Genomic DNA, 57,671 nt, shown 5'->3' with positions numbered 1-57,671 from the left:
GGAGCAGGTCCCAAGGGTATGGCTGTTCGCCATTTAAAGCGGTACGCGAGCTGGGTTCAGAACGTCGTGAGACAGTTCGGTCCCTATCTGCCGTGGGCGTAAGAAGATTGAAGAGATTTGACCCTAGTACGAGAGGACCGGGTTGAACAAACCACTGGTGTAGCTGTTGTTCTGCCAAGAGCATCGCAGCGTAGCTAAGTTTGGAAAGGATAAACGCTGAAAGCATCTAAGCGTGAAGCCAACTCTAAGATGAATCTTCTCTAAGCTCTCTAGAAGACTACTAGTTTGATAGGCTGGGTGTGTAATGGATGAAAGTCCTTTAGCTGACCAGTACTAATAGAGCGTTTGGCTTATCTTTAATAAAGCATCACTTCCTTGTTAAGGTTTTTAAGAAGACTTTGAATATAGATAATATTTAGAGTTTAATAGAAATCTTTCAAGTAAAGTTTGTATTAGAACTTGCTCTTAACATTGTTTTTTAAGTATTCTATATAAAAACTTATCAAAGATAAAAGATAAGAAAAGAAGAAAGAGAATAAAAGATTAAGTTTTATTCTTAAATTCAATTTTTCAAAGAATATTTAAATAACAATGTCCGTGATTATACAGATGTGGAAACGCCTTGCTCCATCCCGAACCAAGAAGCTAAGCACATCGTGGGTGATGATACTACGCCTTACTGGCAGGGGGAAAGTAGCTCATTGCGGACTTGTTAAATGTCTTCATTACTTACTTTATATATAAATCCTATGTTTATTTTTATTGTTGTTTTAGATGATACTTAGAATCGTGTTTAAAAAAGAGTTTGCTGCTGGTTAGGGTTTTTAGAGAGAATAGGGTGTTTTTAGGGGTTTGAAAATACTAGAAGGATAAAATTTAAAATTTTCTATGAAAAGTAAAATAAATTAAATTTTATTCACACATTCTTTAAAGACTTTTCCACGCTCTGCGTAAGAGTTGAACTGATCTAAACTTGCACAAGCGGGACTTAAAAGAGCTACTTCATTGACTCTTAAGTGATTTGAAATTTCATTTACAGCTTTAGATAAAACTTCACATTTATAGGCTTTCAAATTCGCTTTTTTTGCATAATCAAGCATTTTTTCGGTACTAATACCTATAGCATAGAGTTCTATATCAAATCCTTTCATAAAATCAAATAAATTGCTAAGATCTACACCCTTATCATCTCCCCCTATGATAAGATGGATTTTTTTATCTTTATAGCGACTAAGCGCAGCCATTACTGCACTTTCATTTGTGGCTTTAGTGTCATTTACCCAAAGTCTATTTTGACTGTCTTTAATCTCTTCGAGTTTATTTTTTTCCATTACAAAGCTATTTAAAAGCTCATAGCTTAAAGTATCAAGTAGAATTTTTTCTATAGTTAAAGCCATGATAGCATCGAGTAAAAAAGGACTTTTAAAGGAAATTTTTTCCGTATCAATGCCAAATTTAACAGCTAGATCTTTTTCATCTTCATAGCTTATTTTATGAGCTTTTGTTGGAGTATTTGCATAAATTTTAGGCAGTATTACTACATCACATTCATTCATTCTTTTTAAAACGCTTAGCTTATCTTGAACATAATTATCAAAACTTCCATGCCAAGAAAGATGATCAGGACTTATAGGTAAAAGTGCATAAATTTCAGGTTTAGCTTTATGAGTGTAGTGTAGGGTAAAAGATGAAGTTTCAAGTATCCAAAGTTTTGCATAAGGATTAAGCTCTGCTAAAGGAGTTCCAACATTTCCACCCATAACAGCACCAATGTGTGATAATAAATGTGTAGCCATTTGTGTGGTGGTGGTTTTGCCATTGGTTCCGCTTATCCAAACGGATTTTGGCATGATATCATAAAAAAAGTCATATTCGCTTTGTAAATTTTTTGCTTTTTGAATGAGTTTGTGCTTTGGTGGAAAACCTGGACTAGGAATTTCAATATCGCTTAAATTATCATCAAAATCATTAGGATTTAAAAGTAAATTTCCTAGTGTATCTTTTTTTGTTTCTGTAAAATGATCATCATAGATATCAAAAGGCCCAAACTTATCTACTAAATTTTCAGCAATAGAACATGTGGTTTTTCCGTATCCAAAAAGTGAAATTTTCATTATCTTAGCTTTATTGATGCAAGTGCAAGTAAATTTGAAAGTAAGGCTATCATCCAAAAACGCACTATAATTTTATTTTCTACCCAGCCAACTTTTTCAAAATGATGATGAATAGGTGCCATTTTAAATACTCTTTTATTAAAAATTTTAAAACTTCCAACTTGTAAAATTACAGAAACAGTTTCAAGAACAAAAACAAAACCTATGAGTAAAAGTAAAATTTCATTTTTGCTAATGATAGCTAAAAATCCTATGAATCCACCTAAAGCTAAACTCCCGCTATCCCCCATAAAAACCTGCGCAGGATAACAGTTGTACCATAAAAATCCCATTAAAGCACCGATTAATGCAGCACAAATAATCACTACTTCACCAAGTCCTTGAATTTTTGGCAAAAGTAAATATTCACTATAATTTAAATTTCCGCTCAAATATAAGAATATCCCTAAAGTAGATAAAGAAAAAATACTTGGAACTGTAGCTAAGCCATCAAGTCCATCGGTTAAATTTACAGCATTAGAGCTAGAAATTAAAACCAAAATCCAAAAAGCAATGGCAAAAATTTCCATATCAAAAAGAGGGTGTTTGTAAAAAGGTATAAAAAGTTCCGTGCTAAGCTCTGAACTAAAATATAAAGGTAAGATGCAAATAAGTCCAGCGATGATTTGTGCTAAAAGCTTCATTCTTGGACTAAGTCCTGAATGATTATCTTTTTTTAGAACTTTGCCTAAATCATCTATGAGACCTATCAAACAAAAAAGTATCAAACAAAGTAAAGCACTTATAGCAAAAATATTATCAAATTTGATACAAAATAAACTTGCGATTACTGCAGAACTAATGAAAATAAGCCCACCCATGGTTGGAGTATGGCATTTGGTTTTATGAGTTTCTGGGGCGTATTCGTAAATAGGTTGACTAGCATTTTTAGCTTTTGCCCAAGTAATAAATTTAGGCATTAAAAATAAAGACAAACATAAAGCGATAAAAAATGCAAATCCTGCACGCACACTAATATAAGTAAAAAAAGCATAATGACTTAAATCTGAAAGATAATACAAAACCTAGCCTTCTTTTTGGTTTTTAAAAGTTTAATTTTAGTAAAATCTAACCAAAAAAATTCTTATAAAAGAGAGAAAAATGAAGCAAAAATGCGTTTTAATTATTACAGATGGAATAGGGTATAATAAGAATAGTAAGTTTAATGCTTTTGAAGCAGCTAAAAAACCAAGTTATGAAAAGCTTTTTAAGGAAGTCCCAAATTCTTTACTAAAAACGAGTGGTTTAGCTGTAGGTTTGCCAGAAGGGCAGATGGGAAATAGTGAAGTAGGGCATATGTGTATAGGAAGTGGGCGTATTATTTATCAAAATTTAGTGCGTATTAATAAAGCCATTGAAAACAAAGAACTTGAAAAAAATGAGAATTTACAAAAACTTTTAGCAAAATGTAAAAGAGTGCATATTATAGGGCTTTATAGTGATGGCGGGGTGCATTCTATGGATACGCATTTTAAAGCCATGCTTGAAATTTGTGCGAAAAATGGCAATGAAGTTTTTGCTCACGCAATCACTGATGGGCGTGATGTAAGTCCAAAAAGTGGCTTAAATTTCATAAAAGATTTAAAAGAATTTTGTGAAAACTTAGGCGTGCATTTTGCTACGCTTTGTGGGCGTTTTTATGCTATGGATAGAGATAAGCGTTGGGATAGGGTAAAAGAGTATTATGAGTGCTTGTTAGGTAAGGCTTATAAAGTGCCAAATTTATTAGAATACCTACAAAAATCTTACGATGAAAATGTTACTGATGAGTTTATCAAAGCAGCTCAAAATGAGAATTACAAGGGCATGAGAGAAGAAGATGGCATTATCTTTATCAACTTTAGAAATGATAGAATGAAACAACTTGTTGAAGTGTTAAATTCTAAGGATTTTAAAGAGTTTGAACGCGAAAAAATCTTTGAAAATTTACTTGCTATGAGTGTTTATGATGATAAATTTAAACTCCCTGTGCTTTTTGAAAAAGAAAAAATTGAAAATACTTTAGCGCAAGTGATTTCTAAAGCAGGGCTTAGTCAGCTTCATACCGCAGAAACCGAAAAATACGCCCATGTAACTTTCTTTTTTAATGGCGGAAAAGAAGAGCTTTTAGAAAATGAAACAAGGGTTTTAATCCCAAGCCCCAAGGTAAAAACTTATGATGAAAAACCCCAAATGAGTGCTTTTGAAGTGTGTGATGCAGTGAAAAAAGGCATAGAAAAGGGTGAGGATTTTATAGTGGTAAATTTTGCAAATGGAGATATGGTTGGACATACAGGTGATTTTAATGCTGCTATAAAGGCTGTCGAAGCGGTGGATACTTGTTTGGGCGAGATTATAGAATGTGCAAAAAAGCATGATTATGCTTTTATCATTACAAGTGATCATGGAAATTGCGAGGCTATGCAAGATGAAAAAGGAAATTTGCTTACCAATCACACCACTTTTGATGTTTTTGTTTTTGTGCAAGCAAAGGGAGTTTCAAAGATTAAAGATAATATGGGGCTTAGCAATATCGCTGCAAGCGTGCTTAAAATTTTAGACTTAGAAATTCCAAAAGAAATGAATGAGGCTTTATTTTAGTTTGTTTGCCTTTTTTATAAGAAATTTGTTAAGATTGCAATTTTTAAAATTAAACTTATTAAGGATAGATAATGAAATTTAGTGGAAAAAATGTTTTAATTACTGGAGCAAGCAAGGGAATAGGTGCTTCTATCGCAAAAACTTTGGCGGGTTTTGGACTTAAAGTTTGGATCAATTATCGTTCAAAACCTGAACTTGCAGATGCTTTAAAAGATGAAATTATTGCAAGTGGTGGCGTTGCTGCTGTGATTAAATTTGATGCAAGCAAAGAAGATGAGTTTGAAAACGGTGTAAAAACTATAGTTGAGAGTGATGGAGAATTAAGTTATCTTGTAAATAATGCAGGCGTTACAAATGATAAACTTGCTTTAAGAATGAAATTAGAGGACTTTAGTAGCGTTGTAGATACAAATTTAAGCTCAGCTTTTTTAGGTTGTAGAGAAGCTTTAAAAACCATGAGTAAAAAACGTTTTGGTGCTGTTGTAAATATCGCTTCTATTGTCGGAGAAATGGGCAATGCTGGACAAGTAAATTATTCTGCTAGTAAAGGTGGAATGATAGCTATGACTAAATCTTTTGCTAAAGAAGGAGCAAGTAGAAATTTACGCTTTAACTGTGTGACTCCAGGTTTCATAAAAAGCGATATGACTGAAGTTTTAAGTGATGAAATCAAACAAACCTATCAAGACAATATCCCTTTAAAACGCTTTGCAGAACCTGAAGAAGTGGCTAATTGTGTAGCGTTTTTACTTAGTGATTATGCCTCTTATGTGACAGGCGATGTGCTTAAGATCAATGGTGGTTTATATATGTAAGGAAAAATGATGGATTTAAAAGAAATAGCGCAATTTTTAGATGATAATGCACCGGCATTTTTAGCCACTTTAGGAACTTGTGGAAATCCTAGAGTGCGTCCTATGCAAAGTCCATTGCTTGTGGGGGATAAAATTTATTTTTGCACAGCAAATACAAAAGGACTTTTTAAGCATATAAAGAATTATAATGGTATTGAATTTTGCTCTTGTGCAAAAGATGGGACTTTTTTAAGACTTAGAGCTAATGCGGTTTTTGAACCAAATTTAGAAGTTAAAAAAATGATGTTTGAAAAATATCCTTATCTTGTAAATCTTTATGAAACTCCGCAAAATCCAAAATTTGAAGTTTTTTATCTTGATCATTTAAGCGCTAGAATGCAATTTATGAATGGAGAATTTAAGCTTTTTAAGGCTTAATGATTTGATAATTTTATTAACTATATATTAATTAAGATAAATATTATCTTAATTAATATTAACTTTTTGTTATTTTTTTAAGGTATAATCATTCCGTTTAATTTGCAAGGAATAGATTATGATATATTGCAAAAATTTTTTAATATTTATTTTATTATATTCATTTATCTTCTTTGATTACTTATCTTATGCTTTTTTATATTTACTAAATTATAAATTTGTTTTTAATCCATTTTATATTGAAAGGAGAGTTTGTTTTTGGATTTTTGGCATGCGGTTATGTAAGATTGACTTACATTAAAAAATTATTATTAATTTTTTTTAAATAAGGAGAATGATATGAGTGAATTTTCTAGAAGAGATTTTATAAAAACAGCCTGTATTAGTGTAGGAGCTTTAGCTGCAAGTTCAAGTGGGGTTTATGCCTTAGATGATTCATCTAAGATGGATAAAGATACAAATTTACCTTCTTGCGATGTTTTGGTAATTGGATCAGGTGGAGCAGGTTTGCGTGCTGCAGCCGCAGTGAGAAAAGAAAATCCAAAATTAAGCGTTGTAGTAGCTACAAAGATGATGCCATCTCGTAACGCAACTTGTATGGCAGAGGGTGGAATTAACGGAGTTACTGATTTTTCTAATGGAGATTCCTATAAATTACATGCTTATGATACTATTAAAGGCGGAGCTTATTTGGTAGATCAAGACGCGGCTTTAAAATTTTGCGAATTAGCTGGAAAGGCTATTTTTAATATGGATTTTATAGGAACCTTGTTTTCAAGAAATGAGCAAGGTGGAGTAGCTCAGCGTTTAATGGGAGGAGCTTCTAAGAAACGCTGTAACTATTCTGCAGATAAAACAGGTCATATTTTAATGCATTCTTGTTTAGATGATGCTATTAGCAGTGGTGTGAAATTTTTAATGGATCATGAACTTTTGGATATAGGTGTTGTGGATGGAAAATGCGAGGGTGTCGTTTTAAGAGATATACAAAGCGGTGGAATTTATCCTGTGTTATGCAAAGCTTTGGTGATTGCTACAGGGGGATACACAAGGATATTTTATAATAGAACTTCAACTCCTTTTATTGCCACAGGAGATGGTGTGGCAGCTGCTCTTAGAGCAGGACTTGGTTTTGAAGATCCTGAGATGATACAATTTCACCCAACAGGAGTTGCAAATGGTGGAACTCTTATTACAGAAGCGGCGCGCGGTGAAGGGGGATATCTTTTAAATAATCGTGGTGAGCGTTTTATGAAAAATTACCATGAAAAAATGGAGCTTGCACCGCGAGATGTGGTTGCGCGTGCTATAGAAACAGAAATTCGTGAAGGTAGAGGTTATGGCGAGGGACTTGGAGCTTATGTTTTGTGCGATGTACGCCACTTAGGAAAAGAAAAAATTTTAAAAGATTTACCAAAAATTCGTCACACTGCAATGCTTTTTGAAAATATTGATTTAGTAGATACTCCTGTACCTATTCGTCCAACGGCGCATTATTCTATGGGTGGAATTGAAGTGGCTAAATTTGAAGATATGAGTACTAAAATTGCTGGAATTTATGTAGGTGGAGAAGCTTCTTGCATTTCTATACATGGAGCTAATAGACTAGGGGGAAATTCTTTAGCCGATGCAGTTGTAACAGGGCATTTAGCAGGTATTGGTGCGACAAATTATGCTAAAGATGCAAGTTTTGGAAAAGGGGCAAAAACTCATGAACTTGCTCAAAAATGGCAGGTTAGATTTAAAGAAATTACAAATAATGGCGGAAATGGTCAAGAAATGTATGAATTGCGAGAAGAGCTAGGAAGTCAAAATTGGGATAATATGGGGATTTTTAGAACTCAAGAAAAACTCGATCTTCTAGCAAAAAATTTAGAAGATATACAAGCAAGATATGAAAAAATTCGTATTCCAAATCCTAATGAAGTGATGAATACTGCTTTTACAGATTATGTAGAGCTTGGCAATTTGATTTTACTTTCTCGCTGTGCTTGTTTAGCAGCTAGAAATAGACTTGAAAGTCGTGGGGCTCATACTAGAGAAGATTATCCAAAGCGAGATGATAAAAATTTCTTAAAACATAGCATTGTAAATTTAGAAAATGATGAATTAAAACTTAGTTATAAAGATGTCGTGGTAACTGAGTTTTCACTTGATGGAAGGAGAGTACAATGAAAATCATCATAGATCGTTTTAATGGCAAGGAAAAATATGAACAAAGTTATGATATTGATGATAAGGATATACAAGGAAAAACTCTGCTCTCTCTTTTGCTTTTTATTAAAAAAACAAAAGATATTACTTTAAATTTTACCGCCTCTTGTCAATCTGCGATTTGTGGGGCTTGTGCAGTTCGTGTGAATGGGCATTCTTATCTTGCTTGTGATACTAAAATGCAAGATTTGTTAAAAGAATATGATAATCCTTTAAGTATACGCATTTCTCCGCTTGGAAATTTTAGAGTAATTTCTGATTTAATTGTGGATTGGGAGCCTTCTATAGAAAATTTAAGAAAAATTCGTCCTGCCATGGTAGCAAAAAATGAATTTTCAGCGGAAAAGGGCTGTAAACAAAGTCAAGAAGAATTTGATCGTATTAGCAAGCAATGGGATTGTATTTTATGTGGTAGCTGTGCTTCAGAGTGTAATAAATTAGAAGCAGATAGTAGCGATTATATGCAACCTTTTGTTTTTACTCATGCTTGGCGTGCAGCGGCAGACTCTCGAGGTAAGGATCCTATGTTGCATGTAAAACCCAGCGTAATGAATGGACTTTGGCTTTGTGTTCATTGTCAAGAGTGTGCTGATCGTTGTCCAAAGGGTATAAGTTCAGTAAGCGATATAGCAAATTTAAGAGTGATGGCGATTAAAAAAGGTTTAAATGAAGGCTTAGGGCCTGATCATGCTGAAGCTTTTTATAAAGATTTAGTTGAAGGTTCAGGACGCTTGAATGAAATTTATCTTGCTTTGCGTTCTGAGGGTGTTATAGGTTCTATGGGTAAAACAGATATAGCTTTTAAACTTATGCGCGCAGGAAAAATGAATCCTATGCATGTTTTTGGCGAGAATGAAATAGAAGGGCATAAAGATTTGGTTAAAATGATAAAGGCAGCACAAGAAGCTGCTGTTAAGGAGTAAAATATGCAAAAAGAATACGCTTTTTTTCCAGGTTGTGTTTTATCTCAAGCTGCAAAAGAATCTAAAATTTCACTTGAAGCTATTGCACCTATTTTGGGTTGGAAGTTGAATGAAATTAAGGGATGGAGTTGTTGTGGGGCTTCTCAAGCGCAGTGTGTTGATCCTATTGCGACTTTGGTAGCTAATGCAAGAAATATTGCTTTAGCGGAAGAGATGAAAATGCCAATACTTACAACTTGTAGTACTTGTATGCTAACTTTAACTAAAGCAAAAAATACTCTTGATAAGGGTGCAAAAGAACGCATCAATACTTTTTTAGCACAAGGTAGAATGAAATATCAAGGTTCAACGCCTATTACAAGTCTTTTGTGGGAGCTTTATGAGGATTTGGATAATTTAAAAAGTAAGGTGAAAAAGCCGCTTTCAAATTTAAAAGTAGCTTTATTTTATGGTTGCCATAGTTTAAGACCTGAAGATGCTTTCGGTAAAAAAGAAAGTTCAACCAATCCAAAAAGTTTTGAAAGTGTAGTAGAAGTTTTAGGGGCTAAAATAGTTCCTTTTGAAAAACGCCTTGATTGTTGTGGTTTTCATGCTTCTTATCCTGCAGAAAAATCTGTGAAAAAAATGTCTAGTCAAATTGTCAATAATGCAAGTGAAAATCAAGCTGATTGTGTTGTAACACCTTGTCCACTTTGTCAAATGCAGCTTGATATCTATCAAGAAAGATTTCAAGATTATACTAATTCTAAAGCAAGATTGCCTATTATTCATTTATCACAATTAGTAGGACTTGCATTAGGACTTTCTAAAGAAACGGTTGGTTTAGATTATAATATTATTGATGCAAGTAAAATTGCATAAAAACATGGGCAAAAAGCCCATGTTTAAAGATTTAATTCCATTCTTAAAGAATGCTCCCAAAAAGCCACTTCCAAGCGTGTTGCAGTATGAAAAATTTCGCTGAGTTTTTGGAATTTTTGTGCACTAACACTTGAAGTATAAGAATTAACAAAATCTTCAAATTCTTTAGCTTCATTTTGAAAATTTTCACTTCCATAGGTCAAAATCCATTCCTTGTAAGGATGATCTTTTAAATTTTCATTTTTTAAACGATTTATAATTTCAGCACCTATTTTTGCATAGCCTATAGCGCAAGCACTAAGAGCAACTAACATATCTAAAAAATCTCCATTTTCACCTACGCTTAACATATAACGCGAATAGGCTATATTGACTAAACTTTCATCTTTTATATCGAGTTCATCTGCATTAATGCCAAGAGATAAAATTGCACGATGAAGCTCCATTTCTCCTTCAACTATATAATTTTGAAATTTCATAGCAAAACGAAGTTCTTTTGCGGTATTTGAGTTAAGTGCTAACCTTGCGTAGCATTTTGCGTAATTAAGCAAATAAATATAATCTTGCTTGAGATAAAAAAGAAAATTTTCTTGCTTTAGGCTTTTATCTTCTAATTTTTTAACAAAATCATGATGTAGATAAGCATCCCAAATTTTTTGATTTTCTTTGATTAAATTAGAGAAAAGCATCATTTTTCCTTTATGTTTTAATATTTTATTTTCAAGTATAATGAAAAACTATAAATATTTTAAGCTTTTTATAGTAAAATACGCTTTATTTTAATTTTTTGAAGGAGAACAAATGGCAACATTTGATGATGTAAAAGCAGTAGTAGTAGAGCAATTAAGTATTGATGCAGATGCAGTTAAAATGGAATCAAAAATTATTGAAGATTTAGGTGCTGATTCTTTAGATGTTGTAGAGCTTATTATGGCTTTAGAAGAAAAATTTGAAGTAGAAATTCCAGATAGTGATGCTGAAAAATTAATTAAAATTGAAGATGTTGTAAATTATATTGACAATTTAAAAAAATAATTTTTTTTCTTGCAAGGAGCTTATTCTTGAAAAGAGTTGTAGTTACAGGTATTGGTATGATCAATGCCCTTGGTTTAGATAAAGAAAGTTCATTTAAAGCAATTTGCAATGGAGAAAGCGGAGTAAATAAAATTACTCTTTTTGATGCTACGGACTTTCCTGTTCAAATTGCAGCTGAAGTTAAAAATTTTGATCCATTAGAGGTTGTTGATGGCAAAGAAGTAAAAAAAATTGACCGTTTCATACAACTTGGAATTAAAGCAGCAAGAGAAGCAATGCAGGATGCTGGATTTAGTGAAGAATTAGACAAAGAAGAATTTGGCATTGTTTCGGCTTCTGGTATTGGAGGTTTGCCTAACATAGAAAAAAATTCCATTATTTGTTCCGAGCGAGGTCCGCGTAAAATTTCCCCTTTTTTCATACCTTCGGCACTTGTAAATATGTTAGGAGGTTTGATTTCTATAGAGCATGGACTTAAAGGGCCAAATATTTCTTGTGTTACAGCTTGTGCAGCAGGAACTCATGCTATAGGAGAAGCTTATAAAAGTATAGCTTTGGGAAATGCTAAAAAGATGTTAGTCGTAGGTGCAGAAGCTGCGATTTGTCCTGTGGGTATAGGTGGTTTTGCTTCAATGAAAGCTTTATCAACTAGAAATGAAGATCCACAGCATGCTTCAAGACCATTTGACAAAGAAAGAGATGGTTTTGTCATGGGAGAAGGTGCTGGAGCTTTAGTTTTTGAGGAATATGAAGAGGCTAAAAAACGCGGTGCTACGATTTATGCTGAATTAATTGGATTTGGAGAAAGTGCAGATGCGCATCATATTACTTCACCAACTTTAGATGGGCCTTTAAGAGCTATGAAAAAAGCTTTAAATATGGCAGGGAATCCAAAGGTAGATTATATCAATGCACATGGAACTTCAACCCCTGTAAATGACAAAAATGAAACAGCAGCAATTAAAGAGCTTTTTGGCAATAATATCCCGCTTATAAGTTCCACCAAAGGACAAACAGGTCATTGCTTGGGTGCTGCAGGTGCAATTGAAGCAGTTGTTAGTGTTATGGCTTTAAGAGATGGGGTAGTTCCACCTACAATCAATCAGCTTGTAAAAGATGATGAATGTGATCTTGATTATATTCCAAATATATCAAGAAAAGTAGATTTAAAAGTGGTGATGAGTAATTCTTTTGGTTTTGGTGGCACAAATGGCTGTGTTGTATTTAAAAAAGTAGATTAATATGGCTTCTTATTTAGATTTTGAAAAAAATATTCAGCAAATTGACGAGGACATTATCAATGCTCAGATTAAAGGAGATACTGAAGCTGTATCAATTTTAAAGAAAAATCTTGAAAAAGAAATTTCTAAAACTTATAAGAATTTAAGTGATTTTCAGCGTTTGCAATTAGCGCGTCATCCAGATCGCCCTTATGCTCTTGACTATATTGAACTTATTTTAAATGACGCTCACGAAATACATGGTGATCGTGCCTTTAGAGATGATCCTGCTATTGTTTGTTTTATGGGTTATTTAGGAGAGAAAAAAATAATTGTAATTGGTGAGCAAAAAGGACGTGGAACAAAAGATAAAATCGCTAGAAATTTTGGGATGCCACATCCTGAAGGATATCGCAAAGCCTTAAGAGTAGCAAGACTTGCAGAGAAATTTCAAATTCCTATTTTATTTTTGATAGATACTCCAGGTGCTTATCCTGGAATAGGTGCTGAAGAAAGAGGACAAAGTGAAGCTATCGCTAGAAATTTATATGAATTAAGTGATTTGAAAATACCGACCATTGCTATAGTTATCGGAGAAGGCGGTAGTGGCGGGGCGTTAGCTATAGGGGTTGCAGATAAACTTGCAATGATGAAAAATTCTGTTTTTTCAGTAATTTCTCCTGAAGGTTGTGCTGCAATACTTTGGAATGATCCTGCAAAAAGTGAAGCTGCAACCAAGGCTATGAAGGTAACGGCTGATGATTTAAAATCTCAAGGTTTAATTGATGATGTTATAGATGAGCCTACAAATGGTGCACATCGCAATAAAGAGGCTACAGCAGTAGCTATTGCTGATTATGTAAAAAAATCTCTAAATGAACTTGAAAATATTGATGTACGAGAACTTTCTGCAAATCGTATGCAGAAAATTTTAAAGCTTGGAGCCTATCAAGAGGCTTAGGCTTTTACTTCGCTTTTTTAAATAATTTTATTATTTATAATTGTTATCAAAATTAAGTTAATTAAAAGTATTCTTTTTTTATACTTCAAAAATGATTTTAAATATCAAAATAATTATTTTTAAAGGAATTAATTTGACTCAAATCAAAAATATAAAATTTAAAAAAAGTTTACTGTGTTTTTTAATTTTATCTGGAGCTTTGTTAAAAGCAGAAGAAAAATATCAACTTAATGATGTTGTGGTTAGTGCTAGTGGTTTTGAACAAGATTTGGTTGATGCGCCTGCTAGTATTTCTATCATTACAAAAGAAGAGCTTGAAAAAAAGCCAATTAAGGATATAGGAGAGGCTATAGGAGATATTCCAGGTGTAGATGTGACTATGAATAAAACAGGCACTTATGATTTTAGCATACGAGGTTTTGGTAGTTCTTATACTCTAGTTTTAATTGATGGAAAACGTCAAAGTGTTACAAATGGGTTTTATGATAATGGTTTTAGCGGCAGTGAGTCAGGATATCTGCCACCTTTGTCTATGATAGAGCGTATTGAGGTTATACGTGGTCCAGCTTCTACACTTTATGGCAGTGATGCTGTAGGCGGTGTGGATAAATATTATCACTAAGAAAAATCCTGATAAAATCGAAGCAAATATAGAATTTAATACTCTTTTACAACAGCACTCTAATCACTATGGTAATGCTGAGGGATTTAATGCTTATGTAGCAACTCCTTTGATTGAAGATATATTATCAATTTTGCAAGGTTGAAGTATTATGATAAGGCAGCTTCTGATTTAAAATGGCCTACACCGGTTTGGAATAATAACAATCAAAGACCTGATAATTACCAAATTGCTAGTCATAGTCCAGGTGCTTTTACTAGTTTAGGTTTTGGTTCTAGGCTTAATTGGACAGTAGATGATAAAAATAATATATATTTTGATATAGAGCGATATATTAATGAAATTTCAGTGAATTCTACAAGTAGTAGGGCTATTAAAAGTGAAAGACAACTTTTTAAGGATAATATTGTTTTAAATCATGATGGTAACTATGATTTTGGTTCAACTAACTCATATTTACAATATGGTAGCACTAAGGATAAGGAGCTGCATAGCCAAATTTGGGTAGGAGAAGGTAAGGTTGTTTTACCTTGGAATTTAGGTCAATACGGTAATTTAGTAAATACCTTTGGTGCAAGGATTGATTATGAGATATTAAAAATGATCAAGCAAGCGCAGGTAGTCAAATAAGAGGTAAAAATCTTGATCAAACCGCGGTTGCGCTTTATGGGGAAAATGAGTATTTTATAACCGATGATTTGATTTTTACTACAGGTTTGCGTTATATTTATAGCGATTTGTTTGATTCTGAATTTACGCCTAGGGTTTATTTGGTTTATCACTTAAATGATAATATAGCCTTGAAAGGAGGTGTTTCAAAAGGCTATAAAACTCCTGCTGCCAAGCAGTTGACAAATGGATATTATAATTATGCCAATAATAATGCTTATTTTGGAAACCCTGACTTAAAACCAGAAGAAAGTATAAATTATGAATTGGGTGTTGATTTTATGGTATTTGATTTTGCACATTATTCTATTACAGGATTTATTACTGATTTTACAAATCAAATCAGTAGTGAAGATTTAACAGGTATGCAAAATGATATTAATTGTAGCAATGGCATTGTTTGTAAGCGTCCTATTAATCTTGGAAAAACGCAGACTAAAGGTATAGAATTTGCATTTAATACCAAAACTTACAATGGCTTTAGCCTAAATTCAAGTTATACTTTTATGGATAATCGCTACAAAGATGGTCAAAAAAATTGGTTTGGTGGTGATAGAATAGAAAATTTACCAAGACATATAGCAATGTTAAAATTAAACTATGAGCGAGGTAAATTTAGTTCCTATATAAAAACACGAGCAAGACTTGATACTATAGCTAAAGCAAAAGGTGGCGGTAATGGTAGTCTGCCATGGCAAAAATATAAGCCTTTTTATATAGTAGATTTAGGGATAAATTATAAAATCAATAAGCAATCTAGCTTAAGTTTTGCAGTGCAAAATCTTTTTGATAAAAATTTCTTTGATCCGCAAGTTACAAGATGGGATGGGGCTAATCCTGCTGGATATGCAAATCGCTATCAAGATTATACAGAAGGAAGAAGTTTTTGGTTAAGTTATAAATATGATTTTTAATTTTTTAAGGCTTTAATCACCTTTATATTTTCAAAAAAGCAAAAATAAAGTACAATGTGAAAAATAAATAAAAGGTTTTATTATGGCGTTTAAAAATTTAAAAGAACTTTCTTTTGAAAAATCAAATTATATTAAGCCTAAGAGATTTGCTTATGAAAGTAATGGTAGGCTTTGCACTTGGGATTTTATAGAATCTAAAGATAGTGTTTCAGTGCTTTTGTATCATAAAGAATTAGAAAGTTTTATTTTTGTACGCCAATTTCGTATACCACTTTGGTATCATCAAATGCATGATAAAGATTATGTAAAAGATGATGATATGGGCTATACTATAGAGCTTTGTTCTGGGCTTGTGGATAAAAAATTATCTTTAGAGGAAATAGCAAAAGAAGAATGTATAGAAGAACTAGGATATGCTCCTAAAAATTTAGAAAAAATAGGAGATTTTTATACAGGGTTTGGTTCAGGTGTAAGCAAGCAAAGCTTTTATTTCGTAGAAGTTGATGAAAAAGATAAAATTTCTTCTGGAGGTGGAGTTGATGATGAAGAGATTGAAGCTGTTTATGTTAAGGTGCAGGATTTTGAAAAAAAATGTAAAAATATGATAAGAACGCCTTTGCTTGATTTTGCTTATATGTGGTTTTTAAAGGAAAAGTGGGGAAAATTAAAGATTATTTAGGTTAAACCTTAAAAAGGTTCAACCTAGGATTTTAATGATCTGACTCATCAAGCATTTCTTTAAATACATTGAAAAGATCAAGCGATGCATTTTCAGCAACTTCGCATTTATTAATTATGCTGTGTTGAGTAATATCTTTGCTAATATCTTCTGTATTTGCTATTGTTATAGCATTATTCATATTTTCATGAACTTTTTCATGTGGCTCGTTAATTTTTAAGAAGCTTTTATTTTGCCCAAATCTTTCTTTTCCTGTGCTAGCAAGCCATTTTCCTAAGCGACAAGATGTATGATCGGCTAATTGCTTTCCTGATTTGGAAAAAATTTCTTTATAACCATTTAATTTAAAAGCTATATGATCTAGTTTTGCTAAAGATACGAAAGCTTCTGAAGCGATACCAACTGCATTTGAATTAGTAGAATGCGCTTCATTTACTAAGTGAGTAAATTTTTCGGAAAAACTCATAATATGAGCATTAGAATCTATAGAAATTTTTTCAACTTGCTCACTTTGAGTATACATTTCATTTGCATTTTGCTTTAGAAGGTTGATATTCATTTCAACTTCTGTGGTTGCTTTTTGTGTTTTTTCAGCTAGTTTTCTTACTTCATCGGCAACAACAGCAAAACCACGCCCATGTTCACCTGCGCGTGCAGCTTCTATGGCAGCGTTAAGAGCTAAAAGATTGGTTTGATCGGAAACATCTTTAATTAGATTAATTACATTAGTAATTTCATCTACACTTCTATGCAATGTTCCTGCAACATCTCTTGTTTTATTGGCTGATTCTGTAATATTTCCCAAAGAGGCATTGATAGAATTAGCAATATGGTTAAGTTCATCCATTTCAGCAAGAGAAGTTTTAGAATAGCTAGAGATAACTTCTGCCTTATTTACATTTTCTAACATATCGCCTTGAATAATAGTAATATTTTTTAAAACCCCAGTTAATAAAACATTTAAAAGATCTGTTTTAAGTTTAGACTCTAAAGCCGCTTGTTCTAATGATGTAATTTTATTTTTTAATTCTAAATTTTCCGATTGAAATTTTTCAATTTTATGTGTAAGATTTTTATTTTCTTCTTCAAGTTTTTGAAGATCAGAATGGTTTATTTTACTTCCAAACATTGTTTTGCCTTATTTTTTATAATTTGCTAGATATTGGCTAAGTTCATCTTTTACATGAAGCTTTTCTTTTTTTAAAGTTGAAATTTCCATGCTGCTAAGAGAAGTTCTACCTTCTTCTGCATCTTTAATCATGTCATCAAGTTCATTATGACGATCAAATAGTTTATCAAAATGAGCATCTTTACCTTTTAGCTCTGACATTAATTCTCTATATTCATGTAGCATAAACTCTCCTTGTATTAGTGAAATTTAAAATTCATTTAACAAGGTATTTTACACTATTAAAAGATATTTTTGGCTTAAAAAATAATAAAATTAATAATAATTTTTAAATGTGTGTTATATAAGTGATTTATTAAAGTTTATTTTTAAATTGGAAATTTTAAAATTGAGGAATAAATCCTCAAAATTATTTAGAATTTTGTTTTTTTAGAGTTCTCAGAGTAGAAGCTGCGATTCTCATTTTTCTCGTGGTGCCATCTTCTAAAGTTACACGAACTGTTCTGAGATTAGGTAAAAAGCGTCTTTTTGTTTTATTGTTAGCATGGCTGACATTATTACCCACCATTGGACCCTTGCCTGTGATTTGACATACTCTTGCCATTTTCTTGTCCTTATGAAAATTTTTAAATGAAGATTCTATCAAAATTAAGCTTAAAATATTCCATAATTTATAGTTTTTTTAATATATAAGTCGATAAAATATTATTTATCACATTTATATATAGTTTAAGGTTTTGATCATGTATGTAGCTCCAAGTTTATTGTCTGCAAATTTTTTGAAATTAGAAGAAGAAGTTAAAGCTATTGAAGCTGCAGGTGCAGATCTTTTGCATATTGATGTAATGGACGGACACTTTGTTCCAAATTTGACTTTCGGACCTTGCGTGATCGAAAAAATTTCAACTATTAGTAAGTTGCCATTAGATGTGCATTTAATGGTTAAAGATGTAAGTAAATTTATAGATCTTTTTATCCCTTTGAAACCAAAATTCATTTCTTTTCATATGGAAAGCGAAGTTCATCCTATAAGGCTTTGTGAATATATAAGAAGTCAAGGAATCCATCCTGCTATTGTTTTAAATCCACATACTCCTATTGATTCTATTAAACACATGCTAGAATTTGTAGATATGGTGCTTTTAATGAGTGTTAATCCTGGATTTGGTGGACAAAAATTTTTACCTTTGGTACATGAAAAAATCAAAGAATTACGCCAAATGATTGATAAAAAAAATGCTAAAGTTTTTATAGAGGTTGATGGTGGTGTTAATGGTTTAAATGCTAGCGATTTAGAGGAATCCGGAGCTGATATTTTGGTGGCTGGAAGTTATATTTTTTCTTCCAATGATTATAAAACTGCAATTTCATCTTTAAAGCTTGAATTTTGAGTTTACAGCAAATTGATCAGATTATTTCTATATTAAACAAGCAAAGCAAGCCTTATGATTGGGTGATGCAAGAGTTTGCCAAAGTTGAAGAATTAAAAAATTTTGATTTAGATTTGGAAACTTTTGAGCTTTTGGGTTTGGGCTTAACTTTGAATAAAGATAATATTTTTATCCTTAAAACACGCACAACAAAAATTAAAGATGAAATTTTTTGTATAGTAGATATAGAAAGTACTGGCAGTGTAAGTAAGGGGGAAATTTTAGAAATTGGAGCAGTAAAAATTCAAAATTCTAAAGAAATTGGACGCTTTCAAAGTTTTGTTAAAGTAAAAGAAATTCCAGAAAATATAACCGAACTTACGGGTATTACTTATGAGATGGTGGAAAATGCTCCAAGTTTAACAAAGGTTTTAAGTGATTTTAGGCTTTTTTTAAAAGACAGTATTTTTGTAGCACATAATGTGCGTTTTGATTATAGTTTTATTTCTAAGGCTTTAAATGAGTGTGGTTTTGGCATTTTACTTAATCGTCGTATTTGTACTATAGAATTTGCACAATGTTGTATAGAAAGTCCAAAATATAAACTAGAGGTTTTGAAAGAATTTCTGGGCGTGGAAAATACGCATCATAGGGCTTTAGACGATGCTTTGGCAGCTGCTGAAATTTTTAAATATTGCCTTGGAAAACTTCCCTATCATATAAAAACTACAGAAGAACTTATAAATTTTACAAAGACTGCCACGCATAAAGCAAAAATAAATATTTAAAGAGTATAATTAAGACATAAATGACGGGAGCTTGTGTAACAGGCTGAGAGTAAGCTAAAAGCTTAGACCGAACCGGATCTGGATAATGCCAGCGTCGGGAAGATTTATAAATTTCAATACTTTAAAAATTTATACTCACCCTTCATTTATCCAAATTTTTTAAAGGATAAATTTATGAAAACTCAAATGAATTATGCGAAAGAAGGTATTTTTACTAAAGAAATGCAGATTGTTGCACAAAAAGAAAATTTAAGTAAAGATTTTTTGCTTGAAAATATTGCTTGCGGTAAAATTATTATCCCTGCAAATATTAATCATAAAAGTCTTGATCCAAATGGTATAGGTTTTGGACTGCGTACTAAGGTTAATGTAAATTTAGGAGTTTCAAATGATTGCGTTGATTATAGCGAGGAAATGAAAAAAGTAGAGCTTGCTCATAAATTTGGCATAGAAGCGATTATGGACTTAAGCAATTATGGCAAAACAAGTCGTTTTAGAGACGAGCTTGTTAATGTTTCAAAAGCTATGATAGGAACAGTTCCTGTATATGATGCAGTAGGATTTTTAGAAAAAGATTTAAAACAAATTGGTGCTAAAGACTTTTTAGATGTTGTATATCATCATGCTAAAAGTGGGGTTGATTTTATGACAATTCATGCAGGTATTAATTCTCGCGCAGCGCATATTTTTAAACAAAGTAAAAGACTTACAAATATAGTTTCAAGAGGAGGCTCTGTACTTTATGCTTGGATGATGATGAAAGATGCTGAAAATCCTTTTTTTGAGTATTATGATGATTTGCTTGACATTTGTTTAAAATACGATGTAACTTTATCTTTGGGCGATGCTTTGCGTCCTGGCTCTACTCACGATGCAAGTGATGGGGCACAAATTTCAGAACTTATAGAATTATCACTCCTTACTCAAAGGGCTTGGGATGTTGGGATTCAAGTAATGATAGAAGGTCCAGGGCATATGGCTATTAATGAAATAGAGGCAAATATGCAATTAGAAAAGCGTTTATGTAAAGGAGCGCCTTTTTATGTCTTAGGACCTTTGGTAATAGATATTGGCGCAGGGTATGATCATATTAGTGGTGCTATTGGAGGAGCTGTGGCTGCAGCTAGCGGTGCTGATATGCTGTGTTATGTAACACCTGCTGAACACTTAAGACTTCCAAATTTAGAAGATGTTAGAGAGGGTATAGTTGCGACTAAAATTGCAGCTCATGCAGGAGATATAGCTAAACTTCCAAAAGAAAGAGCAAGAGATGATGAGATGAGTAAGGCTAGGCAAGAGATAGATTGGGAGAAAATGTTTAAACTTGCTATTGATGGAGAAAAGGCCAAAAAAATGTTTAATGAGCGTCGTCCTGATGATTTAAACTCATGTTCTATGTGTGGAAAAATGTGTGCAATGAATACTATGAATCAAATTTTAAAAGGCGAAGATGTGAGTTTAGCTTGAATAAACTTTGAGAGTAAGATCTATAGAGATACCTTGCTCTCCTGCTTTAAGATTAAGTGGATAATCAAGCTTGATTAAGTTATTATAGTTTTTTAGAGCATCAATAAAATCATAAAGCCTTCTAGGATTGTTCATTGTCGCTTTAATGGCTAAGCGGTTTTTTAGATATTTTTCTTGTTTTTCGGGCTTAGTTTCTTGAATTTTTACATTTTGAAAATATTTTTGTAAAAAAATATCAAAATTTCCTATATTAAAATTTTGCTCAAATTGCTCTAAACTTTTGTTGTTTTCGCTTCTTAGAGTTGATATTTTATCTTCACTAAAGTCAAATTTTAATTTAGCGGCTTTTAAGATAGCAAGTTGTGAATTTTCTCTAAGATTTGCTTGTTTATAATTTTTTAATGTCGGTAAAAGTAAAAATAAGATCAAGGCTGTGCAAACGCTTATAAAACTTAACGCGCAAATGATAAGCTTTAATAAATCAATTTCTTCTAGACTTTTATCTTTCATCTGCAACTCCTGGAATTTGTTTACTAATACTAACAAAACGATACCACCCATTATCTAAGCGATAATAGGTTGTATAGCTTTGATCAAAGATGCTTTTTAAAGGGGTTTCTAAAAGTAGAGTAAACATTTCTCTTGTAGGAGTGACTCCGATAAGTTTTAAGGAATATTCGTCTTGTTCAACACTTTCAAGAGTAATATTATCAGTTTTTACAATAATATCAAATAGATTTTTTAAGCTTTCTTTAACAATTTGATTTTGAGTGTTAAAATTTTTCGCTATTTGGCTTTGATCAAATAAAATTTCATAAAGCATTTCATTTTGCTTAGTTTGATTTTGAAGCACTATAACTTGTTGTTTTTCATCATCGATAGAGCTATTGATTAATGCAATTTTTATTGTATATGTAAAATATACTAGCAAGATAAATAATATACTAAAACCAAAAAGTCCTAGCCAAATTTTATCAAAGAGTGTGAAAATAGGTTTTTTTCTTGGCTGTATGAAGCTATAAGTCATTTAAGCTCCTTTTGCATCAATTCTATCATAAGATCTAAGGTGTTGATTTGTTTCGTTTTTATCTCTAAAAAAGTTTCACTTTCTAAAAAATCAATAGCACTTATGTTAATATCTGATTCACTATATAATAAAATACCATTGATAAATACCCCAGCATATTTATCATCATTATAAAATTTTTCAATGCTCGTAATAATATAACGGCATAGTTCCATATCATTGCTAAATTGATTTAATTCATCAAGATTAAAATTATCATTATTATTCAAAGTTTCAAGATTATTTTCTTGATCAAGTAGATCAAATTTATTATTTAAGGCTTCATTGAAGTTATCTAGGGTAACTTCAGTATCATTGTTGTTGTTTTCAATTTCTTGATTATCTTCTGATGGAAGTTCAAGCTCTAAACCTAATTCTTGCTCAAATATTTTAAAATCACCGTATAAGATAGTATTGCCTTTAGCAACAATAATTGCCAAAAGATGTCCTTGCTTAAATCCATAAAGTAAAATTTGGTCATCAGGCTGTTTTTCTTTTTGTATATTGTAGTAAAGAAGAGCAAAAGGGGAATATAAAAAATCTAAACCTCTATATTCTTCAAAAAGCTCGCTATAATATTCCACATGTTCGGTAGCCGTATAAACAAGGCCATTATTAAACAAAATATGCTGTAAGCTGATTTTTCCTATATTAAAGTGCTCACAATCTTGAATATTTGTACTAGGTATTAATCCTTGTTCTTTGGCATCTAAAAATAAAGCAGTGTGGTAAAATAAGAAATGCTTGCTTAAATTTTTTATGTATTCTAGTAAATTTTCGCTTTTATCAAAAGTTTTTTCATTGCTACTGATTAGTTTATTTCCTCTATAAATAGAAGCTTTTACAATATTTTTTTTATCTTCTAAAATAATACTAATAAAAAGTTGTGGAAATATTTTTTTAAGTAAAAATAACATTTCATTCCTTAAATTGATCAGCTAAGCTAATTTTATCAAATTGTTTCATTAGAAATTCTTTAGCTTTTTCTTTATCTAAAGATAAAATATCCAAAGGTTCACTTAGACTATAAGTAATCTTACTAAAAGGTTTTGGCAAGATCATCTTATCCCAACTTTTAAATTTCCAAAAACGATTTGCTTCATAGTTTAAAATTCTTATCTTTAGTTCTTTTTTTTGAGCCAAAATGATAGAACCATCTGAAATACTATGATAAGGCCCTCGTGGACCATCGGGCGTGATAACTATATCGTCATTTTGTTCTAAAACTTTAAATGCAGCTCTAAGTGCACTGCTAGCACCCCTTGAAGTGCTTCCTCTTACAGTATCAAGACCGAAAAGCTTGATGATTTTTGCAATTTGTTCTCCATCTTTATGGTGGGAGATCATGACATAGGCTTTTTTATTTTTTTGTCTATAATGTCTAAACGCAAAAGGCATGAGTGCTAATTTTCCATGCCAAAAAAGTATCACACCAGCTTTACGGTCAACTTTTTCACCTTTATAGTGCTTTTTACAGCTTAAAAAAATAAGCCATTGCAAGATGAAAATTATATATGTTAAGCAATGGATTTTAAACGATTTCCCCATATAAAACCATACGCTTTGCATTAGTTATTTTTACTTCTTTAAATTGCCCTAAAAGTTCTTCGCTACCTTCAACTTGAACTAAAAAATTATTATCTGTTCTTCCAGCAATGCTATTGCCTGCTCTTAATTCTTCAAATAAAACTTTAAAAGTTTTATTTTCTTGTTTTTTTACAATTTCATCTAAAATTTCACTATGACGATTTTGTAAGGTGCTAAGTCTTCTTGAAGCTGTTTCTTCATCGATTTGATTAGGCATGGTTGCGGCTTTTGTTAAAGGGCGTTTGGAGTATTTAAAAGAAAAAATTTGTTCAAAACGCACTTTTTCCAAAACATCCATAGTTTCTTCAAAATCTTTTTCACTTTCCCCTGGAAAAGCTACAATAATGTCTGTAGAAATGCTAACATTTGGACAAAGTTCTCTAAGTTTTAAAGCTCTATTTAAATACCATTCTTTAGTATAGCCACGCTTCATAGCTTTTAAAATTTCACTTGAGCCGCTTTGTAAAGGCATGTGCATGGATTTGCAAACTTTTGGATTATTGGCAAAAACTTCTAAAAATTTATCATCCATATGCAAAGGATGTGGACTTGTAAAGCGAATGCGTTCTAAATCTTCTATGGTGCTAAGTTCTTCTAAAAGATCTGAAAAGTCCATTTTTTTATGCTCGTTTCTAAATCTTTTGCCGTAGTTATTGACATTTTGTCCTAGCAAAAAAATCTCTTTAGCACCTTTTTCAACAGCTTTTTGAGCTTCTTTGTAGATAATGTTAAAAGGTATGGAAATTTCATCTCCTCTAGTATGTGGCACTATACAATAAGTGCAGTGTTTATCACAACCTATGGAGATATTAATATAGGATTTATAAATACTATTTCTAAAATCTGCAAAAGCAAATTCACTTTCATCATAGTCTATGTCCACGCCCATAAATTTTGGAGTTTTTATAGCTTGAGTGATTTTGGAAATATTTCTTGCTCCTAGAACAAAATCCACATAAGGAGCACGTTTGAAAATTTCATTTCCTAAATGTGATGCAGTACATCCACAAACTCCTATTTTAGCACCTTCTTTTTTAACTTTTTCAAAACCACCTACTTCTGAGAAAAGTTTATGCACAGGTTTTTCACGCACTGAACAGGTATTGATAAGAATAAGATCTGCTTCTTTGATATCTTCTGTTAGTGCGTAATTTTCTTTTTGTGTTAATTCTGCGATCATATGCTCAGAATCTCTAACATTCATCGCACAACCTAAAGTTTGGATAAAAAGTTTTTTAGCACTCAAAGAATATGTACCTCATACATAAAATCATTATCATCAAGTCCGTATTTTACGGTTCTATGATAAATGCTTACTCCTTTTTTTTCAAAATGATTTACAAGGGCAATGAGTTGTTTGTGTGTATTATCTTTATCAAAATAAAAAAACTTTTGTCCTTCTTTTTCTATAGCCTCTTCGATTTTTTCTAGGCTAATATTTTTAGGTTTTTCATTAATCAAAGTTCTTGCCAATTTTAATTCCATAGCTAAATCCTTAAGAATTTTCATTTTAATCTATAATTTTAGCAAATTTTACTTTTAATTAAACTTATTAAGGATATAATTTTTATCTACATTTTTAAATTTCCCACAAAAAAGGTTTTATAAAATATGGAAAAGATAGCAGATATTATCGAATCTATTGCTAATGAAAAAAATTTAAACTTAGAGAATGTAAGAGAAAAGGTAGCTACCGCTTTAATCAATACTGCAAAAAGAATTTATGGACAAGAATATGAGTTTTTTGTGGATCCTAAAAATTTAAATCTTTATCAAAAAATTACCATAGTAGCAGATAATGACGAGAGATTGCAAAATAAAAGTGAGAGTTTTATCGCGTTAAGTAAGGCAAAATCAGAAGCTCCAGATGTTGAAATAGGAGATGAATTAACCTATGAATGTTCTTTGGAAAATTTAGGAAGAACTGCGGTAAATACCTTGCATAAAGAACTTGAATATCATATACAAAAATTATTAGAACAAACTATTTTTGAAAAATATAAAAACAAAGTAGGGCAAATGGTTTTTGGTACAGTTGTTAGAGTGGATAATGAAGAAAATACTTTTATTGAAATAGATGAATTAAGAGCTTTTTTACCGAGAAAAAATCGCATTAAAGGGGAAAAATTTAAAATAGGTGATGTGGTAAAAGCTGTGATACGCCGTGTTTATACAGATAAAGGTATTAAAATCGAACTTAGTCGTACAAGTCCTAAATTTTTAGAATGTTTACTTGAAGCTGAGGTTCCAGAAATCAAAGATGGTTATGTCAATATTATAGGATGTGCTAGAATTCCAGGTGAAAGAGCAAAAATCATTCTTCAGGCCAATGGAGCAAATATCGATCCTGTAGGTGCTACAGTAGGTGTTAAAGGTGTAAGAATTAATGCAGTAAGCAAAGAGCTTCATAATGAAAATATTGATTGTATAGAATTTACAAATGAGAGTGAAATTTTAATTTCTCGTGCCTTGGCTCCCGCTATTGTAAATTCTGTAAAAATTGAAGATAAAAAAGCTATTGTAAGTTTAAATAGCGAACAAAAAAGCAAAGCCATAGGAAAAAATGGTATTAATATTCGCCTTGCTTCTATGTTAAGTGGTTATGAAATAGAGCTCAATGAATTAAGCTCATCGCAGCTAAATAATGCCATCAGCAATGAAGAAGCAATGAAAAATCTTCAAGATTTGTTTAAAATTTAAAATATTTGTGAATTTTCACAAATATTTTTTATAAAACCACTTCCAATAAAATGCCGCAAAGATAAAAATCATACCCAATAAGCCTGTAATTAGTTCTAAACTCAAGCCTATTTCAAATAAAAAGCCCATAAGCATTGAAATAATAGCGCTAAAACTAAGATAAATCATATCTGTATAAGCGATCACTCTACCATGATATGCTTTGTCAGCATTTTTTTGTATCATAGTGTAGGTGTAAGCCCAAAGTGCTGAGGTAAAAAAACCTGCACCGATTAAACCTAAAAAAGAAATATAAAAATTAAATTGAGTTAAAGCCCAAAGTATAATACCAAAACCTTGGCCAAGATACATGTAAAATAAATTTTTATTATTAATAAATTTACTTAAAACCATAGGTCCTATAGCTAAAGAACAAGCACGTACCGCATTTAAAAACCCTATTACTAAAGCAGCAGATAAAACTTCTTTATATTGATGTTGCGCTAAAAGCGTAACCAAGGTTTCATAAGCAGTTAAACCTATAAAAGCGTGAAGCAAGATAAGATGAAAAATTATCTTATTGTTTAAAACATAGAAAAATCCTTCTTTTATCATGGTAAAAAAGCGACTTTGTGTTTTTTGATGAAAATCAGGAATGCTTAATCTTGCTAAAAAAGAAATGCCTATGAGTATAAGTATACAGTCAAATAGAAAAGCGGTTTTAACTCCTAGAAAATAAATAAAAATTCCCGCACTTGCCATACCTGCTGTATAAGAAATCGCCCAAATGACACTGTGCATTTCATTAGCGAGTTTAAGTTCTTGAGGAGTTAAAATTTTGGCCAATAAACTCATTTCAGCTTGAAAATAAATCGAAGCAACACAAAGTCTTATGAAAATTAAAATAAATAAAAGCCAAAGCATACTAAGACTTGTGACAAAAATAAGACAAAAAATAGAAATTAATTCTATGCTAATCATGCTGAGTAAAAGTTTTTTAGGTTTATTTTTCTCTACTATGACGCCATTAATAGGAGCAAGTAAAACTCCAGGTAAAAAAGCAAGCATAGCACTTGTAGCTGTTGCCCAAGTAGGAGCATTAAGCTCAACCAAAAGGGTAAAAACTCCTGTTTGAGAAAACCATGCTCCAAAATATACTATAAACTGAACCGAAGCTAATATTCTGATATTTTTATTATTTTTTAATAGTTCAATGTAATTCATAAGCGAAACTATAGCATAATTTATATTTTAAATGCTATAATTATTTTAATTATGTAAAAAACAAGGAAAAATTTTGAAAAGACTGGATAAAAAAGAAGCTTTAGATTTATTACACCATGCAAGTTTAACAGAACTTGGAGAAATGGCTTATAAAAGAAAATTAGAACTTCATCCTGAAAAAATCACCACTTTTGTTGTAGATAGAAATATTAATTATACCAATGTTTGTTGTATTGATTGTTCTTTTTGCGCTTTTTATCGCCATCATAAAGAAGATGATGCTTATATTTTAAGCTTTGAAGAGATAGGCAAAAAGATAGAAGAGCTTGAAGCTATCGGGGGTACGCAAATTCTTTTTCAAGGCGGGGTGCACCCAAAGTTAAAAATAGAATGGTATGAAGAATTAGTTTCTTGGATAAAAGAACATTATCCAAATATCACTGTACATGGTTTTTCAGCGGTTGAGATCGCTTATATCGCAAAGGCATCTAAAATTTCAATTACTGAAGTACTTCAAAGACTACAAGCTAAAGGTTTATTTTCTATACCAGGAGCAGGTGCTGAGGTGCTAAGCGATAGGGTGCGTGATATTATCGCACCAAATAAATGTGATACAGCTACTTGGTTAGAAGTACATCGCCAAGCTCATAAAATCGGTATGAAAAGTACAGCTACTATGATGTTTGGAACGGTTGAAAATGATAAAGAAATCATCGATCATTTTGAGTATTTGAGAAAATTGCAAGATGAAACAGGGGGATTTAGAGCTTTTATTTTATGGAGCTTTCAAAGTGATAATACTGCTTTAATCCAAAAACATCCAGAGATTATGAAACAAAGTTCTAACAAGTATTTAAGACTTTTAGCTTTAGCAAGACTTTATTTAGATAATTTTAAAAATTTGCAAAGTTCTTGGGTAACTCAAGGCTCGCTTATAGGTCAACTTGCTTTAAAATTTGGGGCCAATGATTTAGGCTCAACCATGATGGAAGAAAATGTAGTAAGTGCCGCAGGAGCAAGTTATAGAATGAATCAAGATGAGATGATAAGGCTGATTAGAAGTTTAGGCGAAAATCCAGCTAAACGCAATACCGCTTATGAAATTTTAGAAAGGTTTTAATGCAGTATTTAGAGAGTAGGGGTATTAAAATCCCTTTTATTTTTGAAAAAAATTCTGATTTTCCTATTGTTGTTTTAAAGCTTGTTTTTAGAAATTGTGCTAGAAGTTATGATGAAATAGCAGGCTTAGCTAAGATGTTTTCACGTATTTTAAATGAAGGCGTGGATGATAAATTTTTTAAGGATTTAGAATTTAGAGCGATAAATTTAGAGGCAAGTAGTGGTTTTGAAAGTTTGGAAATCAATCTTTCTTGCTTGAAAGAAAATTTTGATTTTGCTTTAAAGAGTTTAGAAAAATTGCTTTTAAAACCAAGAATAGAAGAAAAAATTTTGCAAAAATTAAAAATCAATGCCTTAGGTGAACTTGCGAGTAAAAATAGTGATTTTGATTATTTAGCAAAAAATTTACTCAATGCTCAAATTTTTAAATGTAAAGAATTTCAAAGTCCAAACGATGGAGATGAAAAAAGTATAGAAACTTTGTCTTTAAAAGATTTACAAAATTTTTATAAAAATTTTATTCATCTTAGTGATTTGGTTGTGATTTTAGGAGGAGATTTAGAAGAAAAACAAGCCAAGGAAGATCTTTTAAAACTCTTATCAAAACTTCAAATAGGCAAAAAAAATACTCCAAAAAAATATGAGTTAAGCAAAAACATCAAAGATGAAATTTTGCTACGCCCAGAAAGTGAACAAGCTTATATTTATTTTGCTACACCTTTTTTTGCTGATTTTAAAGATAAGGATTTATATCTTGCAAAAATTGCATTATTTGTTCTAGGGCAAGGAGGATTTGGTTCAAGGATTATGGAAGAAATTCGTGTTAAAAGAGGTCTTGCATACTCAGCTTATGCTATGCTTGATATGAATATGTCTTTTTCTAGAGTTTTTGGATATTTACAAACTAAAAATGAAAGCGCTAAAGAAGCTAAAAAAATCGTAAAAGAGCTTTTTGAAGATTTTATAAAAAATGGCATGACTCAAAATGAACTTGATCAAGCTAAAAATTTTCTCATAGGATCAACTCCTTTGCGTTATGAAAGCTTAAGCAAGCGTTTATCTATGTCTTTTAACGAATTTTATCAAGGTTTAAATTTGGGATATTATAAAGAAGAGTTAAAACTTATGGAAAAGGTTAAACTTGAAACCATGAATGCTTATATTAAAAAACATCAAGAGCTTTTAAATATAAGTTTTGCAAGCATACAAAATGAAAATTAAAGAAAGTGATTTTGAATTTTTTAAAAAATTAAAAATTAGAAGTGCTATTGATTTAGCGCTTCTTTTACCTAAAAAAATTGAAAATTTAAATCCAAGTAAAAATCCTAAAGAAAATGAAATTTGCACCCAAAAAATCACTATAAAAAGCGTTAGTTCAAGAAAAAATCAACTTTTTGGTTTAGGTTTTTGTGAGGAATGGCAAGAAAATATTTCTTTTGTGTTTTTTCATCCTAGAGCTTGGCATTTTGGTATTTGTAAGGTAGGAAAAGAGCTTATTTTTAATGCTAAACTCTCGCATTTTAATCACACTTGGCAATTTAACAATCCTAAAATTTTAACTTCTTTTGAGGGTTTTAGTCCAAAGTATCAAATTTTAGGTTTAAAAGATACAAAAATTGCTGCTTTTATACATAAATATCTTAATTATGAAAATTTAAAAGAAAGTGGCATAGAGGATAAATATATACATTTTCTTTTAAATTTGCATGCTTATGATGAAAAAAGTTTTTTTATGTTTGAAAATTTGCAAAATTTTAGCAAAGATTTAAAATATATAGAAATATATAATTTTTTAAAGCGTTTAAAAGCTAAAAAAACGCATTTTAAAGCTCATCAAATCAATGTTTTTAATATAGCCAATTGGCTTAAAGATTTGCCTTTTTCTCTTACTAAAGATCAGCTTAATGCCTTAAAAGACATAGAAAAAGATTTACACTCAAAAGAAGCCAAAAGGCGTGTGATTATGGGTGATGTAGGGTGTGGTAAAACCTTGGTTTTACTTGGTGCGGCTTTGATGGTTTATCCTAAGCAAGCTATTTTAATGGCACCTACTAGTATTTTAGCGTATCAGCTTTATGAAGAGGCTAAGAAATTTTTACCTGATTTTATGAATATTTTGTTTATTAAAGGGGGTAAAAAAGAAAAAGATTTAGAACAAAATATCCAAAAAGCAAATCTTGTTATAGGCACTCATGCTTTAATTCATTTAGAAAGCCATAATGCCGTACTTGTAATGATAGACGAACAACATCGTTTTGGATCAGCTCAGCGTGAGAAAATTCATTCTTTAAGTAAACAAGAATTTGCCCCTCATTTTATACAGTTTTCGGCTACGCCTATTCCAAGAACTTTAAGCATGATACAATCTGAACTTTTAAATTTTAGTTTCATTAAACAAATGCCTTTTAAAAAAGATATCACAACTTATTGTATACAAAATGAAGGCTTTTCTAAGCTTAGCGAGAAGATCAAAGAAGAAATCGCTAAAAATCATCAAATTATCATTATTTATCCCTTAGTGAGTGCTAGTGATAATATTCCTTATCTTTCTTTAGAGCAGGCTAAAGAATATTGGCAGAGTCACTATGAAAAAGTTTTTGTAACTCATGGGAAAGATAAACAAAAAGATGAAATTTTAGAGCGTTTTAGAGATGAGGGAAATATTTTACTAAGCACTACAGTGGTGGAAGTGGGCATTTCTTTGCCAAGATTGAGTATGATAGTGATTGTAGGAGCGGAACGTTTAGGACTTGCTACTTTACATCAACTTCGTGGCCGTGTAGGTCGTGTAGGACTTAAAAGTACTTGCTATCTTTATACTAAGCTTAAAGAAATTCCGAGTCGTTTAAAAGAATTTGCTAGCACTTTAGATGGGTTTAAAATAGCAGAGCTTGATCTTAAAAATCGTTTGAGTGGAGATTTGCTCGATGGTTTTATGCAACATGGAAATGAGTTTAAATTTTTTGATTTTTCCAAGGATGAGGAGATTTTAGAAAAGGCAAAAAAAGATTTGGCAAAAAAATTGCCAAATTAATGTCCGCCGTACTTGTAAAGCATATTTTGAAAATGTGAAGCTATCATTTGTGCACGCTGTAAAATGACATTTTTCATTTCTTCATTATAAACTATATTTAAACTTTCTTCAAAAAGTTTTAGCCAAATTTCAAAAAACTCTTGAGGAAAAGGAGGTAGATCTAAGTGCTTTTTTAAGGGTTGCCCATTATAATCACCTTCGCCTAAAAGCATACCTGCCCAAAAATTTCCTATTTTTGCTTTATGTTCTTTCCATTCTTCATCGCTTGTTCCAATAGCATTGTTAAAAATAGGACCTAAATCCTTATCTTTTCTAACTTTTTCATAAAATATTTCCATGAGTTTTGCTATGCTTTCTTGATTAATTGTTTCAAATTTCATATAAGCCTTTCTTAAATGTTAATTTTATGGCGTTAATATAGCAAAAATAAGATAAATTAAATTTAACATAAGTTAAGAATGGAAATATTATATAATGAAAGATTATTTAGAACTTTTATCTAGTGTAGGAAAATTAAAAAAATTTCAAAAAAATAGTATTTTATTTTATGAAGGCGAAGAGGCTAAAAAATTTTTTATTTTACTCAAGGGAAAAATACGCATTTATAAAAGTACAGCAAGTGATAAAGAAATTACTTTGCATTATTTTAATCCTCCAAATTTTATAGCAGAAATGCCTGCTTTTAAAAAATTAAATTATCCTGCTAATGCTGTTTTTGAAGAGGATGGAGAAATTTTGGAAATTGATTTTATTAATTTTCAAAATTTATGCAGTGAAAATAAAGAATTCAATTTTTTACTTATCAGTTCACTTTTTGATAAAATTAAAATTTTAGAAAAGAAATTATCTCAAAATGCATTAGATTTAAGGACGAGATTATTAAAGTATCTTTTGGAAAATGAAAAAAATTTAGATACAATTTCACAAAAACAAATTGCAATTGATTTAAATGTTAGAGCACAATCTTTATCTCGAGTGTTAAAAGAACTTAAAATTTCAGAACTTATTGATACAAAAAAAGGTAGAATTGAAATTTTAAATAAAGATATGATCATGAAAGAACTTTGGTAAAATTTAAGGTAGAGAATGGATTTTGATTTTATATTAGCTCAAGCTCCTGCTTTTTTAACGGCTGCTTGGCTTACGATAAAACTAAGCTTTTTTGGAATTATTTTTTCTTTGATAATAGGTTTGTTTTGTATTTTAATGAGTTATTTTAAAATAAAAATTTTAGAAAATATTTGCAAGCTTTATATAGAGTTTTCAAGAAATACGCCTTTATTAATTCAACTTTTTTTCTTATATTATGCTTTACCTAAATTTAATATACATTTAGAGCAAATTCCACCGCTTGATTTGATTTGCTTAAGCGTAGAAGAAACTTTAAGGCCTTCTTTTGCTTGTGTTATAGTAGGACTTAGTTTTTTAGGAGGTTCTTATATGGCTGAAAGTTTAAGAGCGGGATTTGAAGCCATAAGAAAACAGCAGTTTGAAGCGGGACTTTCTTTGGGTTTTTCAAAATTTGGAAATTTGCGTTATGTGATTTTGCCGCAAGCTTTGGCTATTTCTATGCCAAGTATTAGTGCTAATATTATATTTTTAATCAAAGAAACTTCAGTCGTTAGTATTATTGCCTTGCCAGATTTGGTGAATTTAATGAAGAGTTTAAATTCCTTAACCTATAAGACAGATGAGCTATTGTTTTTGTTGTTTATGGGATATTTATGCATTATTTTACCTTTGTCTTTTATTTTGCTAAAGTTTGAAAAAAGGTTGCTTCATGCTTGAACTTTTAAATACCGATACGCTTTTAAGACTCTGGCAAGGGCTTTTTGTCACTCTTGAAATTTCATTTATCAGCATTATTATTACTTCGATAGGTGGGTTATTTTTAGGAATTTTAATGAGTTTTAAAAATACCTATATCTATGCTTTTTGTCGTTTGGGTTTAGAATTTGTGCGTGTTATGCCACTTTTAGTATGGCTTTTTGTGGTGTATTTTGGTTTTCCTAGATGGTTTGGGTGGGATTTGAGTTCTGTAAGTGCAGCTATTATTGTTTTTAGCATTTGGGGTTGTTTTGAGATGATGGATTTGGTGCGTGTTTCCTTGCAGAGTATTCCAAAACATCAGTATGAAAGTGCATCATCTTTAGGTTTAAATACGGTGCAAAGTTTTGCTTATGTTATTATTCCACAAGCTATGCGTCGTTTAACTCCTATGAGCATGAATTTACTTACTCGTATGATTAAAAGTACAACCTTTGCTTATTTAATCGGCGCGGTAGAGCTTGTAAAAGTAGGGCAACAAATTATAGAATTTCATAATAGAAATGATTTTGCACCTTTTATTATTTATGGTTTGATTTTTTTTATCTTTTTTATACTTTGTTATCCTATCACTTTATATTCAAGAAAATTAGAGAAAAAATGGAGCTAAAATGAGTATACTAAAAATAGAAAATTTACAAAAGTATTATGGTTCGCATCACGCCTTAAAAGATATTAATTTGGAAGTTAAGGCTAAAGAAGTTGTGGTGATTTTAGGTCCTAGCGGATGTGGAAAATCTACGCTTTTGCGTTGTATTAATGGGCTTGAAGAGATTGCAAGTGGTAATATTTATATTGATAATGAGAAAATAGATAAAGATTTTAAAGAATGGCCAAGAATGCGTCAAAAAGTTGGTATGGTTTTTCAATCTTATGAGCTTTTTGAGCATTTAAGTGTTGAAGAAAATATACTTCTAGGGCCTATGAAAGTGCAAAAAAGAAAGAAAGATGAGGTTTTAAAAGAGGCTAAAATTTGGCTTGAAAAGGTGGGGCTTTTGCATAAAATTCATGCTTATCCAAGAGAACTTAGCGGAGGACAAAAGCAAAGAATTGCCATAGTAAGAAGTTTATGCATGAATCCTGAGTTAATGCTTTTTGATGAGGTTACAGCAGCGCTGGATCCTGAGATTGTCAGAGAAGTTTTAGAAGTGATGTTAAATCTTGCAAAAGAGGGTATGACTATGCTTATTGTTACTCATGAAATGGGTTTTGCTAAAGCTGTAGCAGATAAAATTATTTTTATGGATAAAGGAAAAATCATCGAAGAAAATGATCCTAAAAGTTTTTTTAAAAATCCAAAAAGCGAAAGAGCAAAGAAATTTTTAAATTTATTTGATTATCATAAATAGATAAAAATAATATTGGTTTATGATAATAAAATTTACAAGACTAAAATTTTATAGAAAAACTAAAAAAGTCTTGACAAAATTTTTTTTTTGAGTTATAATCTTACTTTTATTTTTGCTGGTTTAGCTCAGTTGGTAGAGCAGCTGCCTTGTAAGCAGCAGGTCGGGGGTTCAAGTCCCTTAACCAGCTCCATTTATTTTAGCAGTGTTTGACCAGAATATTGAAAAAGCAATATTTTTATGGTGAGTTACTCAAGTGGCCAACGAGGGCAGACTGTAAATCTGCTGGCTTTCGCCTTCCGTGGTTCGAATCCACGACTCACCACCATGCTTTGCGGGAGTAGCTCAGTTGGTTAGAGCATCAGCCTTCCAAGCTGAGGGTCGCGGGTTCGAGTCCCGTTTCCCGCTCCAATAATTTAAAAGAACTGGGAGCTGTATTTTAAAACCTTTAACTTACAGTATATATCCCATTTAAGAGTTTTTGTTGTCTGTTATTGTGTATAATTTTTCTGAGCGCTCGTATGGCTCAGAGGTAGAGCACTCCCTTGGTAAGGGAGAGGTCGCGGGTTCAATTCCCGCTATGAGCTCCATGAATTGAAAAAATTATATAGATATAAGACTTGCTTTGCTCAATTTATTTTTTATACGGAGGAAAAAAATGGCTAAAGAAAAATTTTCACGTAATAAGCCACACGTAAATATTGGTACTATTGGTCACGTTGACCATGGTAAAACTACTTTAACAGCTGCTATTTCTGCTGTTCTTTCTAGAAGAGGTTTAGCAGAGCTTAAAGATTATGATAATATCGATAATGCTCCAGAAGAAAAAGAGCGTGGTATTACTATTGCTACTTCTCATATTGAATATGAAACAGACAATCGTCACTATGCACACGTTGACTGCCCAGGTCACGCAGATTATGTTAAAAACATGATTACAGGTGCTGCACAAATGGATGGAGCGATCTTGGTTGTTTCTGCTGCAGATGGCCCTATGCCACAAACTAGAGAGCACATTCTTCTTTCTCGTCAAGTAGGCGTTCCATATATTGTTGTTTTTATGAATAAAGCAGATATGGTTGATGATGCTGAACTTTTAGAGTTAGTTGAAATGGAAATTAGAGAATTATTAAGCTCTTATGATTTCCCAGGCGATGATACACCTATTATTTCTGGTTCTGCTTTAAAAGCTCTTGAAGAAGCTAAAGCTGGACAAGATGGTGAATGGTCAGCAAAAATTATGGATCTTATGGCTGCAGTTGATAGCTATATTCCAACTCCAACTCGTGATACTGAAAAAGACTTCTTGATGCCAATTGAAGACGTTTTCTCAATTTCAGGTCGTGGTACTGTTGTTACAGGTAGAATTGAAAAAGGTGTTGTAAAAGTAGGTGATACTATCGAAATCGTTGGTATTAAAGATACTCAAACAACAACTGTAACAGGTGTTGAAATGTTCAGAAAAGAAATGGATCAAGGCGAAGCAGGAGATAATGTAGGTGTTCTTCTTCGTGGTACTAAAAAAGAAGAAGTTATCCGTGGTATGGTTCTTGCTAAACCAAAATCAATTACTCCACACACTGACTTCGAAGCTGAAGTTTATATCTTAAATAAAGATGAAGGTGGTAGACATACTCCATTCTTTAACAACTATAGACCACAGTTTTATGTAAGAACAACTGATGTTACAGGTTCGATTAAATTAGCTGATGGTGTTGAAATGGTTATGCCAGGTGAAAATGTGAGAATTACTGTAAGCTTGATCGCTCCAGTAGCACTTGAAGAAGGAACTCGTTTTGCTATTCGTGAAGGTGGTAAAACTGTTGGTTCAGGTGTTGTTTCTAAAATTATTAAATAATTTAATAAAGCCAAGTTAAAAGCTTGGCTTTAATTTTTTAAGGAAAATTGAAATGAGAATTAAAGTTGGTTTAAAGTGTGAAGAATGTGGTGATATTAATTATAGCACCTATAAAAATAGTAAAAATACTACTGAAAAATTAGAATTAAAAAAATATTGCCCAAGATTAAAAAAACATACACTTCACAAAGAAGTTAAGTTAAAAAGTTAAGCTTGCGCCCTTAGGGCAATAGCTCCAACGGTAGAGCGCCGGATTCCAAATCCGATGGTTGGGGGTTCGAATCCCTCTTGCCCTGCCATAATTAAGGTTTAAATAAATGGAAAAATTAATAACTTATTTTAAATTATCAAAAGCCGAATTAAGGAAAGTAATTTTTCCTTTAAAAGAACAGGTAAGAAATGCCTATATTACAGTTTTTGTGGTTGTTGTGGTGATTTCTTTGTTTTTGGCGTTAGTGGATTGGCTTATGTCCTCTATTGTTTCTGCGATCGTATAAGGAGAGTAAATGAGTACTCATAAATGGTATGCAATTCAAACTTATGCTGGCAGTGAAATGGCAGTTAAAAGAGCCATTGAAAATTTAGTAAAAGATAACGGAATTGAAGAACAACTTAAAGAAATTGTTGTTCCAACTGAAGATGTTATTGAATTTAAGAATGGAAAGGAGAAGATTAGCGAAAGAAGTTTGTATTCAGGATACGTTTTTGCACTTCTTGATTTAAATACAGAGCTTTGGCATCGCATTCAATCTCTTCCAAAGGTTGGTCGTTTTATTGGAGAATCCAAAAAGCCAACCCCTTTAACAGAAAAAGATATTAATTTGATTTTGGAAAAAGTTCACAATCGTGCAGCGCCTAAACCAAAGATTTCTTTTGAAGAAGGGGAAAATGTGAGAATCACAGAAGGGCCATTTGCAAACTTTACTGCAATTGTAGAAGAGTATGATATGGTTCGTGGTTTATTAAAATTAAATGTTTCTATTTTTGGACGTTCAACTCCAGTGGAGATCTTATATTCTCAAGTTGAGAAAATAATTTAATTTATATCAAGTAAGGAGATTTGTTATGGCTAAAAAAGTCGTAGGCGAAATTAAATTGCAAATTGCTGCCACAAAAGCAAACCCATCACCACCTGTTGGTCCTGCTTTGGGTCAGCAAGGTGTTAATATTATGGAGTTTTGTAAGGCTTTTAATGAAAGAACAAAAGATATGGCAGGTTTTAATATCCCTGTTGTTATCACTGTTTATGCAGATAAAAGTTTTACTTTTATTACAAAACAACCGCCAGCTACGGATTTGATCAAAAAAGCAGCTGGAATTTCTAAAGGTACGGATAATCCACTTAAAAATAAGGTGGGTAAGTTAACTCGTGCTCAAGTTTTAGAAATAGTAGATAAGAAAATTGCAGATTTAAATACTAAAGATAGAGATCAAGCTGCTAAAATTATTGCAGGTTCAGCTCGTTCTATGGGTGTTGAAATCGTAGATTAATCCTTTCACCGCCAAGGTAAAAGGCGGTAGCACTTTAAAATGCGGAGAAAATAAATGGCTAAGATAGCAAAAAGATTAAAAGAATTATCACAAAAAATTGATTCAAATAAAGAGTATGCTTTAAGCGATGCAATTGATACAATAAAGACTTTAAAGTCTGCTAAATTTGATGAGACTGTAGAAATTGCTTTAAAACTCAATGTTGATCCAAGACATGCAGATCAAATGGTAAGAGGATCTGTTGTTTTACCTGCTGGAACGGGTAAAAAAGTTCGTGTTGCTGTAATTGCAAAAGACGCAAAAGCTGATGAAGCGAAAAATGCTGGTGCAGATATTGTGGGTAGCGATGATTTAGTAGAAGAAATTCAAAAAGGTAATATGAATTTTGATGTTTTGATTGCTACTCCAAATTTAATGGGACTTGTTGGTAAAGTTGGTAGAATTTTAGGGCCAAAAGGTTTAATGCCAAATCCTAAAACTGGAACAGTGACTATGGATGTTGCTCAAGCAGTTAATAATGCAAAAAGTGGTCAGGTAAATTTCCGTGTTGATAAGCAAGGAAATATCCATGCAGGTCTTGGTAAAGTAAGTTTTTCCAAAGAACAATTATGGGACAATGTTAGCACTTTTGTAAAGGCAATTAACAAACATAAACCTGCTGCAGCTAAAGGTAGATATATTAAAAATGCGGCTTTATCTTTGACAATGAGCCCTTCTGTAAAGCTTGAAACACAAGAATTGCTTGATATGAAATAAGAGTTGCTTTTTTGCAACTCTTTTGTTTTAAAATAAACATTTGAAAAAATTTTTGATTTTTTGAGATGTTTATTTTAGATTGAAGATAGTCGAGGCGTAAGCTTAATTGGATTTCCACTCTACTTGAAATCTCAATCGGAAAGGAGAAAATGTGACTAGAAGCGAAAAAGTTGAGATTATTGCTAAACTTGAAGAAGGTTTTAAAGCTAGTGAAGCTATTGTAGTTTGTAATTACAGAGGTCTTAGCACAAAAAAACTAGAAGAGCTTAGAAATAATGCAAGAGAAAACAATGTAAAAGTTCAAATTGTTAAAAATACTTTGGCTAACATTGCTCTTAACAATTCCGGTAAAACAGGTCTAGTTCTTAAAGATACAAATATTTATCTTTGGGGCGAAGATCAGCTAGGTGTTTCAAAAGTAGCTGCTAAATTTGAAGAAAATAACGATAAATTTGAAATCAAAACAGCTCATATTGAAGGCGAAGTTGCAGATGTTGCTAAGGTTAAAGCTCTTGCTAAAATGCCTTCACGCAATGAGTTGCTTGCTATGCTTTTGCAAGTTTGGAATGCGCCAATTACCAATTTCACAATAGGTTTAAATGCGCTTAAAAATAAAAAAGAATCTGAATAAATTAAATAAAAGGATAAAAAATGGCAATCTCTAAAGAAGATGTATTAGAATATATTTCAAATTTAAGTGTTCTTGAGTTATCAGAACTTGTAAAAGAGTTTGAAGAAAAATTTGGTGTGTCTGCTGCTCCTGTAATGATAGCTGGTGGTGCTGCAGCTGGTGGTGCTGCAGCTGCTGCTGAAGAAAAAACTGAATTTGATATCGTTTTAACTGATGGCGGTGCTAAAAAGATTGAAGTTATTAAAATCGTTCGTGCTCTTACAGGCCTTGGTCTTAAAGAAGCAAAAGATGCAGTTGAGCAAACTCCTTCAACTCTAAAAGAGGGTGTGGCTAAAGCTGAAGCTGAGGAAGCTAAAAAACAACTTGAAGAAGCTGGTGCTAAAGTAGAACTTAAGTAATTTTAAGCTTTAAAGTTAGAAGAAGATTTGCCAAGGCAAGTCTTCTTTTTTTATTTTTACCTAATTTTTAGGTCTTCTTTTTTAAATTTACAAAATTTACCATGAGGTATGTGCGATATGTTAGATAATAAATTAGGAAATCGTTTAAGAGTAGACTTCTCAAACATTTCAAAACAAATAGAAATCCCAAATCTTCTACAATTACAAAAAAAGAGTTTTGATTATTTTTTAAATCTTGATAATGGTGAAAGTGGTATAGAAAAAGTTTTTAAATCAATTTTTCCTATTCATGATCCGCAAAATAGATTGAGTCTTGAATATGTTAGTAGTGAAATAGGCAAGCCAAAATATACCATTCGCGAATGCATGGAAAGAGGTTTGACTTATTCTGTAAATTTAAAAATGAAAATCCGTCTTACTCTGCATGAAAAAGATGAAAAAACAGGGGAAAAAGTTGGCGTAAAAGATATTAAAGAACAAGAAATTTATATCCGCGAAATTCCTTTAATGACAGATCGTGTATCTTTTATCATTAATGGGGTTGAGAGGGTGGTTGTAAATCAATTACATAGAAGCCCTGGTGTTATTTTTAAAGAAGAAGAAAGTTCAACGGTTGCAAATAAGCTTGTTTATACAGCACAAATTATTCCTGATCGTGGTTCGTGGCTTTATTTTGAATACGATGCCAAAGATGTTTTGTATGTAAGAATCAATAAGCGTAGAAAAGTTCCTGTAACTATGCTTTTTAGAGCTTTAGGGTATAAAAAACAAGATATTATTAAGTTGTTTTATCCTATTCAGACTATACATGTGAAAAAAGATAAATTTTTAACAGAATTTAATCCAAATGATTTTATGGATAGAATAGAATATGATATTAAAGATGAAAAAGGAAAAATCGTTCATCAAGCTGGAAAAAGACTTACAAAGAAAAAAGCAGAACAGCTTATTAAAGACGGTTTAAAATGGATAGAATATCCTGTAGAAATTTTACTTAATCGTTATTTAGCAAATCCTATTATTGATAAAGAAAGTGGAGAGGTTTTATTTGATTCTTTAACTTTGTTAGATGAGAGTAAGCTTGCTAAGATTAAAGAGCAAAAAAGTTTTGATATAGCAAATGACTTGGCTAATGGCGTTGATGCAGCGATTATTAACTCCTTTGCTCAAGATGGAGAAACTCTAAAACTTCTTAAACAAAGTGAAAATATCGATGATGAAAATGATTTAGCTGCGATTAGAATTTACAAAGTTATGCGCCCAGGTGAACCTGTGGTAAAAGATGCAGCGAAGGCTTTTGTAAATGATTTATTCTTCAATCCTGAAAGATACGATCTTACCAAGGTGGGTCGTATGAAAATGAACCATAAATTAGGTCTTGAAGTACCTGAGTATGTTACTGTTTTGACTAATGAAGATATTATTAAAACTGCAAAATATTTAATTAAAGTAAAAAATGGTAAAGGACATATTGATGATAGAGATCATTTAGGAAATCGTCGTATCCGTTCTATAGGTGAACTTTTAGCCAATGAACTTCATTTAGGTCTTGCAAAAATGCAAAAGGCGATCAGAGATAAATTTACTTCTTTAAATGCGGATCTTGATAAAGTAATGCCTTATGATTTAATCAATCCTAAAATGATTACTACAACTATCATTGAATTTTTTACAGGAGGTCAACTTTCGCAATTTATGGATCAAACCAACCCTTTAAGCGAGGTTACTCATAAGCGTCGTTTGTCAGCGCTTGGTGAAGGTGGACTTGTAAAAGAAAGAGCAGGTTTTGAAGTGCGTGATGTTCACGCGACACATTATGGTAGAATTTGTCCAGTTGAAACACCTGAAGGTCAAAATATTGGTTTGATTAACACTCTTTCTACTTATGCAAAAGTAAATGAACTTGGCTTTGTTGAAGCGCCATATAGAAAAGTTGTAAATGGTAAAGTGACTAATGAAGTTGTTTATCTTACAGCGACACAAGAAGAAGGCTTGTTTATCGCACCAGCTTCAACTAAGGTTGATGCCAAAGGCAATATAGTAGAAGAATTTGTTGAGACTAGGCAAGATGGTGAAACTATACTTGCAAGACGCGAAGAAGTGCAATTAATCGATCTTTGCTCAGGTATGGTTGTTGGAGTTGCAGCTTCTTTGATTCCGTTTTTAGAGCACGATGATGCAAACAGAGCGCTAATGGGTTCAAACATGCAACGTCAAGCTGTGCCACTTCTTACTGCTTCAGCTCCGATAGTAGGAACAGGTATGGAACAAATTATTGCGCGTGATGCTTGGGAAGCTGTTAAAGCAAAGCGTGGCGGTGTGGTTGAGAAAGTGGATAATAAAAGCATTTTCATTTTAGGTGAAGATGATAAAGGTCCATTTATTGACCATTACACTATGGAGAAAAATTTAAGAACCAATCAAAATACAAATTATATTCAACACCCTATTGTTAAAAAAGGTGATATAGTAAAAGCAGGACAAATTATCGCAGATGGTCCTTCTATGGATCAAGGCGAACTTGCTATAGGTAAAAATGCTTTAATCGCTTTTATGCCTTGGAATGGTTATAACTATGAGGATGCTATAGTTGTAAGTGAGAGAATTATTCGTGAAGATACTTTTACAAGCGTGCACATTTATGAAAAAGAAATTGAAGCAAGAGAACTAAAAGACGGTATAGAAGAAATTACCAAAGATATTCCAAATGTAAAAGAAGAAGATGTTGCGCATCTTGATGAGAGCGGTATTGCAAAAATTGGTACCCATATCAAACCAGGTATGATTTTGGTGGGTAAGGTTTCTCCAAAAGGTGAGGTTAAACCAACTCCTGAAGAAAGACTTTTAAGAGCGATTTTTGGAGAAAAAGCAGGACATGTTGTGAATAAATCCCTTTATGCAACCGCTTCTTTAGAGGGTGTTGTTGTGGATGTTAAAATTTTCACTAAAAAAGGCTATGAAAAAGATGATCGCGCAATAAAATCTTATGATAAAGAAAAAATGGCTTTAGAAAAAGAGCATCATGATAGACTTTTGATGATGGATAGAGAAGAAATGCTTCGTGTTTGTGCTCTTCTTTCCAAAGCTTCTTTAAATAGCGATCAAAAAATTGGAGATAAAAATTATAAAAAAGGACAAACTGCAGATATTAGCGAACTTGAAAAAATCAATCGTTTTACTTTAACAACTTTGATTAAAGCTTATTCTAAAGAGATTCAAAAAGAATACGATGATTTAAAAAATCATTTCCAAAATGAGAAGAAAAAATTAAAAGCAGAACACGATGAAAAGCTTGAAATTTTAGAAAAAGATGATATTTTACCAAGTGGGGTAATTAAGCTTGTTAAAGTTTATATTGCTACAAAAAGAAAGCTTAAAGTCGGTGATAAAATGGCAGGACGTCATGGAAATAAAGGTATAGTTTCAACTATAGTTCCTGAAGTAGATATGCCTTATTTGCCAAATGGTAAGAGTGTGGATATTGCGCTTAATCCACTTGGCGTTCCAAGTCGTATGAATATAGGTCAAATTTTAGAAAGTCATTTAGGTTTAGTTGGACTTAGACTTGGGGATCAAATTCAAGAAATTTTTGATAGAAAGCAAAAAGATTTTCTTAAAGAATTAAGAGCGAAAATGCTTGAAATTTGTTCTATTCCAAGACTTGCAAACGAAAAAGAATTTATTAAAAGCTTAAGCGATGAAGAGCTTTTAAACTATGCTAGAGACTGGAGTAAAGGAGTTAAATTTTCTACTCCTGTTTTTGAAGGTGTAAATATAGAAGAATTTAGTAAGCTTTTTAAAATGGCTAAGATAGATATGGATGGCAAAACAGAACTTTATGATGGACGCACAGGGGAAAAAATTGCAGAGCGTGTTCATGTAGGATGTATGTATATGCTAAAACTCCATCACTTGGTTGATGAAAAAGTTCATGCAAGAAGTACAGGACCTTATAGCTTGGTTACCCAACAACCTGTGGGTGGTAAAGCACTCTTTGGGGGACAAAGATTTGGAGAAATGGAAGTTTGGGCACTTGAAGCTTATGGAGCGGCTCACACTTTAAGAGAAATGTTAACCATAAAATCAGATGATGTAGAAGGTAGATTTAGTGCTTATAAAGCATTGACAAAAGGTGAAAATGTTCCAGCAACAGGAATTCCTGAAACATTTTTTGTATTAACCAATGAGCTTAAATCTCTTGCTTTAGATGTTGAGATTTTTGATAAGGATGAAGATAATGAGTAAATTTAAAGTAATAGAAATTAAAGAAGATGCAAGACCTAGAGATTTTGAAGCATTTCAACTGAGACTTGCAAGTCCTGAAAAAATCAAATCATGGTCTTATGGAGAAGTAAAAAAACCAGAAACTATTAATTATAGAACCTTAAAGCCTGAAAGAGATGGGCTTTTTTGTGCAAAGATTTTTGGACCTATAAGAGATTATGAGTGTCTTTGTGGTAAATACAAAAAAATGCGTTTTAAAGGCGTTAAGTGTGAAAAATGTGGTGTTGAAGTAGCAAATTCAAAAGTGCGTCGTTCTAGAATGGGGCATATCGAGCTTGTAACTCCTGTGGCTCATATTTGGTATGTTAATTCTCTTCCAAGCCGTATAGGAACGCTTTTGGGTGTTAAGATGAAAGATCTTGAGCGTGTGCTTTATTATGAAGCTTATATCGTTGAAAATCCAGGCGATGCTTTCTATGATAATGAAAGCACCAAAAAAGTAGAATATTGTGATGTTTTAAACGAAGAGCAATATCAAAATTTAATGCAACGCTATGAAAATAGTGGCTTTAAAGCAAGAATGGGTGGAGAAGTTGTTCGTGATTTACTTGCAAATTTAGATCTTGTGGCACTTTTAAATCAGCTTAAAGAAGAAATGGCGGCTACAAATTCAGAGGCTAAGAAAAAAACCATCATTAAACGCTTAAAAGTAGTAGAAAATTTCTTAAATTCAAATTTAAACGCCAATACCGATAGTGATGAAGCCGTACCAAATCGTCCTGAATGGATGATGATTACAAATCTTCCAGTTTTACCGCCAGATTTGCGTCCTTTAGTGGCTTTAGATGGTGGAAAATTTGCAGTTTCTGATGTGAATGACTTATATCGTCGTGTTATCAATAGAAATACACGTCTTAAAAAACTTATGGAACTTGATGCACCTGAAATCATTATCAGAAATGAAAAAAGAATGCTTCAAGAGGCTGTTGATGCACTTTTTGACAACGGTCGTCGTGCTAATGCTGTAAAAGGAGCAAATAAACGCCCATTAAAATCTTTAAGTGAAATCATCAAAGGGAAACAAGGACGTTTTAGACAAAATCTACTAGGTAAAAGGGTGGATTTCTCAGGTCGTAGCGTTATTGTTGTAGGTCCAAAACTTAGAATGGATCAATGTGGTTTACCTAAAAAAATGGCTTTAGAGCTCTTTAAGCCACATCTTTTAGCTAAGCTTGAAGAAAAAGGTTATGCAACCACAGTAAAACAAGCTAAAAAAATGATAGAAAACAAAACCAATGAAGTTTGGGAATGTTTAGAAGAGGTAGTAAAGGGACATCCTGTTATGCTAAACCGTGCACCTACTTTGCATAAGCTTTCTATCCAAGCTTTTCATCCTGTTTTAGTGGAAGGTAAGGCTATACAACTTCATCCTTTGGTTTGTGCAGCATTTAACGCAGACTTTGATGGGGATCAAATGGCAGTGCATGTACCGCTTTCTCAAGAGGCTATTGCAGAATGTAAAGTGCTTATGCTTTCATCAATGAATATTCTTTTACCAGCAAGCGGTAAGTCTGTAACCGTTCCATCGCAAGATATGGTTTTAGGAATTTATTATCTTTCGTTGGAAAAAGCAGGTGCTAAAGGTTCGCATAAAATTTGTACAGGTATTGATGAAGTGATGATGGCGCTTGAAAGCAAGTGTTTGGATATTCATGCGAGTATACAAACTATGGTAGATGGTAGAAAGATTACCACTACAGCAGGAAGATTGATTATTAAATCCATTTTACCTGATTTTGTGCCTGAAAATAGCTGGAATAAAGTCTTAAAGAAAAAAGACATTGCTGCGCTTGTGGATTATGTTTATAAACAAGGTGGTTTAGAGATTACAGCAAGTTTCTTGGATAGACTTAAAAATTTAGGTTTTGAATATGCAACTAAAGCAGGTATTTCAATTTCGATTGCAGATATTATTGTTCCTAATGATAAACAAAAAGCTATCGATGAAGCAAAAAAACAAGTAAGAGAAATTCAAAATTCTTATAATCTCGGTTTGATTACTTCAGGGGAAAGATACAATAAAATCATTGATATTTGGAAAAGTACAAACAATGTTCTTTCAAAAGAAATGATGAAGCTTGTAGAAAAAGATAAAGAAGGTTTTAACTCTATTTATATGATGGCAGATTCTGGTGCTAGGGGTAGTGCAGCTCAAATTTCTCAGCTTGCTGCGATGAGAGGACTTATGACCAAACCTGATGGTTCTATTATCGAAACGCCTATTATTTCAAATTTCCGTGAAGGGCTAAATGTTCTTGAATACTTTATTTCAACTCACGGTGCTAGAAAAGGTCTTGCAGATACCGCTCTTAAAACAGCAAATGCGGGTTATTTGACAAGAAAACTCATCGATGTTGCACAAAATGTAAAAATTACCATTGAAGATTGTGGAACACATGAGGGTGTTGAAATCAATGAAATTACCGCAGATAGTTCTATTATAGAAACTTTAGAAGAAAGAATTTTAGGTAGGGTTTTAGCTGAGGATGTGATTGATCCTATTACAAATTCTGTGCTTTTTGCAGAAGGTACTTTAATGGATGAGGAAAAAGCAAAAATTCTTGGCGAAAGCGGTATAAAAAGTGTCAATATCCGCACTCCTATTACCTGCAAAGCTAAAAAAGGAATTTGTGCAAAATGTTATGGTATCAATCTTGGTGAAGGTAAATTAGTAAAACCAGGCGAAGCAGTGGGAATTATTTCCGCTCAATCTATCGGTGAACCAGGAACGCAGCTAACTCTAAGAACTTTCCATAGCGGGGGAACTGCAAGTACGGATTTACAAGATAGACAAGTAAGCGCACAAAAAGAAGGTTTTATAAGATTTTATAATCTTAAAACTTATAAAAACAAAGAAGGTAAAAATATCGTAGCAAATCGTAGAAATGCGGCGGTTTTACTTGTGGAGCCAAAAATCAAAACTCCATTTAAAGGTGTGATTAATATAGAAAATATTCATGAAGATGTGATTGTTTCTATTAAAGATAAAAAACAAGAAGTAAAATACATATTAAGAAAATACGATCTTGCTAAACCAAATGAATTAGCAGGTGTAAGTGGCAGTATAGATGGAAAACTTTATTTGCCATATCAAAGCGGCATGCAAGTAGAAGAAAATGAAAGTATCGTAGAAGTGATTAAAGAGGGTTGGAATGTACCAAATCGTATTCCTTTTGCGAGTGAAATTTTAGTAGAAGATGGCGAGCCTGTAGTTCAAAATATCAAAGCAGGCGAAAAAGGAACACTCAAATTTTACATCCTTAAAGGCGATGGTTTAGATAGAGTAAAAAATGTTAAAAAAGGTGATATTGTTAAAGAAAAAGGATTCTTTGTAGTGATTGCTGATGAAAATGATAGAGAAGCAAAAAGACACTATATCCCAAGAGAATCTAAGATAGAATTTAACGATAGTGAAAAAATCGATGACGCAAATACTATCATTGCAAGTGCTCCTAAAAAAGAAAGAAAAGTGATTGCAGAATGGGATGCTTATAATAATACTATCATTGCAGAAATTGATGGTGTTGTAAGCTTTGAGGATATTGAAGCAGGTTATAGTGCTGATGAGCAAATTGATGAAGCTACAGGTAAGCGTTCTTTAGTAATTAATGAGTATTTACCTAGCGGAGTTAGACCAACTTTGGTAATTGCAGGAAAAGGTGATAAAGCTGTGCGTTATCACCTTGAACCAAAAACCGTTATTTTTGTTCATGACGGCGATAAAATTGCTCAAGCAGATATTTTAGCAAAAACTCCAAAAGCAGCAGCTAAATCAAAGGATATTACAGGAGGTCTTCCAAGAGTTTCTGAACTTTTTGAAGCAAGAAAACCAAAAAATGCGGCTGTGATTGCAGAAATTGATGGTGTTGTTCGTTTTGATAAGCCTTTGCGTTCTAAAGAAAGAATTATTATCCAAGCAGAAGATGGAACAAGTGCTGAGTATTTAATCGACAAATCAAAACATATTCAAGTAAGAGATGGAGAGTTTATTCATGCAGGTGAAAAACTTACAGATGGAGTTGTTTCGAGTCATGATGTGCTTAAAATTTTAGGTGAAAAAGCCTTGCATTATTATTTGATTTCTGAAATTCAGCAAGTTTATCGCGGACAAGGTGTTGTGATTTCTGATAAACATATAGAAGTTATCGTTTCTCAAATGCTAAGACAAGTAAAAGTTGTAGATAGTGGACATACGAAATTTATTGAAGGTGATTTGGTTTCAAGACGTAAATTCCGTGAAGAAAATGAAAGAATCATTAGAATGGGTGGAGAACCAGCTATTGCCGAGCCTGTGCTTTTAGGTGTAACAAGAGCAGCGATTGGAAGTGATAGTGTGATTTCTGCGGCTTCATTCCAAGAAACTACCAAAGTTTTAACTGAAGCAAGTATAGCAGGTAAATTTGACTACTTAGAAGATTTAAAAGAAAATGTTATTCTAGGTAGAATGATTCCTGTTGGAACAGGGCTTTATGGCGAACAAAATTTAAAACTTAAAGAACAAGAATAAAACTCTATTTTATAGCCCTTCGGGGCTATATTTCCTCATTTTCAATCTTTTTAACTAAAATATAAGCAAAAATTAGATATCATCCAAAGTTTATTACATTTTTAAAGAAAGGAATTATTGTGCCTACCATAAATCAATTGGTTAGAAAAGAGCGCAAAAAAGTTTTAGAAAAATCTAAATCTCCAGCGCTTAAAAATTGTCCACAAAGAAGGGGAGTTTGCACTAGGGTTTATACTACAACACCTAAAAAACCAAACTCAGCGTTAAGAAAAGTTGCCAAAGTAAGACTTACTAGTGGCTTTGAAGTGATCAGCTATATTGGCGGTGAAGGTCATAACTTACAAGAACACAGCATTGTTTTAGTGCGTGGTGGTAGGGTAAAAGACTTACCAGGGGTTAAATATCACATCGTTCGTGGTGCTCTTGATACAGCAGGTGTTGCAAAAAGAACAGTTTCTCGTTCTAAATATGGTGCTAAACGCCCTAAAGCAGGCGCTGCAAAATAATCTTCATACAGACAAATCCGTTAGATTTGATTTTGTTTGAGTAAAATTTAAAATTTGAAGGAAAAATAATGAGAAGAAGAAAAGCTCCGGTAAGAGAAGTTTTACCTGATCCGATTTATGGTAATAAAGTAATCACAAAATTTATTAATTCTTTAATGTATGATGGCAAAAAAAGCACAGCTACAACAATTATGTATGGTGCTTTAGAAGCTATCGATAAAAAAGGTGGCGAGAAAAAAGGTATTGATATTTTTAATGATGCGATTGAAAATATTAAGCCTTTATTAGAGGTAAAATCTCGTCGTGTAGGTGGTGCGACCTATCAAGTTCCAGTTGAAGTACGCCCTGCTAGACAACAAGCTTTGGCGATTCGTTGGATTATTTCTTTTGCAAGAAAAAGAAGCGAAAGAACTATGATTGATAAACTTGCAGCTGAGCTTTTGGATGCTGCTAATAGCAAAGGTGCTTCATTTAAGAAGAAAGAAGATACTTATAAAATGGCTGAAGCAAATAAAGCATTTGCTCACTATCGTTGGTAAGGAAGGAGTGTGTATGTCAAGAAATACTCCTTTAAAAAAAGTTAGAAATATCGGTATTGCTGCTCACATTGATGCGGGTAAAACGACTACATCTGAAAGAATTCTTTTCTTTACTGGTATGAGTCATAAAATCGGTGAAGTTCATGATGGTGCTGCAACTATGGACTGGATGGAGCAAGAGAAAGAGCGCGGGATTACTATCACTTCTGCGGCTACAACTTGTTTTTGGAAAGATCATCAAATCAATCTTATTGACACTCCAGGCCACGTGGATTTTACAATCGAAGTTGAAAGATCTATGCGTGTTCTTGATGGTGCTGTTGCGGTATTTTGTTCAGTGGGTGGGGTGCAGCCTCAAAGTGAAACAGTTTGGAGACAAGCAAATAAATATGGTGTTCCAAGAATAGTATTTGTAAACAAAATGGATAGAATCGGTGCAAATTTTTATAATGTAGAAGATCAAATTCGCAACCGTTTAAAAGCTAATCCAGTTCCACTTCAAATTCCAATCGGTGCTGAGGATAATTTTAAAGGCGTAATCGATCTTGTAACTATGAAAGCTTTAGTTTGGGAAGATGATACTAAGCCAACGGATTATGTAGAAAAAGAAATTCCAGCTGAACTTAAAGAAAAGGCAGAAGAATATCGCACAAAAATGATAGAAGCAGTTTCTGAAACTTCAGATGAGTTGATGGAAAAATATTTAGGCGGAGAAGAATTAAGTCTTGAAGAGATTAAAACAGGGATTAAAGCAGGATGTTTAAGTCTTTCTATCGTTCCTATGCTTTGCGGTACAGCGTTTAAAAATAAAGGGGTTCAACCTTTACTTGATGCTGTTGTGGCTTATTTGCCAGCTCCTGATGAAGTGGCAAATATCAAGGGTGAATATGAAGATGGTACAGAAGTTTCTGTAAAATCAACTGATGATGGCGAGTTTGCAGGGCTTGCATTTAAAATCATGACAGATCCATTTGTAGGACAACTTACTTTCGTGCGTGTTTATCGTGGTTGTTTGGAAAGTGGCTCTTATGCTTATAACTCAACTAAAGATAAAAAAGAAAGAATTGGTCGTTTGTTAAAAATGCACTCTAATAAAAGAGAAGAGATTAAAGTGCTTTACGCAGGCGAAATTGGTGCTGTTGTAGGACTTAAAGATACTTTAACAGGGGATACTCTTGCAAGTGAAAAAGATAAGGTAATCCTTGAAAGAATGGATTTTCCAGATCCCGTTATTTCTGTTGCAGTTGAGCCAAAAACTAAAGCTGATCAAGAAAAAATGTCTATTGCTTTAAATAAATTAGCACAAGAAGATCCAAGTTTTAGAGTTTCAACTGATGAAGAAAGTGGCCAAACTATCATTTCAGGTATGGGTGAGTTACACCTTGAAATTATCGTTGATAGAATGCTTCGTGAATTTAAAGTTGAAGCTGAAGTAGGTCAACCACAAGTTGCTTATCGCGAAACTATTAGAAAAACTGTTGAACAAGAATACAAATATGCTAAACAATCAGGTGGTCGTGGCCAGTATGGACATGTATTCTTACGCCTTGAACCACTTGAGCCAGGTAGTGGATATGAATTTGTTAATGATATCAAAGGTGGAGTAATTCCAAAAGAATACATTCCTGCAGTTGATAAAGGTGTTCAAGAAGCATTACAAAATGGTGTTTTAGCAGGTTATCCTGTGGAAGATGTTAAAGTAACTGTTTATGATGGAAGTTATCACGAGGTGGATTCATCTGAGATGGCGTTTAAACTTGCTGCTTCTATGGGCTTTAAAGAAGGTGCTAGAAAAGCAGGTGCTGTGATCTTAGAGCCTATGATGAAAGTTGAAGTAGAAACTCCTGAAGATTACATGGGTGATGTTATTGGAGATCTTAACAAACGCCGTGGTCAAGTAAATAGCATGGATGAGCGTGGTGGAAATAAAATCATCACAGCATTTTGTCCTTTGGCTGAAATGTTTGGTTATTCTACTGATCTTAGAAGTCAAACTCAAGGTCGTGCGACTTATTCTATGGAATTTGATCACTATGATGAAGTTCCTAAAAATGTTGCGGATGAAATCATCAAAAAAAGAAACGGTTAAATTTTTAGCGGGATTTTTCCCGCTTTCTGTCCTCGTAGCTCAGCAGGATAGAGCGCAAAATTCCTAATTTTGAGGCCGTGAGTTCGAATCTCGCCGTGGACACCATTTTATGGGGTGTTATTATGATAAAAATTGCTTTTTTTATAACTTTTGTAATTTCTTTTTTGGCAGCACAAAGCCCAGTAAATTTTAAAGAAGATAATAATATAACAAAAGAACGAAATATATTTAAAGAACAATCTCCAAAACGCATTAAAATTCCAACGCATTAAAATATATGTCAGATCTGATTACGCTAGCACAATTATCACAAGGGTATCGTTACAATAGTGATTCTTTAATTTTAGCTGATTTTATTTTAAAACAAGGAATTAAAGGCGCTGTTTTTGATGTAGGTGCGGGCTGTGGTATCATAGGTATTTTACTTAAAAAAAATATTGCAAATTTAAGTTTATCTTTGATTGATATTCAAAAAGAAAATATAAAATTGATTGAAAAAAATTTAAAATCCAACAAAATACAAGGCGATATTTTTCATGATGATTTTAATCAATTTCAAATCATAAAAAAATTTGACTTCATAGTCTGCAATCCTCCATTTTATAGACAAGGAGCTTACAAGAGTGAAGATCAGCATAAAGCTATAAGTAAATTTCAGGAATTTTTACCCTTGCATAGCTTTTTAGCTAAAACAAATTCTATGCTTAAGCCAAATGGTGCTTTGTATTTTTGCTATGAAGCTTTAGCTTTAGATGAAATTTGTTTTATTTTAAAAGATATGAAAATGAAAATAACAAAGCTTTGCTTTGTACATACACATCAAAACAAAAAAGCAAGACTTGTTTTGATACAGGTAAAAAAAGGTTCAAAATCGCCTTGTGAGATTTTACCTCCTTTTTTTGTATATGAAAATGAAATTTTAAGCAAACAAATGCAAGAAATTCACTTAAGATTTAGGTTAAAAAGTTATGATATTTGATAAAAATTTTTCTTATGCTTTTGATGAAAATGCTTGTGAGAAATGCGGTGGAAGGTGTTGCACTGGAGAAAGTGGCAATATTTTTGCGAGCAAGGAAGAATTAGAAGCATTAAGAAAGCATTTAAATTTAGAAAGCAAAGAATTTGCTGAAAAATACTTGAGAAAAGTGGGCTTTAAAATGAGTTTTAAGGAAGTCGAATGTGAAGATGGTTTTGCTTGCATTTTTTTTGATACTCAAAAAAGAAATTGTAGTATCTACGATTTTCGTCCAAAACAATGCAGAACTTTTCCATTTTGGGAATATTTTAAAACACATCAAAAGGAATTAGAAAAAGAATGTATAGGTATTTGTTATTTGTCTTAGCAGCCTTTTTTTTGGCAGCTTGTGGAAGTTCAAAAATCAATGTTGTTTATCCTGATTATACAAAATATAAAAGCAATGATTTTGATTTAAGGGTTATGAAGGCTTATAATTATGAGTATTATAAACAATACAAAGAAGCCAGAGATGAATTTTTAAGTCTTTATCAAGATTATAATAATACTAATTTTTTAGAAAATGCATTTTTACTTACTTTAGCAAACAATCTTGACAAGCAAGCAGAGTTAGATAATCTAGCAAAGCCTTATTTAAATCAAAATGACAATCTTAAGCGACTTAGTGCTCTTTATGCTTTAAATTCAAATGATATCAACAATGCTCAAAAACTTATGAAAGAGCTTTTAACAAAAAAGGATAGTGATCCTAGAAATTTAGAGCTTTATGGTGATATTTTGGTTAAAAAAAATGATTTAAAAAATGCTACAAAATACTATAGATCTGCTTATAATCAAGTGCAAAATGAAGAAATTTTATTTAAACTCATAGGAATTTATGCGATTTTGAATGATACTTTAAATATTAAAAATGTTTTAGAATTTTCAAGAAAAACCAATGGTTGCACTCTCAAAACTTGCGTCTTGCTTGCTAAAATTTATTTTGATGAAAAAAATATCGAAGCTTTAAAAAGTATATATAAAGAGCTTTATCAACTTACCAAAAATAAAAGTTTTGTATTGGCTTTAGTTGAGCTTTTAAATTCTCAAGGCAAAACAGAAGAAGCTTTAAAAATTTCTTTGCAGTATGATTTAGATGATGACATTAAACTCGCTTTGTATCAGAATTTAAAACGCTTTGATGATGCTAAAAAAATGAGTTTAGCTCTTTATCATAAAACAAAAAATAAAGAATATCTTCTACGAGCGGCAGTTTTTGAATTTGAAGCTGCAAATGAAGCTAAAAAAATCACTCCAAAAGTAATTGATTCTGTAAAAGAAAAATTCGAACAGGCTATCGATAAAGATAGCAATGCTTTGTATTTAAACTACTATGGATATTTGCTTATAGATTATGATTTAGATGTTAAAAAAGGTATAGAGCTTGTGAAACTTGCCTTAAAAAAAGAGCCTCAAAATTTATACTATTTGGATTCTTTAGCGTGGGGGTATTATAAACAAGGTGATTGTAAAAAGGCTTGGGAAATTTTGAAGCAAACTTTAGAGGATAAAGAATTTGCAAATTCTGATGAGAGCAAGGCTCATGCAAAAGCAATAAAGGCGTGTATTAAACCATGATTTTAGATAAAATTTTTGAAAAAACTAAAGAAGATTTAAAAGAGCGTAAGGCGCAACTGCCTTATGATATGTTGGGACGATCTTTAGCGTCGAATCCTTTTTTTCCTAAAGATGTTAAAGCTGCTTTAAAAAGAATAGAAAATGAAGTAAGAATTATCGCAGAGGTTAAAAAAGCTAGTCCAAGTAAAGGGGTTATAAGGGAAAATTTTGATCCTTTAGATATAGCTTTAAAATACGAAAAAAATGGAGCTGCTGCTATTTCAGTTTTAACAGAACCGCATTTTTTTCAAGGGAGTTTAGAATACCTTAGTATGATACGCCGTTATACGCACACTCCTTTGTTGCGAAAGGATTTTATTTTTGATGAGTATCAAATTTTAGAAGCTTTGGTTTATGGGGCGGATTTTGTATTATTAATCGCTAAAATGCTAAGCATGAAAGAGCTTAAAAAACTGCTTGAGTTTGCAAGACATTTAGGTCTTGAGGCTTTGGTTGAAATTCACGATAAAGAAGATTTGAGCAAAGCGATTTTTTCAGGAGCTGATATTATAGGCATAAATCATCGCAATTTGGATGATTTTTCTATGGATATGAATTTATGCGAAAAACTCATCCCACAAATTCCAAATTCAAAAATTATTGTCGCAGAAAGCGGTTTAGAGGATAAAGATTTTTTAAGGCATTTGCAAAATTTAGGCGTTGATGCTTTTTTAATCGGAGAATATTTTATGCGTCAAAACGATGAAGGAGAGGCTTTGAAAGCCTTGCTTTAAAAGGATAAAAATGCAGTATTTGTATGCACCATGGCGAAGTGAGTATTTTGAAAAAGAAAAGAGCGAGTGCCCTTTTTGTGATTGTGCTAATAAAATCAAAAGCGACGAAGAATTAGGAGTGATTTTTAGAGCTAAGTATTGTTTTGGCGTGATGAACCGCTATCCTTATTCTGCAGGGCATTTTATGATAATACCTTATTTGCATGAAGAGCATATAGAAAATTTAAGTGATGAAGCTTGGCAAGAGATAAGTCAATTTGTGCGTCTAGGGGTAAGAATTTTAAAAAGTGAACTCCATGCAGGTGGGGTAAATATCGGTATGAATTTAAGTAAAGATGCGGGTGCTGGGATAGCTCCTCATTGTCATTATCACCTAGTGCCGCGTTGGGTAGGGGATACTAATTTTATCACCACTATAGGAGAGACTAGGGTTTGTGGTACCAATATAGAACAAGTTTATCAAAAACTTGTTTTGGCGTTTAAAAATGTTAAATGAAGTAGATTTTGCAGAATTTCAAAAAGAAAATTTCTCTCTTTTAATCGATGCAAGAAGCCCTAGAGAATTTTTGCATTCTCATTTGATAGGAGCTTTAAATTTTTATGCTTTAAATGATGAAGAATATCAAGAAATAGGAACAATTTATAAAAAAAATCAAGCTTTGGCTAAGGCTAGGGGTGCGAGTTATATTTGTCAAAATATGTCAAAGCATATCTTAGAGCTTGCCCACAAATTCCGTATAGGAGATAAGATCGGAATTTACTGCTCTCGTGGGGGTTTGCGTTCAAAATCTATTGCAGTGATTTTGAGCGAATTGGGCTATAGAGTGGTGCGTTTAAAGGGTGGCTTTAAAGCTTATAGAAGTTTTTTGGCGCATTATTTTGATAATGAAATAAATTTAGATTTTTTTGCTCTTTGTGGTAATACAGGCTGTGGAAAAACAGAACTTTTGGAGCTTTTGCCCCATCATTTAAATTTAGAAAAAATGGCAAATCATCTAGGATCATCTTTTGGTGATATTTTAGGAAAACAACCTACGCAAAAAGCTTTTGAAGCAAACCTTTTTTATACTTTAAACTCTTTAAAAGATTTTATCTTTATAGAGAGCGAAAGTCGTAAAATAGGTGAAATAGTTTTACCTTTAAAGCTTTATGAAAAAATGCAAAAAGCATTTAAAATTCATTGTTTTTGTTCTTTAGAAAAGCGCATAGACAGGATACAAAAGATCTATCAAGAAAAAATGACTCCTTTAAAATTTAAAGAATGTCTTGCTAAGATCAGTCCTTATATCAGTGTAAATTTTCGTCAGGATTTGCTAAAAAGTTATGAGCAAAGAGAATGGCAAAGGCTTATTGCTTTGCTTTTGGCTTATTATGATAAGAGTTATAAAAAGCCACAAAAAATAGATTTTGAGCTAAACACTGATGATATCTTCAAAGCCAAAGAAGAGCTTTTAGGCTATTTTAAAACGCAATTGCTTTTTTAATACTAGATAATTTCTACTTTTAATTTAAAAAAAACTTTTACCAAATCATCAAAATTTTCTTTATTATCTTGCAAGAATTCTTTTTTATTGTTTTGGTTTAGCCCCAAATTTTTATTTTAATGCTAGTAAATTTGAATTATAGAGAAGTAAAATATTTTTTAAAATACCTATTTATAGTAATTTAAGATAAAAAAATAAATTTTGATAAAAAAAATATATAAAATATTTCTTAAATTTATATTTTTTTAAACCATTTTAAATATAATTATCTCGCAATTAAATTTTGTAAGAAAGGACAGGTAAATGAATGCGATAAATTCAAGTTTTATTGTGTTGTGTACTTTGCTAGTTTTGCTTATGACTCCAGCTTTGGCAATGTTTTATTCAGGTATGGTAAGAAGTAAAAATACTCTTAATACTATAATGAATTGCTTTATTGTTTTTGGTGTTATTACTTTACAATGGGTAGTGCTTGGATTTAGTCTTTCTTTTGGTAAAGATGAAGGACTTGGGCTTGTAGGAAATTTCGAGAATTTCCTCTTAGAGGGTATTAGCGGATACAACGCTTCAGGCGTTCCAAATATTCTTTTTGTGATTTTTCAAATGATGTTTGCACTTATTGCATCTGCCATCATAACAGGCTCTTTGGTGGGAAGAATTAAACTGGGTGTTTTGGTGATATTTCTACTTTTTTGGAGTACTTTAGTTTATGATGTGTTAGCACATATGATTTGGAGCAGTGAGGGATTTTTGCTTAAAAGAGGAAGTCTTGATTTTGCTGGGGGCGGTGTTGTGCATATTAGCTCTGGGGTTGCTGGACTTGTAGGAGCTTTGATGGTAGGCGCTAGAAAAAGTGATGATGAGGATAAAAACGCGCATTCTATTCCTTATGCTTTCTTAGGTGCGATTTTGCTTTTTATAGGATGGTTAGGTTTTAATGCTGGAAGTGCTGGCGAAATGAATGATGTTGCTATCAATGCTTTTATAGTAAGTATTATATCAGCAGCTTGCGGCTTTTTATCTTGGGTGGTACTTGAGTGGCTCATCCATAAAAAACCGACTA

At 32.2% G+C, this 57,671-nt stretch carries 56 protein-coding genes, 6 tRNA genes, 2 rRNA genes, 3 pseudogenes and 1 riboswitch (2 of these 68 only partly in view); of the genes and pseudogenes, 52 read left to right on the top strand and 15 right to left on the bottom strand.

Translation table 11 applies throughout. The annotated features are described in order from the left end of the window. Positions 1–358: ribosomal RNA gene (locus AJ889_RS04280) — 23S ribosomal RNA — on the top strand (it extends 2,549 nt beyond the left edge of the window). Between the two features lie 235 nt (positions 359–593). After that, positions 594–710, top strand: a 5S ribosomal RNA gene (gene rrf, locus AJ889_RS04275). Positions 711–905: 195 nt separating this feature from the next. On the opposite strand, the gene murD is transcribed toward rrf, so the two are convergent. Together murD and mraY are read right to left on the bottom strand one after the other, a co-directional pair. After that, the gene (murD, locus tag AJ889_RS04270) at positions 906–2,114 is read right to left on the bottom strand and encodes a UDP-N-acetylmuramoyl-L-alanine--D-glutamate ligase (RefSeq protein ID WP_002859003.1); all 1,209 of its coding nucleotides are present in this window, start codon (positions 2,112–2,114) and stop codon (positions 906–908) included. Then, positions 2,114–3,175 carry a phospho-N-acetylmuramoyl-pentapeptide-transferase gene (mraY, locus tag AJ889_RS04265; RefSeq protein ID WP_002859004.1) on the bottom strand — a complete coding sequence of 354 codons (1,062 nt, stop codon included), beginning with the start codon at positions 3,173–3,175 and terminating at the stop codon, positions 2,114–2,116. The genes murD and mraY overlap by 1 nt, the downstream gene beginning before the upstream one ends. Positions 3,176–3,254: 79 nt before the next feature. Between mraY and gpmI the strand changes: the two genes are divergently transcribed. From gpmI to sdhE, 7 genes are all read left to right on the top strand, one after another. Next, the gene (gene gpmI, locus AJ889_RS04260) at positions 3,255–4,733 is read left to right on the top strand and encodes a 2,3-bisphosphoglycerate-independent phosphoglycerate mutase (RefSeq protein ID WP_002909558.1); all 1,479 of its coding nucleotides are present in this window, start codon (positions 3,255–3,257) and stop codon (positions 4,731–4,733) included. Further along, positions 4,717–4,815, top strand: coding sequence for a hypothetical protein (locus AJ889_RS09860; RefSeq protein ID WP_002869268.1), 99 nt, complete (start codon positions 4,717–4,719; stop codon positions 4,813–4,815). The genes gpmI and AJ889_RS09860 overlap by 17 nt, the downstream gene beginning before the upstream one ends. Continuing rightward, on the top strand, positions 4,805–5,548 hold the full coding sequence (fabG, locus tag AJ889_RS04250) for a 3-oxoacyl-ACP reductase FabG (RefSeq protein WP_002859879.1): 744 nt from the start codon (positions 4,805–4,807) through the stop codon (positions 5,546–5,548). The genes AJ889_RS09860 and fabG overlap by 11 nt, the downstream gene beginning before the upstream one ends. Positions 5,549–5,554: 6 nt before the next feature. After that, positions 5,555–5,965, top strand: a complete 411-nt coding sequence (locus AJ889_RS04245; protein ID WP_074484746.1) for a pyridoxamine 5'-phosphate oxidase family protein — start codon at positions 5,555–5,557, stop codon at positions 5,963–5,965. Between the two features lie 339 nt (positions 5,966–6,304). Continuing rightward, on the top strand, positions 6,305–8,140 hold the full coding sequence (gene sdhA / locus AJ889_RS04240; protein WP_070293272.1) for an 8-methylmenaquinol:fumarate reductase flavoprotein subunit: 1,836 nt from the start codon (positions 6,305–6,307) through the stop codon (positions 8,138–8,140). Further along, complete coding sequence (gene sdhB / locus AJ889_RS04235; protein ID WP_002859008.1) at positions 8,137–9,102, top strand: 8-methylmenaquinol:fumarate reductase iron-sulfur subunit; 966 nt, start codon at positions 8,137–8,139, stop codon at positions 9,100–9,102. The genes sdhA and sdhB overlap by 4 nt, the downstream gene beginning before the upstream one ends. A 3-nt stretch (positions 9,103–9,105) precedes the next feature. After that, positions 9,106–9,963, top strand: a complete 858-nt coding sequence (sdhE, locus tag AJ889_RS04230) for an 8-methylmenaquinol:fumarate reductase membrane anchor subunit (RefSeq protein ID WP_032584732.1) — start codon at positions 9,106–9,108, stop codon at positions 9,961–9,963. Positions 9,964–9,986: 23 nt separating this feature from the next. Here sdhE and tenA read toward each other — a convergent pair whose 3' ends face one another. Further along, entirely contained in the window at positions 9,987–10,655 is a 669-nt protein-coding gene (gene tenA / locus AJ889_RS04225; RefSeq protein WP_002859884.1) for a thiaminase II, read from the bottom strand. Between the two features lie 109 nt (positions 10,656–10,764). Between tenA and acpP the strand changes: the two genes are divergently transcribed. The 5 genes and pseudogenes from acpP to AJ889_RS04200 all read left to right on the top strand — a co-directional run bounded on the left by acpP (position 10,765) and on the right by AJ889_RS04200 (position 16,063). Continuing rightward, positions 10,765–10,998: an acyl carrier protein gene (acpP, locus tag AJ889_RS04220; protein WP_002854831.1), complete on the top strand. Its 234-nt coding sequence runs from the start codon at positions 10,765–10,767 to the stop codon at positions 10,996–10,998. Positions 10,999–11,024: 26 nt separating this feature from the next. Then, positions 11,025–12,239 carry a beta-ketoacyl-ACP synthase II gene (locus AJ889_RS04215; protein WP_002873547.1) on the top strand — a complete coding sequence of 405 codons (1,215 nt, stop codon included), beginning with the start codon at positions 11,025–11,027 and terminating at the stop codon, positions 12,237–12,239. A gap of 1 nt (position 12,240) precedes the next feature. Then, positions 12,241–13,179 (top strand): acetyl-CoA carboxylase carboxyltransferase subunit alpha, encoded by a 939-nt coding sequence (locus AJ889_RS04210; RefSeq protein ID WP_002859886.1) that lies wholly within the window; start codon positions 12,241–12,243, stop codon positions 13,177–13,179. Positions 13,180–13,312: 133 nt separating this feature from the next. Next, positions 13,313–15,384, top strand: a pseudogene (locus AJ889_RS04205) (TonB-dependent receptor domain-containing protein). A gap of 82 nt (positions 15,385–15,466) precedes the next feature. After that, a complete protein-coding gene (locus AJ889_RS04200) occupies positions 15,467–16,063 on the top strand; it encodes an NUDIX domain-containing protein (protein ID WP_002855131.1) in 597 nt (198 codons plus the stop codon). Positions 16,064–16,094: 31 nt separating this feature from the next. On the opposite strand, the gene AJ889_RS09920 is transcribed toward AJ889_RS04200, so the two are convergent. The 4 genes and pseudogenes from AJ889_RS09920 to rpmB all read right to left on the bottom strand — a co-directional run bounded on the left by AJ889_RS09920 (position 16,095) and on the right by rpmB (position 17,796). Further along, positions 16,095–16,529 (bottom strand): CZB domain-containing protein, encoded by a 435-nt coding sequence (locus AJ889_RS09920; protein ID WP_370651196.1) that lies wholly within the window; start codon positions 16,527–16,529, stop codon positions 16,095–16,097. Between the two features lie 3 nt (positions 16,530–16,532). Beyond that, positions 16,533–16,781: pseudogene (locus AJ889_RS09915) on the bottom strand (methyl-accepting chemotaxis protein); the annotation flags it as partial. A gap of 420 nt (positions 16,782–17,201) precedes the next feature. Next, positions 17,202–17,417, bottom strand: coding sequence for a YdcH family protein (locus AJ889_RS04190; RefSeq protein ID WP_002855201.1), 216 nt, complete (start codon positions 17,415–17,417; stop codon positions 17,202–17,204). A 184-nt stretch (positions 17,418–17,601) separates the two neighbouring features. Beyond that, positions 17,602–17,796, bottom strand: coding sequence for a 50S ribosomal protein L28 (gene rpmB / locus AJ889_RS04185; RefSeq protein WP_002854974.1), 195 nt, complete (start codon positions 17,794–17,796; stop codon positions 17,602–17,604). A gap of 139 nt (positions 17,797–17,935) precedes the next feature. Here rpmB and rpe point away from each other — a divergent pair, with 139 nt between their 5' ends. From rpe to thiC, 3 genes are all read left to right on the top strand, one after another. After that, positions 17,936–18,583: a ribulose-phosphate 3-epimerase gene (gene rpe / locus AJ889_RS04180; RefSeq protein WP_002859889.1), complete on the top strand. Its 648-nt coding sequence runs from the start codon at positions 17,936–17,938 to the stop codon at positions 18,581–18,583. Then, entirely contained in the window at positions 18,580–19,350 is a 771-nt protein-coding gene (locus tag AJ889_RS04175; protein ID WP_002859015.1) for a 3'-5' exonuclease, read from the top strand. The genes rpe and AJ889_RS04175 overlap by 4 nt, the downstream gene beginning before the upstream one ends. A 13-nt stretch (positions 19,351–19,363) precedes the next feature. Next, positions 19,364–19,468: riboswitch (TPP riboswitch) on the top strand. A 56-nt stretch (positions 19,469–19,524) separates the two neighbouring features. Beyond that, the gene (thiC, locus tag AJ889_RS04170; protein WP_002859891.1) at positions 19,525–20,817 is read left to right on the top strand and encodes a phosphomethylpyrimidine synthase ThiC; all 1,293 of its coding nucleotides are present in this window, start codon (positions 19,525–19,527) and stop codon (positions 20,815–20,817) included. Here the strand turns inward: thiC and AJ889_RS04165 are convergent. Genes AJ889_RS04165 through AJ889_RS04140 form a run of 6 tightly spaced genes read right to left on the bottom strand, consistent with a single transcriptional unit; the run spans position 20,809 to position 24,955 of the window. After that, on the bottom strand, positions 20,809–21,327 hold the full coding sequence (locus AJ889_RS04165) for a hypothetical protein (protein WP_002867617.1): 519 nt from the start codon (positions 21,325–21,327) through the stop codon (positions 20,809–20,811). The two genes, thiC and AJ889_RS04165, sit on opposite strands and share 9 nt — an antisense overlap. After that, on the bottom strand, positions 21,317–21,844 hold the full coding sequence (locus AJ889_RS04160; protein WP_032584731.1) for a hypothetical protein: 528 nt from the start codon (positions 21,842–21,844) through the stop codon (positions 21,317–21,319). Before AJ889_RS04160 ends, AJ889_RS04165 begins: the two co-directional genes overlap by 11 nt. Next, positions 21,841–22,800 (bottom strand): hypothetical protein, encoded by a 960-nt coding sequence (locus tag AJ889_RS04155; protein WP_002859019.1) that lies wholly within the window; start codon positions 22,798–22,800, stop codon positions 21,841–21,843. The genes AJ889_RS04160 and AJ889_RS04155 overlap by 4 nt, the downstream gene beginning before the upstream one ends. A gap of 1 nt (position 22,801) precedes the next feature. Then, on the bottom strand, positions 22,802–23,431 hold the full coding sequence (locus tag AJ889_RS04150; protein WP_002867614.1) for a lysophospholipid acyltransferase family protein: 630 nt from the start codon (positions 23,429–23,431) through the stop codon (positions 22,802–22,804). Continuing rightward, positions 23,415–24,716, bottom strand: a complete 1,302-nt coding sequence (gene miaB, locus AJ889_RS04145; protein ID WP_002867613.1) for a tRNA (N6-isopentenyl adenosine(37)-C2)-methylthiotransferase MiaB — start codon at positions 24,714–24,716, stop codon at positions 23,415–23,417. The genes AJ889_RS04150 and miaB overlap by 17 nt, the downstream gene beginning before the upstream one ends. Beyond that, positions 24,713–24,955, bottom strand: a complete 243-nt coding sequence (locus AJ889_RS04140; RefSeq protein WP_002851103.1) for an HP0268 family nuclease — start codon at positions 24,953–24,955, stop codon at positions 24,713–24,715. Before AJ889_RS04140 ends, miaB begins: the two co-directional genes overlap by 4 nt. 126 nt (positions 24,956–25,081) lie before the next feature. Here AJ889_RS04140 and nusA point away from each other — a divergent pair, with 126 nt between their 5' ends. After that, the gene (nusA, locus tag AJ889_RS04135) at positions 25,082–26,170 is read left to right on the top strand and encodes a transcription termination factor NusA (RefSeq protein WP_002859895.1); all 1,089 of its coding nucleotides are present in this window, start codon (positions 25,082–25,084) and stop codon (positions 26,168–26,170) included. A 15-nt stretch (positions 26,171–26,185) separates the two neighbouring features. Here the strand turns inward: nusA and AJ889_RS04130 are convergent, their stop codons facing one another. After that, complete coding sequence (locus tag AJ889_RS04130) at positions 26,186–27,373, bottom strand: MFS transporter (RefSeq protein ID WP_002869525.1); 1,188 nt, start codon at positions 27,371–27,373, stop codon at positions 26,186–26,188. A 73-nt stretch (positions 27,374–27,446) separates the two neighbouring features. On the opposite strand from AJ889_RS04130, the gene AJ889_RS04125 reads away from it, so the two are divergent. Genes AJ889_RS04125 through recG form a run of 3 tightly spaced genes read left to right on the top strand, consistent with a single transcriptional unit; the run spans position 27,447 to position 31,526 of the window. Beyond that, positions 27,447–28,493, top strand: a complete 1,047-nt coding sequence (locus AJ889_RS04125; protein WP_002869526.1) for a dehypoxanthine futalosine cyclase — start codon at positions 27,447–27,449, stop codon at positions 28,491–28,493. Next, a complete protein-coding gene (locus AJ889_RS04120; RefSeq protein ID WP_002869527.1) occupies positions 28,493–29,713 on the top strand; it encodes a pitrilysin family protein in 1,221 nt (406 codons plus the stop codon). Before AJ889_RS04125 ends, AJ889_RS04120 begins: the two co-directional genes overlap by 1 nt. Then, positions 29,703–31,526 (top strand): ATP-dependent DNA helicase RecG, encoded by a 1,824-nt coding sequence (recG, locus tag AJ889_RS04115; protein WP_002909545.1) that lies wholly within the window; start codon positions 29,703–29,705, stop codon positions 31,524–31,526. Before AJ889_RS04120 ends, recG begins: the two co-directional genes overlap by 11 nt. Here recG and ctb read toward each other — a convergent pair. Continuing rightward, positions 31,523–31,906: a truncated hemoglobin Ctb gene (ctb, locus tag AJ889_RS04110; protein ID WP_002858471.1), complete on the bottom strand. Its 384-nt coding sequence runs from the start codon at positions 31,904–31,906 to the stop codon at positions 31,523–31,525. The genes recG and ctb overlap by 4 nt on opposite strands. A 94-nt stretch (positions 31,907–32,000) precedes the next feature. On the opposite strand from ctb, the gene nssR reads away from it, so the two are divergent. From nssR to AJ889_RS03955, 31 genes and pseudogenes are all read left to right on the top strand, one after another. Continuing rightward, positions 32,001–32,597, top strand: a complete 597-nt coding sequence (nssR, locus tag AJ889_RS04105) for a nitrosative stress-sensitive transcriptional regulator NssR (RefSeq protein ID WP_002859028.1) — start codon at positions 32,001–32,003, stop codon at positions 32,595–32,597. 15 nt (positions 32,598–32,612) lie between these two features. Further along, complete coding sequence (locus AJ889_RS04100; protein ID WP_002859029.1) at positions 32,613–33,314, top strand: amino acid ABC transporter permease; 702 nt, start codon at positions 32,613–32,615, stop codon at positions 33,312–33,314. After that, the gene (locus AJ889_RS04095; RefSeq protein WP_002864176.1) at positions 33,307–33,963 is read left to right on the top strand and encodes an amino acid ABC transporter permease; all 657 of its coding nucleotides are present in this window, start codon (positions 33,307–33,309) and stop codon (positions 33,961–33,963) included. The genes AJ889_RS04100 and AJ889_RS04095 overlap by 8 nt, the downstream gene beginning before the upstream one ends. A gap of 1 nt (position 33,964) precedes the next feature. Next, positions 33,965–34,725: pseudogene (locus tag AJ889_RS04090) on the top strand (amino acid ABC transporter ATP-binding protein). A gap of 91 nt (positions 34,726–34,816) precedes the next feature. Beyond that, a tRNA-Thr gene (locus tag AJ889_RS04085) sits at positions 34,817–34,892 on the top strand. Positions 34,893–34,941: 49 nt separating this feature from the next. Beyond that, positions 34,942–35,027, top strand: a tRNA-Tyr gene (locus AJ889_RS04080). Positions 35,028–35,033: 6 nt separating this feature from the next. After that, positions 35,034–35,110: transfer RNA gene (locus AJ889_RS04075), tRNA-Gly, on the top strand. 104 nt (positions 35,111–35,214) lie between these two features. Next, positions 35,215–35,289: transfer RNA gene (locus tag AJ889_RS04070), tRNA-Thr, on the top strand. Positions 35,290–35,357: 68 nt separating this feature from the next. Then, positions 35,358–36,557, top strand: a complete 1,200-nt coding sequence (tuf, locus tag AJ889_RS04065) for an elongation factor Tu (protein ID WP_002855271.1) — start codon at positions 35,358–35,360, stop codon at positions 36,555–36,557. 52 nt (positions 36,558–36,609) lie between these two features. After that, complete coding sequence (gene rpmG, locus AJ889_RS04060) at positions 36,610–36,768, top strand: 50S ribosomal protein L33 (RefSeq protein WP_002793551.1); 159 nt, start codon at positions 36,610–36,612, stop codon at positions 36,766–36,768. A gap of 12 nt (positions 36,769–36,780) precedes the next feature. Continuing rightward, a tRNA-Trp gene (locus AJ889_RS04055) sits at positions 36,781–36,856 on the top strand. 18 nt (positions 36,857–36,874) lie between these two features. Continuing rightward, on the top strand, positions 36,875–37,054 hold the full coding sequence (secE, locus tag AJ889_RS04050; RefSeq protein ID WP_002869529.1) for a preprotein translocase subunit SecE: 180 nt from the start codon (positions 36,875–36,877) through the stop codon (positions 37,052–37,054). Positions 37,055–37,063: 9 nt separating this feature from the next. Then, positions 37,064–37,597: a transcription termination/antitermination protein NusG gene (gene nusG, locus AJ889_RS04045; RefSeq protein ID WP_002851098.1), complete on the top strand. Its 534-nt coding sequence runs from the start codon at positions 37,064–37,066 to the stop codon at positions 37,595–37,597. Between the two features lie 25 nt (positions 37,598–37,622). Then, on the top strand, positions 37,623–38,048 hold the full coding sequence (gene rplK, locus AJ889_RS04040; protein WP_002779452.1) for a 50S ribosomal protein L11: 426 nt from the start codon (positions 37,623–37,625) through the stop codon (positions 38,046–38,048). Between the two features lie 54 nt (positions 38,049–38,102). Next, positions 38,103–38,804 (top strand): 50S ribosomal protein L1, encoded by a 702-nt coding sequence (rplA, locus tag AJ889_RS04035; protein WP_002854928.1) that lies wholly within the window; start codon positions 38,103–38,105, stop codon positions 38,802–38,804. A 151-nt stretch (positions 38,805–38,955) separates the two neighbouring features. After that, positions 38,956–39,435, top strand: coding sequence for a 50S ribosomal protein L10 (rplJ, locus tag AJ889_RS04030; RefSeq protein ID WP_002857585.1), 480 nt, complete (start codon positions 38,956–38,958; stop codon positions 39,433–39,435). A 20-nt stretch (positions 39,436–39,455) separates the two neighbouring features. After that, complete coding sequence (gene rplL, locus AJ889_RS04025; RefSeq protein WP_002859903.1) at positions 39,456–39,833, top strand: 50S ribosomal protein L7/L12; 378 nt, start codon at positions 39,456–39,458, stop codon at positions 39,831–39,833. A 108-nt stretch (positions 39,834–39,941) separates the two neighbouring features. Continuing rightward, positions 39,942–44,078 carry a DNA-directed RNA polymerase subunit beta gene (rpoB, locus tag AJ889_RS04020; RefSeq protein ID WP_074484745.1) on the top strand — a complete coding sequence of 1,379 codons (4,137 nt, stop codon included), beginning with the start codon at positions 39,942–39,944 and terminating at the stop codon, positions 44,076–44,078. Then, a complete protein-coding gene (gene rpoC / locus AJ889_RS04015) occupies positions 44,071–48,624 on the top strand; it encodes a DNA-directed RNA polymerase subunit beta' (protein ID WP_002884848.1) in 4,554 nt (1,517 codons plus the stop codon). Before rpoB ends, rpoC begins: the two co-directional genes overlap by 8 nt. A gap of 119 nt (positions 48,625–48,743) precedes the next feature. Then, the gene (gene rpsL, locus AJ889_RS04010; protein ID WP_002782934.1) at positions 48,744–49,130 is read left to right on the top strand and encodes a 30S ribosomal protein S12; all 387 of its coding nucleotides are present in this window, start codon (positions 48,744–48,746) and stop codon (positions 49,128–49,130) included. 68 nt (positions 49,131–49,198) lie between these two features. Continuing rightward, positions 49,199–49,669, top strand: coding sequence for a 30S ribosomal protein S7 (gene rpsG / locus AJ889_RS04005; RefSeq protein WP_002779471.1), 471 nt, complete (start codon positions 49,199–49,201; stop codon positions 49,667–49,669). A 13-nt stretch (positions 49,670–49,682) separates the two neighbouring features. Next, positions 49,683–51,758 carry an elongation factor G gene (fusA, locus tag AJ889_RS04000; protein ID WP_002788669.1) on the top strand — a complete coding sequence of 692 codons (2,076 nt, stop codon included), beginning with the start codon at positions 49,683–49,685 and terminating at the stop codon, positions 51,756–51,758. A 28-nt stretch (positions 51,759–51,786) separates the two neighbouring features. Then, a tRNA-Arg gene (locus AJ889_RS03995) sits at positions 51,787–51,863 on the top strand. Positions 51,864–51,880: 17 nt separating this feature from the next. Beyond that, entirely contained in the window at positions 51,881–52,030 is a 150-nt protein-coding gene (locus AJ889_RS03990) for a hypothetical protein (RefSeq protein ID WP_002854981.1), read from the top strand. Positions 52,031–52,035: 5 nt separating this feature from the next. Continuing rightward, entirely contained in the window at positions 52,036–52,737 is a 702-nt protein-coding gene (locus AJ889_RS03985) for a tRNA1(Val) (adenine(37)-N6)-methyltransferase (RefSeq protein ID WP_002854777.1), read from the top strand. After that, on the top strand, positions 52,727–53,101 hold the full coding sequence (locus tag AJ889_RS03980) for a YkgJ family cysteine cluster protein (protein ID WP_032584727.1): 375 nt from the start codon (positions 52,727–52,729) through the stop codon (positions 53,099–53,101). Before AJ889_RS03985 ends, AJ889_RS03980 begins: the two co-directional genes overlap by 11 nt. Further along, positions 53,074–54,351: a lipopolysaccharide assembly protein LapB gene (locus AJ889_RS03975; protein ID WP_002909544.1), complete on the top strand. Its 1,278-nt coding sequence runs from the start codon at positions 53,074–53,076 to the stop codon at positions 54,349–54,351. The genes AJ889_RS03980 and AJ889_RS03975 overlap by 28 nt, the downstream gene beginning before the upstream one ends. Beyond that, entirely contained in the window at positions 54,348–55,124 is a 777-nt protein-coding gene (trpC, locus tag AJ889_RS03970; RefSeq protein ID WP_070293270.1) for an indole-3-glycerol phosphate synthase TrpC, read from the top strand. The genes AJ889_RS03975 and trpC overlap by 4 nt, the downstream gene beginning before the upstream one ends. A gap of 10 nt (positions 55,125–55,134) precedes the next feature. After that, a complete protein-coding gene (locus tag AJ889_RS03965; protein WP_002869533.1) occupies positions 55,135–55,620 on the top strand; it encodes an HIT domain-containing protein in 486 nt (161 codons plus the stop codon). Beyond that, complete coding sequence (gene mnmH, locus AJ889_RS03960; RefSeq protein WP_002869534.1) at positions 55,610–56,608, top strand: tRNA 2-selenouridine(34) synthase MnmH; 999 nt, start codon at positions 55,610–55,612, stop codon at positions 56,606–56,608. The genes AJ889_RS03965 and mnmH overlap by 11 nt, the downstream gene beginning before the upstream one ends. A 303-nt stretch (positions 56,609–56,911) precedes the next feature. Further along, positions 56,912–57,671, top strand: partial view of an ammonium transporter gene (locus AJ889_RS03955; RefSeq protein WP_002855055.1) — the 5' portion only. The gene runs 476 nt beyond the window's last position; the window shows 760 of its 1,236 coding nt (coding positions 1–760); its start codon is at positions 56,912–56,914; its stop codon lies beyond the right edge, outside the window.

The sequence above is a fragment of the Campylobacter sp. BCW_6468 genome (genome assembly GCF_001762865.1).
Classification (GTDB): Bacteria; Campylobacterota; Campylobacteria; order Campylobacterales; family Campylobacteraceae; genus Campylobacter_D; species Campylobacter_D jejuni.
This window is presented reverse-complemented; position numbering and strand designations above follow the sequence as displayed.

Bases quoted from the DNA above. Each gene is read 5' to 3' on its own strand.
- murD (WP_002859003.1), bottom strand. From the start codon at position 2,114: ATGAAAATTTCACTTTTTGGATACGGAAAAACCACATGTTCTATTGCT.
- gpmI (WP_002909558.1), top strand. From the start codon at position 3,255: ATGAAGCAAAAATGCGTTTTAATTATTACAGATGGAATAGGGTATAAT.
- AJ889_RS09860 (WP_002869268.1), top strand. From the start codon at position 4,717: ATGAGGCTTTATTTTAGTTTGTTTGCCTTTTTTATAAGAAATTTGTTA.
- fabG (WP_002859879.1), top strand. From the start codon at position 4,805: ATGAAATTTAGTGGAAAAAATGTTTTAATTACTGGAGCAAGCAAGGGA.
- AJ889_RS04245 (WP_074484746.1), top strand. From the start codon at position 5,555: ATGATGGATTTAAAAGAAATAGCGCAATTTTTAGATGATAATGCACCG.
- sdhA (WP_070293272.1), top strand. From the start codon at position 6,305: ATGAGTGAATTTTCTAGAAGAGATTTTATAAAAACAGCCTGTATTAGT.
- sdhB (WP_002859008.1), top strand. From the start codon at position 8,137: ATGAAAATCATCATAGATCGTTTTAATGGCAAGGAAAAATATGAACAA.
- sdhE (WP_032584732.1), top strand. From the start codon at position 9,106: ATGCAAAAAGAATACGCTTTTTTTCCAGGTTGTGTTTTATCTCAAGCT.
- tenA (WP_002859884.1), bottom strand. From the start codon at position 10,655: ATGATGCTTTTCTCTAATTTAATCAAAGAAAATCAAAAAATTTGGGAT.
- acpP (WP_002854831.1), top strand. From the start codon at position 10,765: ATGGCAACATTTGATGATGTAAAAGCAGTAGTAGTAGAGCAATTAAGT.
- AJ889_RS04210 (WP_002859886.1), top strand. From the start codon at position 12,241: ATGGCTTCTTATTTAGATTTTGAAAAAAATATTCAGCAAATTGACGAG.
- AJ889_RS04200 (WP_002855131.1), top strand. From the start codon at position 15,467: ATGGCGTTTAAAAATTTAAAAGAACTTTCTTTTGAAAAATCAAATTAT.
- AJ889_RS09920 (WP_370651196.1), bottom strand. From the start codon at position 16,529: ATGAGTTTTTCCGAAAAATTTACTCACTTAGTAAATGAAGCGCATTCT.
- AJ889_RS04190 (WP_002855201.1), bottom strand. From the start codon at position 17,417: ATGCTACATGAATATAGAGAATTAATGTCAGAGCTAAAAGGTAAAGAT.
- rpmB (WP_002854974.1), bottom strand. From the start codon at position 17,796: ATGGCAAGAGTATGTCAAATCACAGGCAAGGGTCCAATGGTGGGTAAT.
- rpe (WP_002859889.1), top strand. From the start codon at position 17,936: ATGTATGTAGCTCCAAGTTTATTGTCTGCAAATTTTTTGAAATTAGAA.
- thiC (WP_002859891.1), top strand. From the start codon at position 19,525: ATGAAAACTCAAATGAATTATGCGAAAGAAGGTATTTTTACTAAAGAA.
- AJ889_RS04165 (WP_002867617.1), bottom strand. From the start codon at position 21,327: ATGAAAGATAAAAGTCTAGAAGAAATTGATTTATTAAAGCTTATCATT.
- AJ889_RS04160 (WP_032584731.1), bottom strand. From the start codon at position 21,844: ATGACTTATAGCTTCATACAGCCAAGAAAAAAACCTATTTTCACACTC.
- AJ889_RS04155 (WP_002859019.1), bottom strand. From the start codon at position 22,800: ATGTTATTTTTACTTAAAAAAATATTTCCACAACTTTTTATTAGTATT.
- AJ889_RS04150 (WP_002867614.1), bottom strand. From the start codon at position 23,431: ATGGGGAAATCGTTTAAAATCCATTGCTTAACATATATAATTTTCATC.
- AJ889_RS04140 (WP_002851103.1), bottom strand. From the start codon at position 24,955: ATGGAATTAAAATTGGCAAGAACTTTGATTAATGAAAAACCTAAAAAT.
- nusA (WP_002859895.1), top strand. From the start codon at position 25,082: ATGGAAAAGATAGCAGATATTATCGAATCTATTGCTAATGAAAAAAAT.
- AJ889_RS04130 (WP_002869525.1), bottom strand. From the start codon at position 27,373: ATGAATTACATTGAACTATTAAAAAATAATAAAAATATCAGAATATTA.
- AJ889_RS04120 (WP_002869527.1), top strand. From the start codon at position 28,493: ATGCAGTATTTAGAGAGTAGGGGTATTAAAATCCCTTTTATTTTTGAA.
- recG (WP_002909545.1), top strand. From the start codon at position 29,703: ATGAAAATTAAAGAAAGTGATTTTGAATTTTTTAAAAAATTAAAAATT.
- ctb (WP_002858471.1), bottom strand. From the start codon at position 31,906: ATGAAATTTGAAACAATTAATCAAGAAAGCATAGCAAAACTCATGGAA.
- nssR (WP_002859028.1), top strand. From the start codon at position 32,001: ATGAAAGATTATTTAGAACTTTTATCTAGTGTAGGAAAATTAAAAAAA.
- AJ889_RS04100 (WP_002859029.1), top strand. From the start codon at position 32,613: ATGGATTTTGATTTTATATTAGCTCAAGCTCCTGCTTTTTTAACGGCT.
- AJ889_RS04095 (WP_002864176.1), top strand. From the start codon at position 33,307: ATGCTTGAACTTTTAAATACCGATACGCTTTTAAGACTCTGGCAAGGG.
- tuf (WP_002855271.1), top strand. From the start codon at position 35,358: ATGGCTAAAGAAAAATTTTCACGTAATAAGCCACACGTAAATATTGGT.
- rpmG (WP_002793551.1), top strand. From the start codon at position 36,610: ATGAGAATTAAAGTTGGTTTAAAGTGTGAAGAATGTGGTGATATTAAT.
- secE (WP_002869529.1), top strand. From the start codon at position 36,875: ATGGAAAAATTAATAACTTATTTTAAATTATCAAAAGCCGAATTAAGG.
- nusG (WP_002851098.1), top strand. From the start codon at position 37,064: ATGAGTACTCATAAATGGTATGCAATTCAAACTTATGCTGGCAGTGAA.
- rplK (WP_002779452.1), top strand. From the start codon at position 37,623: ATGGCTAAAAAAGTCGTAGGCGAAATTAAATTGCAAATTGCTGCCACA.
- rplA (WP_002854928.1), top strand. From the start codon at position 38,103: ATGGCTAAGATAGCAAAAAGATTAAAAGAATTATCACAAAAAATTGAT.
- rplL (WP_002859903.1), top strand. From the start codon at position 39,456: ATGGCAATCTCTAAAGAAGATGTATTAGAATATATTTCAAATTTAAGT.
- rpoB (WP_074484745.1), top strand. From the start codon at position 39,942: ATGTGCGATATGTTAGATAATAAATTAGGAAATCGTTTAAGAGTAGAC.
- rpoC (WP_002884848.1), top strand. From the start codon at position 44,071: ATGAGTAAATTTAAAGTAATAGAAATTAAAGAAGATGCAAGACCTAGA.
- rpsG (WP_002779471.1), top strand. From the start codon at position 49,199: ATGAGAAGAAGAAAAGCTCCGGTAAGAGAAGTTTTACCTGATCCGATT.
- fusA (WP_002788669.1), top strand. From the start codon at position 49,683: ATGTCAAGAAATACTCCTTTAAAAAAAGTTAGAAATATCGGTATTGCT.
- AJ889_RS03990 (WP_002854981.1), top strand. From the start codon at position 51,881: ATGATAAAAATTGCTTTTTTTATAACTTTTGTAATTTCTTTTTTGGCA.
- AJ889_RS03985 (WP_002854777.1), top strand. From the start codon at position 52,036: ATGTCAGATCTGATTACGCTAGCACAATTATCACAAGGGTATCGTTAC.
- AJ889_RS03980 (WP_032584727.1), top strand. From the start codon at position 52,727: ATGATATTTGATAAAAATTTTTCTTATGCTTTTGATGAAAATGCTTGT.
- AJ889_RS03975 (WP_002909544.1), top strand. From the start codon at position 53,074: ATGTATAGGTATTTGTTATTTGTCTTAGCAGCCTTTTTTTTGGCAGCT.
- trpC (WP_070293270.1), top strand. From the start codon at position 54,348: ATGATTTTAGATAAAATTTTTGAAAAAACTAAAGAAGATTTAAAAGAG.
- AJ889_RS03965 (WP_002869533.1), top strand. From the start codon at position 55,135: ATGCAGTATTTGTATGCACCATGGCGAAGTGAGTATTTTGAAAAAGAA.
- mnmH (WP_002869534.1), top strand. From the start codon at position 55,610: ATGTTAAATGAAGTAGATTTTGCAGAATTTCAAAAAGAAAATTTCTCT.